Below are 57671 nucleotides of genomic sequence, written 5' to 3'. Positions count from 1 at the left end.
CACCGCCGACACGCCGTCGAGGGCCAGCCGCTTGATGCCGTACACGGTCGACAGCACCGCCGCGAGCGACAGCCCCACGCTGAGCGGGTCCAGCCGCCCGGCCCGTTCGTCGCGGAACTCCGGCAGCAGGACGGGTCCCGCGATGAGGAGTGCCGCCATCGCCGGCACCGCGACCAGGAACACCGACCCCCACCAGAAGTGCTGGAGCAGGACCCCGGCCAGCACCGGCCCGAGCGCGCCGCCGGTGAACTGGCAGGCGGCCCAGACGGCGACGGCCTGCCCGCGCTGCCGCGCGTCGCGGAACATGTTGGTGATCAGCGCCAGCGTGGACGGCGCCAACGTCGCCCCCGCGATCCCCAGCAGCGCCCGCACCACGATCAGCATGAGCGGGTTGACCGCGAACGCCGCCACCACCGACAGCACGGCGAACGCCGCCGCGCCGATCATCAGCAGTCTCCGCCGGCCGATCCGGTCACCGAGCGTCCCCATCGTGATGACCATGCCGGCCACCATGAACCCGTAGCTGTCGCTGATCCACAGCTGCTCGACCCCGTCGGCCCCCAGGTCGGCGCTCAGCTGCGGCAGCGCCAGCAGCAGCGCCGTCATGTCCATCGCGACCAGCAGTGTCGGCAGCATGAGGACGGCCAGCCCCAGCCACGCCCTGTCGAACCGCATCTCCGAGGCTCCTCTCCCGGCATCGCACCGACGCCGCGTCGGTGTTTCGCCCTCTGGTCGGAGCCGCCGCGCGGTTCTTGACATCGCCGCGGCCCGGCGCGGCGAGAAGATCGCGGAGGATATTCCGGCGCAGGATGTCAAGGCGGCGGAGGCGGCTCCGACCACCTGGTGAACGGACCCCGCCGGGGCCCGCGGAGCACGAGGAGCACGCGATGCAGTTCCTGATCAGCCTCAACATCAACCCGGCCGTGCTGGACGCGCTGACCGACGAGGAGAAGGCCGCGATCGGCGAGGGCCACGGCGCGTTCATGCAGGCCCTGAAGGAGTCCGGCGAGCTGATCACCACGCAGGCGCTCGTCGACCCGTCGCAGGCCGTCGTCGTCAAGGTGCGCAACGGCCAGCCGGTCGTCACCGACGGCCCGTTCCTGGAGGCCAAGGAGTTCCTCGGCGGCTTCTACCTCGTCGACTGCGAGGACAAGGCGCGCGCGATCGAGCTGGCGGCGATGATTCCGGACGCCGCGATCGACGGCCTGGGTGTCGAGGTGCGCCAGGTGATGTTCGCCGACGGACAATTGGAGGCGTGACAGCTACGCCTGCCGCCGAGGACCTGCTGCGCGAGCTGGCGCCGCAGGTCCTCGGCACGTTGATGCGACGGTACGGACAGTTCGAGGGGTGCGAGGACGCCGTCCAGGAGGCCGTCCTCGCCGCGACCGTGCAGTGGCCGGACGAAGGCGTGCCCGACAACCCGCGCGGCTGGCTCACCACCGTCGCGTCCCGGCGGCTCATCGACCAGATGCGCAGCGACCACGCCCGCCGCGAACGCGAGACGGCGCTGGCCGCCGAGGTGACGCCCGCCGACGTGCCCGACACCGACGACACGCTGGTCCTGCTGTTCCTGTGCTGCCATCCGACGCTGACCCCGGCGTCGCAGACGGCGCTGACCCTGCGCGCGGTCGGCGGCCTGACCACCGCCGAGATCGCCCACGCGTTCATGGTGCCGGAGGGCACGATGGCGGCCCGCATCAGCCGCGCGAAGCAGCGCATCAAGGCGGCCGGCAGTGCGTTCAGCCTGCCGGAGGGCGCCGAGCGCGAGGAGCGGCTGCGGGTCGTGCTGCACGTGCTCTACCTGATATTCAACGAGGGCTACACCGCGTCGTCGGGCCGCGAGCTGCACCGCGCCGACCTCGCCCGCGAGGCGATCCGGCTGACCCGCATGGTGCACGCCCAACTGCCGGACGACAGCGAGGTCACCGGGCTCCTCGCACTCATGCTGCTGACGCACGCCCGCCGGGACGCGCGGACGACGGCGTCCGGCGACCTGGTACCGCTCGACGAGCAGGACCGCACCACCTGGGACCGCGAACTCCTCGACGAGGGAACCAGGTTGGCCAAGATGTCGTTGTCCGGCACGGAACTGGGCCCCTACCAACTGCAGGCCGCCATCGCCGCGACGCACGCCGACGCGGCCACCGCCGACACCACCAACTGGCCGCAGGTGCACGCCCTTTACCTCATCCTGGAGCGCATCGCGCCGAACCCGATGGTCACACTCAACCGGGCGGTCGCCCTCGCCGAGGCACAAGGGCCGGAGGCCGGGCTGGCGTTGCTCGCCACGCTCGACGCCGACGAACGGATGGCCCGGCACCACCGGCTGCTCTCCGTCCGGGCACACCTGCTGGAGAAGACCGGCGACACGGCCGGAGCGTACGAGCACTACCGGCGCGCGGCGAAGGCCACCGCGAGCATCGCGGAGCGGCGCTACCTGGAGTCGCGGGCAGCACGCGTACGACCGTGAGACCGGCGTCACATTGCGACCTGTCACATCCCGCCGGGCCCCTCCGTCAGTGAGGTGTAACGCCCACACGGCAAGGGAGAAGAGACATGGAAGCCCGGTTCAGCTACTACGCCAACCCGGTCGCGCAGAAGTTCCAGCGGTACATCAACTCGGCGGGCAAGGTCGTCGCCGACTCGGCCCTGCCGGAAGGCGTGGGGTTCCTGGTGATGACCCGCGCCAGCCAGATCAACGGCTGCGCGGTGTGCCTCGACATGCACACCAAGGACGCCGCCCACGCCGGCGAGACCTCGACCCGCCTCAACCTGCTCGCCGCGTGGCGTGAGGCCACGGTCTTCACCGAGGCCGAACGCGCCGCGCTCGAACTGACCGAGCAGGCCACCCGCATCGCCGACAACCCGGCCGGCGTGACCGACGAGGCCTGGGCCGAGGCCGCGAAGCACTACGACGAGGACCAACTCGCGGCGCTGGTCTCACTCATCGCGCTGATCAACGCCTACAACCGCATGAACGTGATCACCCGTCAGCCCGCGGGCGACTACCAGCCGGGCCAGTGGAGTTGACGCCGCAGCGCGGATGACGGGGGTGGCGCGCCGGGGTGGCGTGTGACGCGAGTGTGACGCCGAGACCCCCCGATGAGGGAGTTTCGGTGATTCGCATACGTGACGACACAGTGACCAGGGAGAGGAGCCCGGCGCGCCCCACGCTGGAACGCCACCCCGGCAGCGCAACGAACCCCAGCAACAAAACCTGCCGCACCACACGCAAACCGCAGCCCGGCAGCACAGAGCATAAAAGCGCCTTCACACCCCGCGCCCCTCCCGCTAGGTGCGAGGTAGTCAGCGCGGACGGCCCGCGGGTCAAGGCGCCTCCCGAACCCCGGGACAGGCCAACAGCACGAAGAAGACCCCACCGCGCCTTGACGCGCGGGCCGTCCAAGCGAAAATCAAAAAAGCGGGAGGGGCGTCAGGCCACCACTAAAAGCCAGCCCCGGAACGGTGCAGCCCCCAAAGCAGGCCCCACCCACCCCGGATCCGAAACCCCGCTGGAAACCCGGTCGACCGCGACCCGGTCCGGGCCGGATGATGGAGGCATGCCGACAGATCTCGACATCCGCGGCTCGGTGGTGCCCGCGGCCGAGCTGTCCTGGCGTTTCTCGCGTTCCTCGGGCCCCGGCGGGCAGTCGGTGAACACCACGGACAGCCGTGCCGAGGTGTCCTTCGACCTGGCCGCGACGTCCGCGCTGCCCGAACCGCTCAAGGCACGCGCGCTGCGCAACCTCGCCGACAAGCTGGTCGACGGCGTGCTGACCGTCGCCGCGTCCGAGCAACGCTCCCAGCTGATGAACAGGCAGGCGGCCCGACGCAGGCTCGCCGAGCTGCTCGTCGAAGCGACCGCGCCGCCGCCTCCCCCGCGCCGCCCGACCCGGCCCAGCCGCGGGGTGAAGGAGCGCCGGCTCGCGGACAAGGCCCGCCGCGGCGAGGTCAAGAAACTACGGCGCGCGCCGGACGCGTAGCCGCCCCGCAAGCCCCGTCCGCACCTCGTACCGACCTGCCCCGCAAGCCCCGTCCGCACCTCGTACCGACCCGCCCCGCGGGCACCATCCGCACCGCGCGCCGACCCGCCCCGGGTCCCCACACGCACCTCGAACCGGCCCGCCCAGGCCCCGCCCCGCTCGTCACTATCCGTTGACGCCTGGACACCACGTGGTGCCGAGCAGCAATATGCACATACGGGCAAACCTGACCGGCAAAACATCATGACCGATGTCATTCCGGATCACAGGCGGAAAACCATGGATGCTTCATCACGGGGCGCTCCACACTGGCCATCCAAGCCGTTCCGCACATTTGAGGATCCAGGGATGCGCCATCCCTTAGCGGCCGCGTGCCGCGCCCCGGCTTCGACGCAGCGCCAGGCCGGCATCAGCTCGCACCGCTTCCCCGCCCCGCCCGTACACGCCCCCGTACCCGCCCGCACCCCCCGCACCCCCCGCGCTCCCCGCGCCCCCCGCACCCCCGCACCGGCCGCCGCCGGCATTGCCGACGCGCTGCCGCGAGGCCGCTCATGAACGTGCCAGGCCGCCCGGGTTCGCGCCGGGCCGCGCACCGCGAGAGCGCCGACGCGCGCCTGCGGCGCAGCCAGGAGATCCCCGCGCAGTTGTACTCCGACGGCACCGCCACCCCGCCGGGCCGCGGCACGCACGCCTCCCCCGGCCCCGTGCTGGTGCGCTGGACGCTGCCGCCCGTGGTCGCGGCCGTCCCCGAGGTGCGGCACCGGCTGCGCGACGTCCTGCGCGGCTGGCGGATCGCCGACGAGCTCGAGGACACCCTGCTGCTGGTCGCAACGGAGTTGGTGTCCAACTCCGTTCGGCACGCCGCGCTTCTGACCGAACGTGTCCGGGTGACGCTGGCGTTGGCGCAGGGCCGGGTCCGCCTCGACGTCTCCGACGACCACCCGTTTCGGCCGCGCGCGCTGATGGACACCGACGAGGAGTCCGAGGACGGCCGCGGCCTGCTGATCGTCAAACTGATCGTCGCCGAGGCGCAGGGCGTCATCGACGTGCTGTCGTCGGACAACGGCAAGACGATAAGGGTGCGCGTACCGGCCACCCCGCGCGCCTGAGGGTCAGCCACGCACCACCCGCACCGGCCTGAGGGTCAGCCCCGCACCACCCGCACCGGCGCGCTCTCCAGCGCCCGCGAGACGTGGCCGAGCCGCCGCCGGGGCTCCCCCGCGAGCTCGATCCGCTCCACGTTCCGCACCAACGCCACCAGCAGCGCCCGCGCTTCGAGCCGGGCGAGCGCCTGGCCCGCGCAGCTGTGCGTCCCGGACCCGAAGGCGAGGTGGTCGACCGGGTTGCGGCCGACGTCGAACCGGTCGGGGTCGGCCCATTTGCGGCCGTCCCGGTTCGCCGACCCGAACAGCAGCATCGCGCGCGCCCCGGCCGGCACCTTCACCCCGTCGACGTCGGTGTCCCGCGTCACCGTGCGGAAGAACGCCTGCACCGGCGCGTCGTAGCGGAGCACCTCCTCGAACACCCCGGAAATCAGCGCGGGGTTGGCGCGCAGCGCGGCCCACTGGTCGGGGTGCTCGGCGAGCAGGAGCAGCAGCTGCGCCAGCGCGTCCGACGTCGTGCCCATGCCGGAGACCAGGAACGTCATGATCACCGACATCGCCTCGACGTCGTTGACCTCGCCCCGGTCCGCGGCCTCGAACACCTTGGCGCCCATGCCCTCGGGGTCGAGGTTCTCCCGGGTGATCACCTCGGAGACGTACGTGACGAGTTCCTCGAGCAGCGGCGCGGCGGCCTTCGAACGCGCGTTGTCCGGGCCGAAGTTGTCGAACACCGCGGCCGCCCACCGGGTCAGCGACCCGCGGCCCTGCAGCGGCAGCCCGACCAGGTCGCCGAGGATCTCCACCGGGAACGTCCGGCCCCAGTCCGCGACCGCGTCGAACTCGCCGCGCGCCAGCAGCTCGTCGACGAGGTCCTCGGCGCGCGTCTTCACCATGTCGCCGAGCCGCGGCAGGAACCGCGGCCCCAGCTGCGCGCCCATCAGCCGCCGATAGCGGTCGTGGTCGGGCGGGTCGACGCTGCTCGGCAGGCCGGCCTCGACCGGGTCCTCGACGACCCGCAGCCCGATCCCGCCGTGCGACGAGAACGTTTCAGCGTCCCGCAGCGCGTCGCGGACGTCCGCGTACCGGCCGATCGCCCACACGTCGTGCACCGGCAGGTGCACCGCGGGGCCGGCGTCGCGCACCCGCGCCCACGCCGGATACGGGTCGGCCAGCACGGCGTCGTCGAACGGATCGAACGCCGGATCGAGCAGCGCACCTGCAGCGCTCGCCGGGACGGTCGGCGGATGCGCACTCACGTGAACCTTCTTCCTGGGCCGGGGTGATCTGCCCGAGCTCAACGCAGGGAAGCAAGGTAATGGCATTTGCCGACGGCCAGAAGACCACATCTACGGAAAAACAGTTTGGGCGCGCAGCGTCAACACGCGTGGCGCGCGCCCGCCCCGGCCCCCCGGCTCAGCGGAACGCGTCGAGCCCCGTCAGCGCCTTCCCGATCACCAGCGTGTGCATCTCGGACGTGCCCTCGTACGTCAGCACCGACTCCAGGTTCGCGGCGTGCCGCATGACCGGGTACTCCAGCGAAATGCCGTTCGCGCCCAGGATCGTGCGCGCGGTGCGGCAGATCTCGATCGCCTCGCGCACGTTGTTGAGCTTGCCGAAGCTGACCTGCTCGGGACGCAGCGTCCCGGCGTCCTTGCGCCGCCCCAGGTGCAGCGCGAGCAGCAGGCCCTTGTGCAGTTCGACGGCCATGTCGGCGAACTTCGCCTGGGTGAGCTGGAACCCGGCGATCGGCCTGCCGAACTGCTCGCGCGTCGCGGCGTAGTCGAGCGCGGCCTGCAGGCAGGTGCGGGCCGCACCGAGGGAGCCCCACACGATGCCGTAGCGGGCCTCGTTCAGGCAGGTCAGCGGGCCGCGCATGCCGACGACCTCGGGCAGGACGGCGCTGTCGGGCAGCCGTACGTCGTCCAGGACCAGCTCGCTGGTGACCGACGCGCGCAGCGACATCTTGTGGTGGATGTCGTGCGCCGCGAAGCCCGGCGTGTCCGTCGGCACGACGAAGCCGCGCACGCCCTCGTCCGTGCGCGCCCACACCACGGCGACGGACGCCACCGAGCCGTTGGTGATCCACATCTTGCGGCCGTTGAGGATCCAGTCCGACCCGTCGCGCTTCGCGTGCGTGCGCATCGACGCCGGGTCCGAGCCGACGTCGGGCTCGGTCAGGCCGAAGCAGCCCAGCGCCTCACCGGCTGCCATGCGGGGCAGCCACGCCTGCTTCTGCTCCTCGGAGCCGAACCGGTGGATCGCGTACATCGCCAGCGAACCCTGTACCGACACCAGCGAACGCAGGCCGGAGTCGCACGCCTCCAGCTCCAGGCACGCGAGCCCGTACTGCACGGCGCTCGCGCCCGCGCAGCCGTAGCCCTCCAGGTGCATGCCGAACACACCGATGCGGCCCAGCTCGACGGCCAGCTCGCGCACCGTCGGCAGCTCGCCGCGCTCGAACCAGCCGGCGACATGCGGTGTGACCCGCTCGGCGCAGAAGCGCCGAACGGTGTCGCGCACCGCCAGCTCCTCGGCGTCGAACAGGTCGTCGATGCCCAGCGGGTCCTTCGGGTCGATCGGCGCGAGGGCCATGCCAGTCTGCCTCCCGGTCGGCCGCCGTCGTCCGGCGGAACGGAACGGGCCGCACCAGAACGACCCTGTCGCCCCCTTTGCTACCACTCGGTACAGGCCGCTGTCTGCCCCGGCGCGAACGCACTGGGGCGGACCACACCCGCGACCCGCCCCCGGCCCTACGAGGGCACCGGGTCGTGGCCGCCGGGGTGGTGGCGGTTGCACCGGGACAACCGGCGCGCCGCGAGCCGGCTGCCGCGCAACGCGCCGTGCCGGGTCAGGGCGGTGGCGGCGTACGTCGAACAGGTCGGCGTGTAGCGGCACACCGGCTCCGTGCGGGGGCTGACCGACAGCCGGTACCAGCGCACCGCCCGGAACAACGTGCGGGCTGCCCGGCCTTCGGGCTCCGCCCGGTCGACCGCCGACAGCGTCGCGACGGGCCTACGCCCCGGCCGCCCGACCAGCGCGCGCAGCGCCGACCAGAGAACCACGACCGGCAGGACCAGCACGATGCGGAGCAGACAAACGTCACACCCCCCACAACCGTCGCCGCCTCCACCCCCACCGCCACCACCGCGCCCACACCCGTCGCCCCCACCGCCACCGCCACCGCGGCCACCACCGCCGCCGCCGCCGGGCATACACCCGTCCTTGTCCCCACCACCCCGCCCCGAACCGCCGCCCTTGCCACCGGGCATGCAGCCGCAGCCGTCCTTGTCCCCACCGCCGGACCCACGCCCGGACCCGCCGGAGCCGCCGATCCCGTCCGACCCGGAGTTCCCCCCACCACCGCCAGGCCAGCCATCACCGTCCCGACCGTCACGCCCCCCACGCCCACCGCCGGACCCGCCGCCGGAGCCGCCCCCGAACCCGCCGCCGTCCGACCCGCCACCGCCGTCACCGACGCTGTCCATCACCGCGTCGAGCACACCGTCGTCGTCATCGTCGTCGCGATTGCACGGCCGCTCACAGGGGTTCCGATAAGGCGCCCGACAATCCCGCCTATGCCCAGGCGGCGGCCCCTGATCCCCCTGCCCGCCACCCGCCGCAAACGGATTCCCCTGCGCCATGCTCGCCCCTCCAGTCGCCCTGTCCCCAAGGCACCATCCAACCCGGTACGCACAGAGAGCCCGCGATCGCCCCGCCCGGTTCCCACCCGTGCCGTTGCGGCGTGGAAGTCGCTTGCCATGCACCGTTCCTGACCTGGCTGCCGGCGGTGTCCTGGCGCCCCTCCCGACTTTTGATGGTCCGCGCGGCCGAACGACTGTCAAGCCGCGATGAACCGGTCATCAAAAGGTGGCCTGTCACGTGCTGGTGGGGGCGGCTTGACAGCCGCCCGTCCGCGCAGACAACCCGGCAGCTATCGGGAGGGGCGCGGGGTGTGAAGGCGCGCGTGTCCGGGTTCGCGCTGCCGGGCTGCGGTCCCAGCGTGGTGGGGCGGGCGGTGCCGGTCGGACGCGGGGCCGTGCCGGCGGGTCGGTCGAGGGGCTGCGGCCACCGAGGCTTACTGAAAACCTTTTTCGTGTGACGGATCGGGCAATGTGTTGCCACATCCGCCTCTTGACGGAAAGCCAATAGGGAATCAGCGAAACAATGCCCGCATTTGGTCCGATATGGGCCTGGTGAGGGTGGGTCATGGGTCGTCAAGACCGGTCGCGGGCACCACGCTGGGACCGCAGGGCGGCAACGCAAGGCACCCGATGCGCCTCCACACCGCCTCCCCCTCCCGATAGTTGCCGAGGTTCTTAGCGCGGCCGGGCGGCTGTCAAGGCGCCCCCTCGAACCGGGTCGAGGCCGCATGAACAGGTCTGGCCCCACCGCGCCTTGACAGCCGTTCGGCCGCGCGGACCATCAAGAATCGGGAGGGGGAGATGGCCGCCGCCGGCAGACAGGCCAGGGGACCGTGCATGGCAGGAGGTCTCCACGCCGCAACCGCACTGGCCTGTCAGCGGCTCATCAGCCCTGCGCCCCCGTCGGCTACTTCTTCGGCGACGGGTTACGCCGCATCTCCTTGTGGATCACCTTCCACTGCCGCGACCGTTCGGCGCGCAGCCGGTAGTCCGTCCGGGAGGCGATCCAGTCGGCCTCGCGTCGGAGCTTGCGGTAGCTCTCCAGGCGGCGGTACGGGAGTTCGCCGGTTTCGACCGCGGTCTGGACCGCGCAGCCCGGTTCGGTGTCGTGGCCGCAGTCGGTGAAGCGGCAGTGTTCGGCCAGGGCTTCGACGTCGGCGAAGGCGAGTTCGAGGCCGTCGTTGACGTCGAACAGGCCGATGCCGCGCAGCCCCGGGGTGTCGACGAGGACGCCGCCGCCCGGCAGCGGCAGGAGTTCGCGCCACGTGGTGGTGTGGCGGCCCTTGCCGTCCTGGCGGGTCTCGTTGGTCGCGAGGTCGGCGCCGGTCAGGGCGTTGGCCAGGGTCGACTTGCCGGCGCCCGAGGTGCCGATGAGGGCCAGCGTGCGGCCCCCGCCGGCGATCGCGCTCAGGACGTCGACGCCCTCACCGGTGACCGCGCTGACGACGACCACGTCGGCGCCCGGCGCGGCGGTTTCGACGTCGGCCCGGACCTCGTCGGCGTCGTCGACCGTGTCGGCCTTGGTGAGCACGACGACGGGCTGCGCGCCCGAGTCCCACGCCACGGTGAGCAGTCGTTCGACGCGTCCCAGGTTCGGTTCGACGTCGAGCGGTACGACGATCAGCACGGTGTCGACGTTGGCCGCCAGCACCTGTCCGAGCGACGCGCCGGAGGCGAACGACCGGGTCAAAGCGGTACGCCGGTCGAGCAGCGCGTGGACCGCAACGGGCTCACGCGCGGGGTCGACGACGGCCCAGTCCCCGGTGCACGGCGGTTCGCCGGGCCCGTACGCGGCGCGCAGGACGCCGGCGCCGGTCACGACGTCGCAAGTGGCGCGGTCGACCCGCGACACCCGCCCGACGGTCAGGCCGCGTTCGGCGTACGGCGCGAACTCCGCGTCGCGGTCGGCGTCCCAGCCCAGCGCGGTGAGGCCAGCGAAAACGGTGGAAGCGGTGGAAGCGGTGGAAACGTTGGAAAACGGAAAAGCGGAACCGAAAGTGCTTTCGGTGTTCAAGGTTGGTGGAGACCCTTCGGGTGCGGGTCCCGCGAAAGCCAGGCCTGGATCAGGCGGTCGAAGACGAGCCGATCAGCAGGCGGCCGGGACCCGGAGGAATGCGGACGCGGATGCGGGGCGGCCGACACGGGCGGCTGCCACAGTCCAGGTGACGTTGGCCATCACGGTCTCCACCTCCTCCTCGGGCCCGGCGCACGGCTCGGGCGTTCGTCGCGCTACTTCCCACGGGCGCGCGGTCCACGATCACCACGCGCGTCGTCGCACAGCCTACGGGACCCGCCGCGGCCCGCTCTAGCGGTTTTCGTTCCGTGCGTGCTCGTCGGGCCCGCCCGGTCGTCCGACCGGAGGCCACAGCTGCTCGTCGAGGGAAAGTCCCGGCGGCGTCGTGCCGGTGGGCAGCTGGACCGGCGGCGAGCCCGGGTCGTGCCGGTGGCTGCCGTTGCGCGGCTCGGTGCGCCCGGCACCGCGCTGCGGCGCGTAGTTGGCCCACCGCTCGGGGAACTCGGCCGGCGGCTCGTCGGGGTCGCCGCCGCCGGGGGCGATGAGGTCGACGGTGTCGTCGGTGTGGTCGCCCTCGATCCAGTCGCCGGGCAGGCCGCGGTGCCGTCCGGCGCGCCGGATGGACTCCATCGCGGACGCGATCTCCGCGGCCACCCGCTCCTTCTCGACCTCGGCGCGGGCCTGCGCGGTCTCCTGGCTGGGCCACACCTGGTCGATGGCGGCGTTGATGGCCGCCCCGATGAGGATGGCCATGGCGGCGAAGTACATCCACACCAGGACCGCGACGGGTGCCGCGAGGGAGCCGTAGACGGTGGCGCCGTCGATGGTGGTGGCGAGGTACACGCGCAGCAGGAAGCTGCCGAGGATGCACAGCAGCAGCGCGACGAGCGCGCCCGGGATGTCCTCGCGCCACGGCGTCCGCACGGGCACGGACACGTGGTACAGCGTCGTGAGGAAGCACACCGAGAGGATGACCAGCACCGGCCAGTACAGGATGTGCACGGTCCCGGCGAAGTGCGGGAACGCCTTGACCACGAGTTCGGGGCCGGCCAGCAGCAGCGGGATGAGGAACATGCCGAGCAGCAGGCCGACGACGTACAGCGTGAAGGACAGCATGCGGGTGCGGATGATGCCGCGCTTGCCCGACAGCCCGTACATGATCGTGATCGTGTCGACGTAGACGTTGAGCGCGCGTGACCCGGACCACAGGGCGATCACGAAGCCGACCGAGATGATGTCCGCGCGGCCCGACGCGAAGACGTCGTTGACCAGCGGCACCACGACTTGGTTGACGCTCTTCTGCGACAGGACGCTGCCGCTCGCGTCGATGATGTCCTGCTTGAAGCCGGAGACGGTGTCCTGGCCGAGCGGGCCCGACAGGTATCCGATGGTGCCGGCGAGGCCGAGCAGCAGTGGCGGCAGTGAGAGCAGCATGAAGAAGCCGGCTTCGGCGGCCAGGCCGGTCACCCGGTGGTTGAAGCACGAGATGAACGTCTCGCGGACTATCCGCCAGAGCGCGCTGCGCAACCGGATGCGGCCGGGACCGCGGACCGGCGACCGTTCTTTCTTGTCCGCTGCCACGGTTCTAAAGTATCGGGAATGGGCCGTCCTACCCACGTCGTCCTCAACCAGCCTCCGCCGCTGACCGACTACGACGTCTTCGGTACAGATGTGGCACTTGTCGAAGCCGTCCGCCGGCACGCCCCCGGGGCGGACCTCGAACGGCTGCACGAGCTGGGCGCGCTGGCCGGCTCCGCGACCGCGCAGGAGTGGGCCCGCGAGGCCAACACCCACACGCCGGTCCTGAGAACCCACGACCGCTACGGCAACCGCGCCGACGAGGTCGACTTCCACCCGGCCTGGCACCAGTTGATGCGCACGGCGCTGTCGTACGGACTGGCCGGCACCCCGTGGGCGGCCAAGGAGCCCGGCACGCAGCCGGCCGCGCACGTGCTCCGCGCGGCGGGCTTCCTGACCTGGAGCCAGGCCGAGGGCGGCCACGGCTGCCCGGTCTCCATGACGTACGCCGCCGTCCCGGCGCTGCGCACCGACCCGGCGCTGGCCGCCGAGTGGGAGCCGCGGCTGACCTCGACGGTGTACGGCGACCAGCTCCTGGTCCCGCCGGGCGACAAGCCCGGCTGCCTGGCCGGCATGGGCATGACGGAGAAGCAGGGCGGCACGGACGTGCGCGCCAACACCACCGAGGCGGTGCCGCTGGCCGCCGACGGCGAGTACCTGCTGACCGGGCACAAGTGGTTCTGCTCGGCACCGATGTGCGACGTGTTCCTGGTGCTCGCGCAGGCGCCCGGGGGGCTGACGTGCTTCCTGGTGCCGCGGGTGCTGCCGGACGGCTCGCGGAACGTCTTCCAGCTGCAGCGGCTCAAGGACAAGCTGGGCAACCGCTCGAACGCGTCGTCGGAGGTCGAGTTCGACGGCACGTGGGCGCGGCGGCTCGGCGACGAGGGCCGGGGCGTCCGGACGATCATCGACATGGTCGCGGCCACCCGGCTCGACTGTACGATCGGCTCCGCCGCGCTGATGCGGAAGGCAGTGGCCGAGGCCACCCACCACGCCGCGCACCGGCGGGTCGGCGGGCAGCTCCTGGTCGACCTGCCGCTGATGACGAACGTGCTGGCCGACCTGGCGGTCGAGTCGGAGGCGACGACGCTGCTGGCGCTGCGGCTGGCCGCGGCGTACCGCTCGGAGGACCCGGGCGAGCAGGCGCTGTTCCGCATTGCGGTCGCCGTGTCCAAGTACTGGACGACGAAGCGCGGTATCGCGGTCGCCGCGGAGGCGATGGAGTGCCTCGGCGGTAACGGCTATGTCGAGGACAGCGGCATGCCGCGCATATATAAGGAAGCCCCCGTCAACGCGATCTGGGAGGGCTCGGGCAACGTCCAGGCCCTCGACGTGCTGCGTGCGCTGCGCCGCGAGCCGGCCTGCCTGGACGCGTTCCTGCGCGAGATCGGCGTGGCGCGCGGCGCCGACCACCGGTTCGACGCGGCGGTCAAGGACTTCCTGGTCGAGCTGGCGGACCTGGACGGCGTCGAGGTCAGGGCCCGGCGGCTGACCGAGCGGATGGCGCTGCTGCTGTCCGGCTCGCTGCTGCTGCGCTGGGCGCCGCCCGAGGTCGCGGACGCGTTCTGCGCGTCCCGGCTCGGCGGCGAGGGCGGCCTGATGTTCGGCACGCTCCCCAAGGGCGTTGCCGCGCGCTCCATCGTGGACCGGGCCCGGCCCCGGCTCGCGACGGGATGAGCCGCAGCAGCGCAAGCACCAGAAGCACCAGCAGCACCGGGAGCCGGCGCACGGCTCACCGCGACGGGACGATGACCCCGGTCAGCCGGCTGATCACCCGCGCGGCCGTGCGCAGGTCCTCGGCCGGCAGGTCCTCGACGACCGCCTCCCAGTGCCGCCGGAAGCCGGTGTCCAGCTCGTCGAGCGCGCGCAGTCCGGCCGGGGTGAGCCGGGTCACCGTCGCGCCGCGCCCGCGGCCCGGGCGCACGCCTTCCACGAGGCCCTCGCGCCCCATGACGGTCAGCAGCCCGCTCACCTGGGAGAGCGGCATGCCCACCACGGTGGCCAGGGTCGCGGCGTCCAGGTCGAGCTCGTCGGCGAGCGTCATCAGCACGCGGTGCCGCTGCACCTGTGGCGAGTCGGCGCCCGCCGTGCGCGCGGCCCGGTCGGCGCGGACCGCGGCCAGGAACCCGTTGATGGCATAGCGCAGGGTTTCGACCGACGCCTCGCGCTCGGCGGGGGTCGCCTCGGCGCCAGACACCTCGACGTCAGGCCGGCACGGCGGCCGGTCCAGCAGGTCTCCGGACACGTCCATCAGCTCCTCACCACTCGCAGGCCTTCCGTACGGTAACCAAACGCACCGCATCCGCAACTCCGGGCACCCGTTCATGGGCATCCATCCCACATGGCAAGACTCGCTGCCCACATTCTGAGATCCGCGTTCGTATCGCGGACGAAGATGGACGCTTTGGCGACTCTCCGCCAAACTTTCGGCATGTCTCGCGCCGGAATCGCCCTCGTTGGTCGACTGCATGTCGACCTCGGACGTATGTCCAGCGCCTTCTGTATGCCGGTCTGAGACCCCCGCCCGCACCATTCGCTGCCGGGCGCGCGGTCGTACCGGCAGCCTGCGTCCTTGCGCCCTCATCCGGCGCGGAGCGGGACCGCCACGTGCGGCGCGCGTCCACCTGACACCCCGTCAAAGGACGCCCCATGGCCACCTCCTCCTCGGCCGCCGGACCCCGCAAGACCTCACGCCATCGCGGCGAGGGGCAGTGGGCGCTCGGCCACCGCGAGCCGCTCAACGCCAATGAGCAGTTCAAGAAGGACGACGACGGCCTCAACGTCCGCGCGCGTATCGAGAACATCTACGCGCACCGAGGCTTCGACTCGATCGACGGCAGCGACCTGCGCGGCCGGATGCGCTGGTGGGGTCTGTACACCCAGCGTAAGCCGGGGATCGACGGCGGCAAGACCGGTGTCCTCGAGCCGCACGAGCTCGACGACGAGTACTTCATGCTCCGCGTCCGCGTCGACGGCGGCCGGCTGAACCTCGCGCAGCTGCGCGCGGTCGCCGAGGTCTCCGAGCGGTACGCCCGCGGCACCGCCGACGTCACCGACCGGCAGAACGTCCAGTACCACTGGATCCGCATCGAGGACGTCCCCGCGATCTGGAAGATCCTCGAGGGCGTCGGCCTCTCCACCACCGAGGCGTGCGGCGACACGCCGCGCGTCGTGCTCGGCTCGCCGGTCGCCGGCATCTCCGCCGAGGAGATCATCGACGGCACGTGGGCGGTCGACGAGATCAACCGCCGCTACATCGGCAAGCCCGAGTACTCGAACCTGCCCCGCAAGTTCAAGTCGGCGATCTCCGGCTCGCCGCTGCTCGACGTCGCCCACGAGATCAACGACATCTCGTTCGTCGGCGTCAACCACCCCGAGCACGGTCCCGGCTTCGACGTGTGGGTCGGCGGCGGCCTGTCCACCAACCCGAAGCTCGCGGTCCGGCTCGGCACCTGGGTGCCGCTCGAGGAGGTGCCCGACGTCTGGGAAGGCGTCATCAGCATCTTCCGCGACTACGGCTACCGCCGGCTGCGCAACCGCGCGCGCCTGAAGTTCCTCGTCGCCGACTGGGGCCCCGAGAAGTTCCGCCAGGTCCTCGAGGACGAGTACCTCAAGCGCAAGCTGGTCGACGGCCCCGCGCCCGAGCAGCCCAGCGGCATCTGGCGCGACCACGTCGGCGTCCACCCGCAGAACGACGGCAAGTTCTACGTCGGCTTCGCGCCGCGCGTGGGCCGTGTGGACGGCGCGACGCTCGGCAAGATCGCCGACCTCGCCGAGGCGCACGGCTCGGACCGGGTCCGCACCACCGTCGAGCAGAAGATGCTCATCCTCGACGTGGCCGAGGACCAGGTGCAGTCGCTGACCGAGGGCCTGGAGGCGCTCGGCCTGCGGGTCAACCCGAGTCCGTTCCGGCGCGGCACGATGGCCTGCACCGGCATCGAGTTCTGCAAGCTCGCGATCGTCGAGACCAAGGGCCGCGGCCAGACGCTGATCGAGGAACTGGAGCAGCGCCTCCCGGACTTCGACCAGCCGCTCACCATCAACATCAACGGCTGCCCGAACGCCTGCGCCCGCATCCAGGTCGCCGACATCGGCCTCAAGGGCCAGCTGGTCCTGGACGACGAGGGCAACCAGGTCGAGGGCTACCAGGTCCACCTGGGCGGCAGCCTCGGCTTCGACCCGGGCTTCGGCCGCAAGGTCCGCGGCCTGAAGGTCACCGCCGCCGGACTGCCGGACTACGTCGAGCGCGTCGTCCGCAACTTCGAGGAGCAGCGCACCGACGGCGAGCGTTTCGCGCAGTGGGCGGCGCGTGCCACGGAGGCCGATCTCTCATGAGCAATGTCGGCGAAGGGACGCAGCGGGCGGTGCCGTTCTACTGCCCCTACTGCGGCGACGAAGACCTCAGGCCGCACGAAGACGGGCATGGCACCTGGTTGTGCGGTGCCTGCCGCCGAGTGTTCGGCCTGAGGTTCGTCGGTCTGGTCCTTTCGCCCTCGCAGCCGACCGCGAAGGAGGGGCATTGACCTCCTCGCCGGCACGGAGCCGACGAGCCCGACGGTCGCCCGTCGGCCTTCCTGCTTCGACGCCGACAGCCCCGGTCGAGAGGACCCCTCGCCGCGGTCTTACATCAGCTCCACAGGCCGCCACCGCCAGCCCGGCGGCCACACACGACGCTAGCCCGGTCGAGTCGCCAAGGTGCCAACTCGGCCGCATGTTCACCCGTTCGGACCACGAGAGGAGGACGAGATGACCGCGACCTACACCGCCGAGGCGCTGGAGCAGCTCGCCCTGAACGCCGGACGCGAGCTCGAGGACGCGACCGCGCAGGAGATCCTGCGCTGGGCGTCCGAGCACTTCGGCTCCCGCTGGTGCGTCACCTCGTCGATGGAGGACGCCGTCGTGGCGCACCTCGCCTCGCGCGTCCAGCCGGGCATCGACGTCGTGTTCCTCGACACCGGCTACCACTTCGCCGAGACGATCGGCACCCGCGACGCGGTCGCCGCCGTCTACCCGGTCAACCTGATCACGCTCACCCCGCGCCAGACGGTCGCCGAGCAGGACGCCGAGTACGGCCCCAAGCTCCACGACCGCGACCCCGACCTGTGCTGCGCGCTCCGCAAGGTCGCGCCGCTGGCCACCGCGCTGGACGGCTACGACGCGTGGGCGACCGGCCTGCGCCGCGACGACTCCCCCGAGCGCGCGGACACCCCGGTCGTCGGCTGGGACGCCAAGAAGCGCAAGGTCAAGATCTCCCCGATCGCGCGCTGGGACCAGGACCAGGTCGACGCCTACGTCCTCGAGCACGGCGTGCTGACCAACCCGCTGCTGATGGACGGCTACGGCTCGATCGGCTGCGAGCCGTGCACCCGCCGGGTCGCCCCCGGCGAGGACGCCCGCGCCGGCCGCTGGGCCGGACGCAACAAGACCGAGTGCGGGATCCACTGATGGCACCACGAACCCGCGCGGCACAGACCGGATCGACCCCGACGGCACCCAGGAGGCGGAAGTGACAACCGCGGTAGAGCTTTCCGCGCCCGGCGCGCTCAGCCACCTCGACGCGCTCGAGGCCGAGGCCGTGCACATCTTCCGCGAGGTCGCGGGCGAGTTCGAGCGGCCGGTGATCCTGTTCTCCGGCGGCAAGGACTCGATCGTCATGCTGCACCTGGCGCGCAAGGCGTTCTGGCCGGCGCAGATCCCGTTCGCGCTGCTGCACGTCGACACCGGGCACAACTTCCCCGAGGTCATCGAGTACCGCGACCGCACGGTCGCCGAGCACGGGCTGCGGCTGTTCGTCGGCCACGTGCAGGAGTTCATCGACAACGGCCGCCTGCAGGAGCGCCCCGACGGGACGCGCAACCCGCTGCAGACCGTGCCGCTGCTCGACGCGATCGAGAAGAACCGCTTCGACGCGGTGTTCGGCGGCGGCCGCCGCGACGAGGAGAAGGCCCGCGCCAAGGAGCGCGTCTTCTCGCTCCGCGACGAGTTCGGCCAGTGGGACCCGCGCCGCCAGCGCCCCGAGCTGTGGAACCTGTACAACGGCCGGCACCGGGTCGGCGAGCACGTGCGCGTGTTCCCGCTGTCCAACTGGACCGAGCTGGACGTGTGGCAGTACATCGAGCGCGAGGAGATCCCCCTCCCGGAGATCTACTTCTCGCACGAGCGCGAGGTGTTCCAGCGCAGCGGCATGTGGCTGGCCCCCGGCGACTGGGGCGGCCCGAAGGGCGACGAGAAGCTCGAGCGCCGCGTCGTCCGCTACCGCACCGTCGGCGACATGAGCTGTACGGGGGCGGTGGAGTCCCCGGCCGCCACGGTGGCCGAGGTGATCGCCGAGATCGCGGTGAGCCGACTGACCGAACGGGGTGCCACGCGCGCGGACGACAAGCTGTCCGAGGCCGCGATGGAGGACCGCAAGCGCGAGGGATATTTCTAGAGATGACCAGTCAGATCAACGGGTCCGCCGAGCACGCGGAGGCGGACGCTTCTGTCGGCCTGCTGCGCCTGGCGACCGCGGGCTCGGTCGACGACGGCAAGTCCACGCTGGTCGGCCGCCTGCTCCACGACTCGAAGTCGGTGCTCTCCGACCAGCTCGAGGCCGTCGAGCGGGTCAGCCGCGACCGCGGCATGGAGGAGGCCGACCTCGCGCTGCTGACCGACGGCCTGCGCGCCGAGCGCGAGCAGGGCATCACCATCGACGTGGCGTACCGCTACTTCGCCACCGCCAAGCGCCGGTTCATCCTCGCCGACACCCCCGGGCACGTGCAGTACACCCGGAACATGGTGACCGGCGCGTCGACCGCCGAGCTCGCGGTCGTGCTGGTGGACGCGCGCAACGGCGTCGTCGAGCAGACCCGCCGGCACGCCGCCGTCGCGGCGCTGCTGCGCGTGCCGCACGTCGTGCTCGCGGTCAACAAGATGGACCTGGTCGACTACGACGAGAGCGTGTTCGCCGCGGTCGCCGACGAGTTCACCGCGTTCGCCCGCGAGTTGGGCGTCCCGGACGTCACCACCATCCCGGTCTCCGCACTGCGCGGCGACAACGTGGTGGACCCGTCCGCGCACATGGACTGGTACGGCGGCCCGACGCTCCTGGAGTTCCTGGAGACCGTCGAGACCGGCGGCCAGGACGAGCACGCCGACGGGCGATTCCCGGTGCAGTACGTGCTGCGCCCGCAGAGCGACGACGAGTTCCGCGACTACCGCGGCTACGCGGGCCAGGTCGCGTCGGGCGTGTTCCGCACCGGCGACCCGGTCGTGGTGCTGCCCTCCGGCGCGCACTCGACCATCGAGGGCATCGACCGGCTCGGCACCACCGTGGACCGTGCGCAGGCCGGCGAGTCGGTCACGATCCGGCTGTCGTCGGACGTCGACGTCTCGCGCGGCGACCTGATCGCGCCCGCCGAGGCCGCACCGGTCGCGACGCAGGACATCGAGGCCACCGTGTGCCACGTCGCCGACAAGCCGCTGCGGCCCGGCGACCGGGTGCTGCTCAAGCACACCACCCGCACGGTGAAGGCGATCGTGAAGGAGATCCCCTACCGCGTCGACATCCAGTCGCTGGAGCGGCAGTCCTCGCCGGGCGAGCTGCACCCCAACGACATCGCGCACGTCGTGCTGCGGACCGCGCAGCCGCTGGCGCTCGACCCGTACGCGGCCGGACGCCGCACCGGGTCCTTCCTCCTCATCGACGAGGCCGACGGCTCCACGCTCACCGCGGGCATGGCCGGTCCGGCGTTCGTCGACCAGGGACGGCGAGGCGGTGAGACGGACTCCGCTACGGAGCGATGTCTGTAGCCGAACCCGGCTCCGGCTGCCATCCGTAGCACAGCCCGTCCGCTGTACGCCGAACTCCGTGCCCCTGCACGGCTTCCCAGGGAAGGTCCCTCATGCCCGCTGCCCGTTTTTCGCGCCGCAGATCCGCACAAACCGTCATATCCCTCGCGATCGTTCCGCTGCTCGCGCTCGCCACCGCGTGCGGCTACGGCAGCGACAAGAAGGACGACAAGACGCAGCCCGCCGCCGGTGCCCAGAGCCCCGGCGCGGCCTCGTCCTCGGCCAAGGGCACCTCGGCCTCCGAGCTCCGGCTCGGCTTCTTCGCGAACGTCACGCACGCGACTCCGCTGGTCGGCCTCAAGGAGGGCTTCTACGCCAAGGAGCTCGGCGGCACGAAGATCAGCACGCAGGTCTTCAACGCCGGCCCGGCCGCGATCGAGGCGCTCAAGGGCGGTTCGATCGACGCGACCTACATCGGCCCCAACCCGTCGATCTCCGGCTTCACGTCGACGAACGGCGACCTGCTGCGCATCGTCGCGGGCACGACGTCCGGCGGCGCCTCGCTCGTCGTCAAGCCGGGCATCAACTCGGCGGCCGACCTCAAGGGCAAGAAGATCGCGTCGCCGCAGCTCGGCGGCACGCAGGACGTCGCGGTCCGCGCCTGGCTCAAGGCCCAGGGCCTGAGCACGGACACCAAGGGCGGCGGCGACGTCAGCATCGTCCCGACCGACAACGCGCAGACGCTGGCGCTGTTCAAGACCGGTGAGCTGGACGGCGGCTGGCTGCCCGAGCCGTGGGCGACCCGGCTCGTCCAGGAGGCCGGCGCCAAGGTGCTGGTCGACGAGCGCACGCTGTGGCCCGAGGGCAAGTTCGTCACCACGAACCTGGTCGTCCGCAAGAAGTTCCTCGAGGACCACCCGGACACCGTCGAGGCGCTCGTCAAGGGCCAGCTCGCCACGACGGACTGGATCAACGCCAACCCGGACAAGGCGAAGGCCGACGTCAACGACCAGCTGACGGCCTTCACCCAGAAGGGTCTTCCGCCCGCGGTCATCGACGCCGCGTGGAAGAACATCGAGGTCACCAACGACCCGCTGGCCGCCTCGCTGCTCAAGCTCAAGGACGACGGTGTCAAGGTCGGCGTCACCAAGGACGCGGACATCAAGGGCATCTACGACCTGACGATCCTCAACAAGCTCCTCGCCGCGGGCGGCAAGCCGGCCGTGAACGACGCGGGGCTCGGCAAGAAGTAGACACGGCTCGGGGCGGGGCCCAAAAGGCCCCGCCCCGGCGTCGTCCACACGACGACCAGCGCAGTTCCAGCAAGGACGACCACCGGGAAGGGTGGACGCGATGTCCCAGACAGTGCACGAGCAGCCGGTGACGGCGGCCGCCACGGCGGTCGACGCCGCACGCACCGCGCGCGGGAACGACGACGCCTACGCCGTCCGCCTGTCCAACGTGAGCAAGAGCTTCGGCCGCGGCGGCGCGCCGGTCCTCGACGGCATCGACCTCACCGTGAAGCCGGGCGAGTTCGTCTGCCTGCTCGGCGCGTCCGGGTGCGGCAAGTCCACGCTCCTCAACCTCATCGCGAACCTCGACAAGCCCAGCGCCGGCACCATCGACCTCAAGAGCGGCCGCCCCGCGCTGATGTTCCAGGACCACGCGCTGTTCCCGTGGCTCAAGGCCGGCAAGAACATCGAACTCGCGCTCAAGCTGCGCGGCGTGCCGCGCGACCAGCGCCGCGCCGAGGCGGAGAAGCTGCTCGCGCTGGTGCGCCTGGACACCGCGTACGACAAGCGCGTGCACGAGCTGTCCGGCGGTATGCGGCAGCGCGTCGCGCTCGCCCGCGCGCTCGCGCAGTCGGGCGACGTGCTGCTGATGGACGAGCCGTTCGCCGCGCTCGACGCCATCACCCGCGACGTCCTCCACGACGAACTCACCCGCATCTGGGCCGACACCGGCCGCTCGGTCGTGTTCGTGACGCACAACGTGCGCGAGGCGGTGCGGCTGGCGCAGCGCGTCGTGCTGCTGTCCTCCCGACCGGGCCGTATCGCGCGCGAGTGGACCATCGACATCCCGCAGCCGCGCCGCATCGAATCGCCCGACGTGTCCGCGCTGTCCATCGAGATCACCGACCACCTGCGAGGGGAGATCCGCCGCCATGGCAAGCACTGACCTGACGAAGCCGGCCGAGGCGGAGGACCACGCCCCCGGTGCCCGCGAGGACGTCGCGGGCCTGGAGGCCGGCCTCGACGCGCTGGAGACCTACGAGTCCGAGCGCACGCCTATCTGGCGGACCCTGGTCTCCAAGGTCCTCCCGCCCGCCCTCGCGATCGCGTTCCTGCTGCTCGTATGGCAGATCGCCTACTGGGCCGAGATCAAGCCCGACTACGCGCTGCCGCGTCCGCTGGACGTGTGGGACGCGTTCATGAAGACCTGGCGCGAGGGCGAGACCCTCGACATCCTCTGGGTCAGCCTCGAACGCGCCGCGATCGGCTTCGTCATGGCGATCGCCATCGCCACGCCGCTCGGCCTCGTCGTCGCGCGGGTGAAGTGGATCCGCGCGGCGATCGGCCCGCTGCTGTCCGGGCTGCAGTCGCTTCCGTCCGTCGCCTGGGTGCCGCCGGCCGTCATCTGGTTCGGCCTCAACAACAGCGCCATCTACGCGGTCGTGCTGCTGGGCGCCGTGCCGTCGATCGCGCAGGGCATCATCTCGGGCGTCGACCAGGTCCCGCCGCTGTTCATCCGGGCCGGCCGGGTGCTGGGCGCGACCGGCCTGCTGGGCGTGTGGCACGTGCTGCTGCCCGCGTCGCTGCCGGGCTACCTCGCCGGGCTCAAGCAGGGCTGGGCGTTCACCTGGCGCTCGCTGATGGCCGCCGAGCTGATCGCCGCGTCGCCCGACCTCGGGTACGGTCTCGGCCAGTACCTCAACCAGGGCCGCGACCTCGGCGACATGCCCATGATGCTCAGTGCCGTCTTCATGATCCTGATCGTCGGCATCGGCATCGACCTGCTGCTCTTCTCCCCGCTGGAGAAGCTCGTGCTCCGCCAGCGCGGACTGCTCGTCAACAAGTAGGCACCACCAGGCAAGGAACCGATCGTTGTCCACCGCACCCGCACTGCTCGCCGTCGCGCACGGCAGCAGGGACCCGCGCCACGAGGCGACCGTCGCGTCGCTCGCGGCGCGGGTGCGGCACGCCCGCCCGGGGCTGCGGGTCGAGGTGGCCTACCTGGACCACTGCGGGCCGCGGGTGCCGGACGCGCTCGCCGCGCTGGCCGCCGACGGCGTCCGCGAGGCGGTCGCGGTGCCGCTGCTGCTGTCCGCCGCGTACCACGCCAAACACGACGTCCCGGCGATGCTCGACGCCGGACGCCAACTGCGCCTGACGGTGGGCCAAGCCGCCCCGCTGGGGCCGCACCCGCTGCTGGTCGAGGCCATGGAACGCCGGCTGCGCGCGGCCGGCGTGTGGCCCGGCGACGACGCGTACGGTGTCGTCCTCGCCTCCGCGGGCTCCACCGACCCCGCCGCCAACGCCGCCCTCACGGACGTCGCCCGCGCGTGGCGCCGCACCGGCTGGTCCTCCGTCGTCACGGCCTACGCCTCGGCCCTGACCCCCGCCGTCGGCGACGCCGTCCGGGCGCTCCGCGACACCGGCGCCGAACGCGTCGCCGTGGCCACCTACATGCTCGCCCCGGGCCTCCTCCCCGACCGCATCGCCGCCCAGGCCGCGGCCGCCGGCGCCGACGTCGTCACCGCCCCGCTGGGCGACACCCCGGAACTGGCCGCGCTGGCCCTCCACCGGTTCGACGAGGCCACCCGGCTGCGCCACCCGCTCTCCGCGTGACCGGCACCACCCCGACTGCCGTGCCGCGCCTACCCCTTCAGCCCTTTGACGGATCGCTGACGCCGGACCGCGGCGAGTCGTCGGCCGACCGCCGTTAGGATCCCTGGCGTGATCGATACTGCCGCGGCCGAGCGCGCCATCCTCGCGCGGGCCTGTCTGAGCGCGGGGGTCGACCCCGCGCTGGCGGATGACGCGGAGCTCCTGGCCTACGGCGAGAACGCGGTGTTCGCGTTGCGGCGGGGCGGGCTGGTCGTCCGGATCGCGCGCGGCGCGCACCTGATGGCGCGGGCCGCGCGGGAGGTCGAGGTCGCGCGGTGGCTCACCGGGCTGGGCTTCCCCACCGTGCGTCCGGCCGAGGCGGTCGCGGAGCAGCCGATAGAGGTCGCCGAACGGCCCGTCACGTTCTGGGAGCTGCTGCCGCCGCCCGAGCGGGAGCCCGACGTCAAGGACCTGGCACGGCTGCTCAAGCGGCTGCACGCGCTGCCCGAGCCGCCGTTCGCGCTGCCGCCGCGGGAGCCGCTCGGGCTCGTCGAGACCTGGCTGGACTCGGCGGACGCCGCGGTGCACCTCGACGACCGCCGGTTCCTGCTCGACCGGAAGAAGGCGCTGGAGGCCGCGTTCGCCGCGGTCGTGCCGGTGCTCCCGCCGGGCGTCATCCACGGCGACGCGCTGCTGCGCAACGTCGGCGTGCACGGCGGCCGGGCGTACCTGCTGGACCTGGAGAACGTCTCGTCGGACCTGCGCGAGCTGGACCTGATCCTGACCCCGATGGCGGCGGTCCGCTACGGCCTGCCCGACGGCTCCGTCAAGCGCTTCACCGACAAGTACGGCTTCGACGTGACGGCGTGGGACGGCTACCCGGTGCTCCGCGCCGTGCGCGAACTGGCCGCCACGGCCTGGGTCGCGCAGCACGTGCCGGGCAATCCGGCCGCCGAGGAGGAGTTCGAGCACCGGGTGCGCTGTCTGCGCGAAGGCGACACCGAGGCCCGCTGGCACGCGTTCTGAGCCCGCTGTGAGCACATATCCGGACGCGCAATTGGGTGGACAGCACCGCGGAGGCGGCCGACCATGGGCGCCATGCTGACCACGCTGCTCGCCTTCCTCGGTGCCTGCCTGATCGTCGCGGCCGCTCCCGGCCCGAGCACGATGCTGATCATCAAGCAGTCGCTGCGCAGCAGGCGGGCCGGCTTCCTGACGGTGCTGGGCAACGAGACCGGCGTGTTCGTGTGGGGTGTCTGCGCGGCGTTCGGGCTGACCGCGCTGCTCGCGGCGTCGCAGGTGGCGTACGACGTGATGCGGATCGTCGGCGCGGTCGTGCTGCTGTGGTTCGGCGTCCAGACACTGCGCGCGGCCCGCAAGGGCGAGGCGCACGAGGCCGAGTCGGACGAGGCCGAGGGCAAGACGGGGTGGGCCGCGTACCGCGGCGGGCTGTTGCTGAACCTCGCCAACCCGAAGGCGGCGGTCTTCGCGATGTCGTTCCTGCCGCAGTTCGTGCCGTCCGGCGCGCCGCAACTGCCGACGATGGTGCTACTGGCAGGCGTCTGGGCGGTGTTCGAGATCGGCTACTACGGCATGTACGTGTGGTTCGTGGGCCGGATGCGCGGGATCATCTCGCGCCGAAACGTCCGCAAGCGCCTCGAACAGGTCTCGGGCGGCGTGCTGTTGCTACTGGGCGTGCGTATGGCGGTCGAAAGCTGAGATTTGCCTCCACGATGTGAGACGGCAACGGGCCGGTGGTTCATACCTGCGGGGGTTTCGCGTACGATAACGGTCATGACACGGAGGATGCTGACCCGGCGCCTCGCGGTTGACTACTGCCGCGTGTGCAGCTGCGTGTGTCCGGCTTGCTGACGATTCGTCACCTTCAAGCCGTCTGATTCCTTGGTCTTTTCGACCGTTCTCTTCCACGTTCACTTTCCGCCGCCGGACGCCTGATCGCCGGGCGCGCTTTCGCGCGCCCGCCGCGGATCGGCTCCTGCGGCACGCCCTGAAGGGACCCGCCGCGCCATGGCGTTCGCCACTCTGCACCTGCCCACGCCCACGACCGCGCTGACCGACTTCGACATCGTCCTCGAGGACGACGGTCTGATGCTCGACCTGGCCGGCCGCACCGCGACCGTCGACGGCCGCACGCTGCAGCTCACGTTCCTCGAATTCGGGCTGCTCGCCCACCTGTTGGGCAACCCGCGCCGGGTCTTCACGCGCCGCCAACTGATGGACGCCGTGTGGGGCTACCCGGACTCCGGCGAGGGCCGCACGGTCGACGTGCACGTCGCTCGGCTGCGCCGCAAGGTCGGCACGCGGCACAAGCGCCGACTGTCGACGGTCCACCGGGTCGGCTACAAGTACCTGCCCACCGCCGCCTGATGGTCTGACCGTTGCGCGGAACCGGCGGGCGCACCCGTCACGCGGTGCGCTTGCCGGCCGCCCACAACTGGTCGAACTCCTCCTGGAACAAGGCGAACAGGCCGCGCTGCGGAGCCGCCGGGTCCGCCTCGGCGCGCAGCACGAACGACGGCGACTCGACACCGCGCGAACGCCGCAGGTACGGCTGCACGACCGCGACGTCGCCGTCCACGAGGTAGGCGTTGAACCGCGGCGTCTCCTCGTACACCCGGATCTCGATGCGGTTCGGCTCGGCCAGCTTCGCGCGGATCTTGCGGGCGTGGAGGATGTTGAGTGTGGTCAAGCGCGACAGTATGCCCCGCTTGACGCCCTCCTCCTTCTCGCGCGTGCGCATCGCGTCGCCCGCGGGGTTGAGGAACAGCATGCGCACCCGGCAGCCGGCCGCGGTGAGCCGGTGCAGTTCGCGGCCCGAGTAGTTCTGGCACAGCAGGTTCAGGGACACGCCCATCGCGTCGATGGTGTGCGCCTCGCCGACCAGGTCGGCCACGGGCAGCTTGCGCTGCAGCGCCGAGCGGTCGGGGAAGACCGCGACCAGGTCGGCGTAGCGGCCCGCGAACAGCTCCTCGACGGCGTCCAGCGCGAGCCGCTCGCCGGCGTGCCGGCCGAGCCGCCCGTCGAGCTCGGCGAGCACGCGCGTGCAGGCCCGCTCGACCTGGCGCAGCACGTCCGGCGACAGCACACGGTTGCGCGCCACGATGTGCCGGCCGATCTCGACCTCCTCCAGCGCGCGCTCGAGGGCGCGCCGGTCGGTCAGGTACGGCGCGAAGCACCACCAGTTGCGCACCACCAGCTCGCGCAGCTGGGGCAACGTCAGAAAGGCCACCAGGTCGTCGTCGGCGGGGTCCACGATGTAGCCGCGGCGGCGGCTCATCTCCCGTACCGCCTCGGCGCGTTCGACCCACTCGCTCTGGGTGGGGCCGGCCGCCGCGACGACCCACGCGCCGTCGTCGTGGCCGAGGTGCACGGAGTGCGGGTCGGCGGTGCCGTAGACCGGTTGGAGCACCTGGCGGACCACGGCGCGCAGGCGCTGCTCGACGAGGTTGAGGTAGACGTACGCGCGGCCGGCGCGGCGGGCCCGCAGCAGCGCGTCCTCCCAGTCGTGCTCGGCCCACGACAGGTCGCCGGGCTCCGACGGGTCGGGCATCAGGGGGCCGGGGCCGCCGGGCGGGGGCGGGCCGCCTCCGTCGAGCCGGGGCAGGGTGCCGTCGTCGACGGCGCTGCGCGGGCCGGGCAGCGGCACCCGGGGCGGGTTGCCGTATCCGGCACGGGTGTTGGCCGGGTCCGGGCCGCGGACGGGCTCCTCGGGCGCGGTGGGGTCCGGTACGTCCTCCCCCGGCCCGGTCGCCCCGTCCGGTCCCACACGCGAGGAGTCGGGCAGGTCGTCCGGCTCCGGTGTGGGAGGGATCGGGCCCAGGTCGGTCATCAGCGTCCCCAATCGCATGATCGCATCGTCGATGGTGTCCCGGTCGCCCCGTGGTCGTTCCGTCGGCACCCCGCCCGTCGCGGTTCGGAACCGGTTGAGCGTACTTCAGTCGGATGGCGCGACCCGCCGTATACGCGCGTCAACGGTACGCGCAGTTAAGGAAATCCGACCCGGCACGGGGCTTGGTCCGGTGGGCTTAATCGCCGCGACACGTCGCCTCCAGAGCACTTCATCATGATGTTTCTCGGCCTCTCTGGGCAATCATTGCCAGCAGTCCACGGACCGATGCATGACCGGTGAGGGTGCTCCCTCAAGTCGCGGCCGAAGCCTGCCCGGATGAAACCGCGCGCGACCCCCGCCCGTGTATACGGACAGACAAATCGGTGGCACCAGGAGGTCGCCATGATCGCCACGCCCAGCACCGAGACCACCGCCCGCGCGACGGGCGTCGACGACGAGTTCGACCGCTACCGGCACGTCGTCGCCGAGATCTTCGAACGGCACCACCGCGGCCCCGACGCCGGCGGCCGCGCCGCCTGCGCCTGCGGGGCGGAGTGGCCGTGCCGGCAGGAGCTGCTCGCCGCCGAACTGCTCGACTGGATCTGACCGCGGCCTGCTCGCGTCCTGCTCGCCGTCTGCTCGCGACCTGACCGCGGGCCGACCGCGGCCGGATCCGTCGGATCCCAAGACGCCTCCGCGCGAAACGGGATCCACCCATCCGGGGGAAGGCGGCGCGGAACGCGCGCATACCGCGGGCGTGGTAGGCGAGGATGGCCTGGCCCACGCTCGCGTCCGCGCGTCGACCACGGCGGCGCGGGCCCGACGACCGACACACGACAGGTTCCCCATGCAGGTCTGGCCCGGACGCCCGTACCCCCTGGGCGCCACCTATGACGGCGCCGGCACGAACTTCGCCGTGTTCTCCGAGGCCGCGCAGCGCGTCTGGCTCTGCCTCGTCGACGACGACGGCGGCGAGACCCGGGTGGAGCTGCGCGAGACCGACGCCTTCGTGCGGCACGCGTACCTGCCCGGCATCCAGCCAGGGCAGCGGTACGGCTACCGCGTCCAGGGTCCCTTCGACCCGGCCTCGGGCAACCGCTGCAACCCGCACAAGTTCCTGCTCGACCCGTACGCCAAGGCGATGTCGGGCGAGGTGCGCTGGCACGAGTCCGTGTACGGCTACTCGTTCGACCACCCGGACCTGCCGGGCGAGGGCGACTCGGGCCCGTACATGAGCACCTCGGTCGTGGTGAACCCCTACTTCGACTGGGGCAACGACCGCCCGCCGCGGATCGAGTACCACGACACCGTCATCTACGAGGCGCACGTCAAGGGCCTGACCCAGATGCACCCGGGCCTGCCCGAGGAGATCCGCGGCACCTACGCGGCGCTCGGCCACCCCGTCGTCATCGACCACCTCGTCGACCTGGGCGTCACGGCGATCGAGCTGATGCCGGTGCACCAGTTCGTGCACGACCACCGGCTCACCCGGCTCGGCATGCGCAACTACTGGGGCTACAACACCATCGGGTTCTTCGCGCCGCACAACGCGTACTCCTCGACCGGGGAGCGCGGCCAGCAGGTGCAGGAGTTCCGGTCGATGGTCAAGTCGCTGCACGCGGCCGGCATCGAGGTCATCCTCGACGTCGTCTACAACCACACCGCCGAGGGCAACCACCTCGGGCCCACGCTGTCGTTCCGCGGCCTGGACAACCAGTCGTACTACCGGCTCGCCGACGACAAGCGGTACTACCTCGACACCACCGGCACCGGGAACTCGCTGCTGATGCGCAGCCCGCACGTGCTGCAGCTGATCATGGACTCGCTGCGGTACTGGGTGACCGACATGCACGTCGACGGCTTCCGCTTCGACCTCGCGGCCACCCTGGCACGGCAGTTCCACGAGGTCGACCGGCTGTCCTCGTTCTTCGACGTCGTCCAGCAGGACCCCGTCGTCTCACAGGTCAAGCTCATCGCCGAACCGTGGGACGTCGGCGAGGGCGGCTACCAGGTGGGCAACTTCCCGCCGCTGTGGACCGAGTGGAACGGCAAGTACCGCGACACCGTCCGCGACTTCTGGCGCGGCGAGGAGCGCACGCTGGCCGAGCTCGGCTCCCGGCTGACCGGCTCCTCCGACCTGTACCAGGACGACGGGCGCCGGCCCCTCGCCTCCATCAACTTCGTGACCTGCCACGACGGCTTCACGATGCGCGACCTCGTCTCCTACAACGACAAGCACAACGAGGCCAACGGCGAGGACAACCGGGACGGCGAGAGCTACAACCGGTCCTGGAACTGCGGCACCGAGGGCACCACCGAGGACCCGGCGGTGCTCACCCTGCGCGCCCGGCAGCAGCGCAACATGATGGCCACCCTGCTGCTGTCGCAGGGCGTGCCGATGATCGCGCACGGCGACGAGTTCGGCCGCACCCAGGGCGGCAACAACAACGCGTACTGCCAGGACAGCGAACTGGCCTGGGTGCACTGGCCCGACAAGGACGCCCCGCCCGGCGAGCTGCACGCGTTCACCCGCATGCTCACCCGGCTGCGGCACAAGCACCCGGTCTTCCGGCGCCGCCGGTTCTTCCACGGGCGGCCGGTGCAGGGCACCCACGACGACCTGTCCGACATCGCGTGGTTCACGCCGTCCGGCGACGAGATGACCGACGCCGACTGGCGGGAGGCGACCGCCAAGTCGCTGGCGGTCTTCCTCAACGGCAACGCGATCAGCGAGCCCGACCACCGCGGCCAGCCGATCGCGGACGACTCCTTCCTGCTGCTGTTCAACGCGTCGCACGAGGACCTGGCGTTCCACATCCCCCTCAACCACGGCGCCCAGTGGACCGTCCTGATCGACACCGCCGACGCCGGCTGCGCGACCCGCGACCCGAAGGACCGCCCCGTCGTCCAGGCCGGCGAACCCTGGCACGTCCCGGCCCGCGCGATGGCCCTCCTGCGCCGCCCCCGCGCCTAGGGCGTATCTGGTGGATCTTGGTGCCGCTCACGTTGCGCCAGGCCCGGGACAAGGCCCGGCGTGCGGTGCCAGGCGGCGTGAGTGGTGGCAAGATCCCCCAGACACGCCCTAGCGCCGGGTGCACGTCGCCCGGGCTGGTCCACGTGGGTGATCCGGCGGGCATAGCCATCCGGATGGCCCAATGCGGCGTGTCGGGTGGCCCGGGCGGGCAGTCGTCGGACATGACGCCTCCCGCCGTACCGTCCGGCACGTACCGGCTTCAGCTCCAGCCCGGATTCGGGTTCGCCGAGGCGGCGGACGCCGTGCCGTACCTGGCCTCGCTCGGGGTCAGCCACCTGTACCTGTCGCCCATCCTGCGGGCGGTGCCCGGGTCGACGCACGGGTACGACGTGATCGACCACAGCCTGGTCTCGCCGGAGCTCGGCGGCGAGACCGGGTTCCGGGTGCTCGCGGCGGAGGCCGCGGACGCGGGGCTGGGGATCGTCGTGGACATCGTGCCGAACCACATGGCGCTGCCGACGCCCGCGTCGCTCAACCGGCAGTTCTGGTCGGTGCTGGCGGAGGGGCCCGGGTCGCCGTACGCGCGCTGGTTCGACATCGAGTGGGACGCGTGGGGCGGCCGCGTGCTGCTGCCGGTGCTCGGCGCGCCCGTCGACCAGGTGGGCGACCAGCTGCGGGTCGAGGACGGCATGCTGCGCTACCACGAGCACGTCTTCCCGTTGCGGCACGGCACGGCGGACCTGCCGCTGGACGAGGCGCTGGACGCGCAGCACTACCGGCTGGCGGACTGGCACGAGGGCGACCTGCGCGGCAACTACCGGCGGTTCTTCACCGTCACGTCGCTGATCGGGCTGCGCCAGGAGGACGAGGCGGTGTTCGCCGCCACGCACGCGGTGATCCTGCGGCTGGTGCGGGAGGGCCTGATCCAGGGCCTGCGGGTCGACCACCCGGACGGGCTGGCCGATCCGCGCGGGTACCTGCGCCGGCTGCGCGCGGCGACCTCGCACGACACGTGGATCGTCGTCGAGAAGATCCTGACCGGCGACGAGCGGCTGCCCGCCGACTGGGACTGCGCCGGGACGACGGGCTACGACGCGCTGCGCCGGGTCGACGCGGTGTTCACCGACCCGGCAGGCGCCGACCCGCTACGGGCCCTGCACCGCGAGGTGACCGGTGCCGCCACCGCCGGCTTCGGCCCGGTCGCTCTGGACGGCAAGCGCGAGGTGCTGGCCGCGGGCCTCGGCGCCGAGGTGGCCCGCCTGGAGCGGGTGCTCGACAAGGCGGGCGTCACCGAGGCCGACCGCGGCGACGCGCTGCGCGAGCTGCTGGCCGCGGTGCCGGTGTACCGGCCGTACGTGGTGCCCGGCGAGCCGGCCCCCGCGGACGCCGTCGACCTGATGGCGCAGGCGCTGACCGGCGTGCCGGGCCGGCTGGCGCGCACCGCGCGGCGGATCGCGGACGTCGCGCTCGGCCACGAGGCGGAACCCGCGGGCGGCCAGGCCGACGCGGCGCCGGACGCCCGACCGGACACCCCGTCCGACGGCCATCCCGACGGCCACCCCGGCGCCCGGCCGTGCGCCGAGTTCGCCGTGCGGTTCGCGCAGGTCACCTCCGCGGTCGCCGCCAAGGGCGTCGAGGACCGCGCGTTCTACCGCTGGTACGTCCTGAGTTCGCGCAACGAGGTGGGCGGCGAGCCGGACGATCCCGGCCTGTCGCCCGAGGCCTTCCACCGCTACTGCCGCGCGATGGCCGAGTCCCGGCCCGACGCGATGACCGCGCTGTCCACGCACGACACCAAGCGCAGCGAGGACGTGCGCGCCCGGCTCGCCGTACTCGCCGAGATCCCGGCGGAGTGGGCGGCCGCCGTGCGCGGCTGGGACAAGGCCGCGGCGCGGCACCGCACGGGCCCCGGCCCCGACCGGTACGACGGCTACCTGCTGTGGCAGACCCTGGTGGGCGCGTGGCCGGTCGACGCGGACCGGATGACGGCGTACCTGCGCAAGGCGATGCGCGAGGCGGCGCGCTCGACGTCGTGGACCGCGCCGGACGCGGCGTACGAGCAGGCCACCGAGGACTACCTGCGCGCCGTCCTGAACGACCGCGAACTGCACGCTTCCGTCGACGAGTTCGTGACACGAATCGCGGAACCGGCGCGCGCGGTTGCGCTCGGCGCCAAACTGGTTCAACTGGCCATGCCCGGCGTGCCCGACGTCTACCAGGGGGGTGAGGGGGTGCTGCGCACACTGGTGGACCCCGACAACCGCGCTCCGGTCGACTTCACGGACGCCGCCGCGCGGCTGGCGTACCTGGACGCGGGCGGGGTGTGCCGCGACCTGGACGACGAGAAGGCGCTGGTGACGTCGGCGGTCCTGCGCTGGCGCCGCCGCGACCCGGCGGGGTTCGGGGCGCGCGGCGGGTACGCGCCGGTGCACGCGCGCGGGCCGGCGTCCGCGCATCTGATCGGCGTCCGGCGCGGATTCACGATCGCGCTCGCGACGCGCCTGCCGGTGGGCCTCGCGGCCGGCGGCGGCTGGGGCGGAACCCGCCTCGACCTGCCGGACTTCGGCGCGGCCCGGCCCGGCCGGGCGCGGAACCGGCGGCCCTGGAACGACCTGCTGACCGGCCGGCGCATCGCCGCGGACGCGCCGCTCGTCGAGGTCTTCGCCCGCCTGCCCGTGGCCCTGCTCGAAGACAGCGCGCACTGAACGGAGACCGCCCTGTGACCGTCTTCTCCGTGTGGGCCCCCGACGCCGACACCGTCGAACTGGTCGCGGCGGGCGCCCGCCGCGCCCTGCGCCCCGGCGACGGACCCGGCTGGTGGCGGCTGGACGCCCCGGCCCTGGGGGCCGGCACCGACTACTCCTTCTCGCTGAACGGCGGTCCGCCGCTGGCCGATCCGCGTGCGGTGTGGCAGCCGTACGGGCCAGAGCGGGCCTCGCGGGTGTACGACCACGACGCGTTCGCCTGGACGGACGGCTCCTGGCACGGCCGCGCCCTGCCGGGCGGGGTCGTGTACGAGCTGCACATCGGCACGTTCACCGACGCGGGCACCTTCGACGCCGCGGTCGAACGGCTCGACCACCTGGTCGCGCTCGGCGTCACGCACGTCGAGGTGATGCCGGTCGCGTCGTTCCCCGGCACGCACGGGTGGGGCTACGACGGGGTGTGCCTGTGGGCGGTGCACGAGCCGTACGGCGGCCCCGACGGGCTGAAGCGTTTCGTCGACGCGTGCCACGCGCACGGGCTGGCGGTGGTCCTCGACGTGGTGCACAACCACCTGGGCCCGTCCGGTAACCAACTCCCTCTGTTCGGGCCTTACTTCACCGACCGCTACCACACCCCGTGGGGCAGCGCGGTCAACCTGGACGGCCCCGGCTCGGACGAGGTGCGGGCGTTCCTGACCGGCAGCGCGCTGGCCTGGCTGCGCGACTTCCACCTCGACGGGCTGCGCCTGGACGCCGTGCACGAGCTGGAGGACCGGCGCGCGGTGCACTTCCTGGAGGAACTGTCCGACGCCGTCGACCGGCTGGGGGCGGCGCTGGGCAAACCGCTGTTCCTGGTCGCCGAGTCGGACCTGAACGACCCGCGCACCGTCACCCCGCGCGAGAACGGCGGGCACGGCGTCCACGCGCAGTGGAGCGACGACTTCCACCACGCGCTGCACGCCCTGCTGACCGGCGAACGCCAGGGGTACTACGGCGACTTCGGGTCGATGGCGACGCTCGGCAAGACGCTCACGCAGGTGTGGCTGCACGACGGCGGCTGGTCGGCGTTCCGCGGCCGCGGGCACGGCCGCCCGCTGGACCCGTCGCGGATGCCCGGGCACCGCTTCCTGGCGTACGCGCAGGACCACGACCAGGTCGGCAACCGCGCGGCCGGCGACCGGATCTCCGCGCTGCTGGAGCCGGGGATGCTGGCCGCGACGGCCGCGCTCGTGCTGACCTCCCCGTTCACGCCGATGCTGTTCATGGGCGAGGAATGGGGTGCCTCCACGCCGTGGCAGTACTTCACGGACCACACCGATCCTGCGCTCGCCGAGGCGGTGCGGCGCGGCCGGCGGGCCGAGTTCGCCGAGCACGGCTGGGACGCCGGGCAGGTGCCCGACCCGCAGTCCGTCGACACGGTGCGCGCCTCGCGCCTGGACTGGACCGAGGCCCTGCAGTCGCCGCACCGGGAACTGCTTTCCTGGTACCGGGAGTTGATCCGGCTCCGCAAGGAGCACCCGGAGCTGTCCGATCCGCACCTGCCGTCGGTGGACGTCGGGTACGACGAGGCGGCGGGCTGGCTGATGGTGCACCGGGGCCGCTTCCGTACCGCGGTGAACCTCGCCGACGAGACGGCGACGCTGCCCATGGGCACCGGCGGCGCCGAGGTCGTCGCCGCCTGGGACGGCGCGAAGGTCGAACGCGGGCTGGCCGGCACCACGTTGACCCTCGCGCCGCGCTCCGGGGGGGTGGTCCGCCGGGGGGCGTCCCCCCCCGTGCTGACAACACCCGCCGGCGGACGAGGGGGCCCGTCGTCAGACGAGGAGCCCGTTCAGGAACCCGTTGGAGAACACCTTGTACGGGTCGTACTGGTTGAAGGCGGACACGGCGCTGTCCCAGTTGCTCCCGGCCGGGACGCCCGTGCGGTACATGTTCGGCACGGTGGTGCCGAGGATGGTCGGGTCGGACCACGCCGCGGTGCCGCTGTAGCCCCAGCCCTTCGACCACTCGGGCCGCACCATGGCGTACGTGCCGGAGTAGTTGCCGAGCACGAACTGCTCGGTCTCGCGGTAGAACTGCTCGTTGTAGGGGGTGCCGGGCACGGTGAGGATGTCCAGCCACACCGCGACGTCCCACTCGGGGTGGTCGGACCGGCCGCGGATCGCCGAGAGGGTCGGGGTGACGGCCCCGGCGACCTGCGCGTCCGCCGGGTTGTCGAGCCCGGTCACCCGGATCTCCAGGGGGCCGTTCATCGGGTAACGGCCTTGTGCCGCATAGGTGTCGAGGGCGTTCTTGTAGTAGGTGTAGAACTCGTTGACGACCTTCTGGATGTTGGCGCGCTTGGTGAGGATCGCGTATCCGTTGGCGGTCACCCGGTAGGTGGTCGGCTTGATGTAGAGCATCAGGTTCTTCGACCAGCCCCAGATGTCCCAGGACCCGGTCACGATGAGGCCCGAACCGACCACGCCCATCTGGGTGTTGCAGAACGTCGGGGTCAGCCCGTAGGAGCCCGCGGTGATCTGCCCGAGGATGTCGGCGGCGTCCTGCGACAGGAAGTCGCTGAACGGGTAGTTGTACGGCGCGTTGACCTGCTTGGCGAAGAACGGCTTGCTGGGCGCGACCGACCAGACCTTCAGCCACGGCACGCTCGTGTACGGGAACCAGATCGCCTCGACGCGGCCCGCCTGGTCGACCCAGGACGCGAACGAGTCGCTGCCCGCCGTCGCCGGCGAGGCGAACATCGCGTCGGCGCTGATGTGGATGTAACTCTGGCATCTCAGCCGCTTGTTCGCGCCGACTCTGAGGGTGACCTCGGTGACGAAGGTTCTCCCGAGGCCGACCAGCAGCGGGGCGATCGCCGGGTCGTTGCGCTGGAAGGTGCGCAGCGCGTACTGGCTGCTGCCGCTGTCCCACACGACGGCGGTGAGCGACACCACCAGGTTGCTCAGGCTGCCGAACGTGTGGCCCGCGGTGAGGGTTTCGCCGGTCTTCGGGACGGCGGTGCCGTGGCCGTCGATGGCCAGCGCGCCGCCGAGGGTGATGTCGCCGGGCGCCGGCGTCGCGGTGACGCCGTACCCCGACGCTTCCAGGGTGCCGAGCAGCGACTCCATGGAGACGCCGGTCTGCGCGGTGACGCTGGCCGGCGACCCGGCGTTGACGGTCACCGCGGTCAGGTGCTGCGTGGTGTCGACGAGCAGGATGTTGGTGGGCGTGCCGGGCTGGATCATGAGCGGCGACCAGTTGTGGCTGAAGCCCTTCGCACGCAGCGTCCAGCCTTGGGCCTTGGCCCAGTTGGCGAGCGCGACGACGTCGGCCGGGGTGTTCGGCGCGCACGTCCACACGTCGTCGACGCGGATGCCGCCCGACCAGTTGCGGTAGGCCTGCAGGTAGGCGGTGATGCCGGACGGCAGACTCGGCGGCGCCGGGACGGCGGCGTCCGCCGTACCGACCCTGAAGGCCGGCGTCCACTGCAGGGCGGTGAGCGCCGCGGCGCCCGCCAGACCGCCGAGGACCGCGCGACGACCCGGTGAGAGTCCCTCGCCTTCGGTCTCCGGCGTCCTGGTGTCTTCGGACATGGATGTTCCCCCTCCCCTGTTCTGACCGGGCCGGATCACCGCGTCGCGGGGCGGTCGCCGCCGCCGGGCGATCAAACGGAAGTACAAGATCCAGTTCCGGTTCGTGCCGCTGACGGACCGCTCCACGGACGTGGGAGCGGGCGGTGCAGGAACGGGAGTGCGGCGGTGCGCGGAGCCGCGGGAAGATCTCTTTCGGAACCGCGTGCTCCGGTTCGCCAGGGTGGGACCGGGCCCAGGACAAGTCAACGGGGCGGCACCGGGAAAATCTGGTGACACGTGTCAAGTTTTTCGGCCGAGGCCTGACGCGCCTTATGAACGGCGGGAGTTCAGGTCTCCAGCAGCCGGCGCCGCTCCCCCGCGACGTCGAAGTGCCCTTGCGGGTACTGCGGGTCGAGCTCCTCGAGGTGCTCGAGCAGCAGCCGGCTGATCGCCCAGTTGCGGTACCACTTGCGGTCGGCGGGCACGACGTACCACGGCGCGATGTCGGTCGTGCACTTCTGCAGGACCGCCTCGTAGGCCTCCTCGTACGCCGGCCACACCGCGCGCTCGTCGATGTCGCCCGGGTTGAACTTCCAGTGCTTGTCCGGGTTGTCGAGGCGTTCGAGCAGGCGCTCGCGCTGCTCCTCGTACGAGATGTGGAGGAACACCTTGACGACGGTGACCTCGTCGTCGTGCAGCGCCTCCTCGAACTTGTTGATCGTCGCGTACCGCCGCGACCACACGCCGCGCGAGACGAGCTCGCGCACCCGGACGATCAGGACGTCCTCGTAGTGCGACCGGTCGAAGATGCCGATCATGCCGGGCGCCGGAACCTGCTGCCGGACCCGCCACAGGAACGGGTGCGCCAGCTCCTCACGGGTCGGCGCCTTGAACGCGTGGATCTGGCAGCCGGACGGGTTGAACTGGCCGATGACGTGCTTGACGACGCCGCCCTTGCCCGAGGTGTCCATGCCCTGGAGCACCAACAGCAGCCGCTTGCGCGAACCGCCCGCGACGGCCTGCGCGTACAGCCGCTCCTGCAGCTCGGCCAGCCGCGGCTCCATGGCGGCGATGTCCGCCAGCGCCTCCTGCTTGCCGCCGGGCGCGTGCGGCGTGGCCCGTGCGTCGGCCTTGGCGAGGTCGATCGCGCCGCCGTGCAGGCGCAGCACGTCCCGCACCGAGCCGACGTGCGCGGGAGCCGGCGGGACACTGCCGTGCACCACCCGAAGCAGCGGGGACGCCGGCCGGTGCGCGGCCTTCTCGGACGCCTTGCCGGCCTTCTTGGCACCCGACTTCTTGCCCACGCTTCGGCCCTCCACCGGCAGACGGATCGCGAACGTCCTTGCGATCCTCCCCGATCGGCGCTGCTTCCGCAGGTCGGGCGCGCCGATCGGGGGACGAACGGACGGTCAGCCCGCCGCGGGGACGCGCTCGGCGCCGTCCCGCGCCATCGCCACCAGTCGCGATATGGCGCGCAGGTACTTCTTCTTGTACCCGCCGTGCAGCATCTCCTCGGAGAACAGCGCGTCGAAGGGCACACCCGAGGCGACGATCGGGATCTCGCGGTCGTACATGCGGTCGGCGAGCACGACGAGCCGCAGCGCCGTCGACTGGTCGGTGACCGGGGTGACGCCCCGCCAGAAGACCGCGTGGACGCCCTCGAGGAGCGTGCCGTAGCGGCTCGGGTGGACGCGCGCCAGGTGCCCGAGCAGCGCCGGGAAGTCGTCGAGCGCGGCCCCGCCGATCGCCGAGCCGTGCGCGGCCGCGGTGACGGCGTCGTCGTCGGCGACCGGCGCGGGCGCCTGCGGCAGGCCGCGGTGCCGGTAGTCGTCGCCGTCGATCCGCAGCGACTCGAAGTGCGCCGAGAGGCCCTGGATCTCCCGCATGAAGTCGACCGCCGCGAAGCGGCCCTCGCCGAGCTTGTCCGGCAGCGTGTTCGAGGTCGCGGCCAGCTTCACCCCGGCGTCGACCAGCTTGCCCAGCAGCGTCGACACCAGCACGGTGTCGCCCGGGTCGTCGAGCTCGAACTCGTCGATGCACAGCAGCCGGTGCCCGGACAGCGCCCGCACCGTCTCCTGGAAGCCCAGCGCGCCGACCAGGTTGGTCAGCTCGACGAACGTGCACAGCGACTTGGGCGCCGGCGCGGCGTGCCACAGCGAGGCCAGCAGGTGCGTCTTGCCGACGCCGTAGCCGCCGTCGAGGTACACGCCGCTGTACGCGGGCGCGGCCGGCGTCTGCGGGCCGCGCCGGAACCACCGCTTGCGGGCCGGCTCACCGGAGCCGTTCGCGGCGTTGAGCGCGACGCCGAACGCCTCGAGCCGGGTGACCGCGGCGGCCTGGCTGGGCTGCGTCGGATCGGGTATGTAGGTGCCGAAGCGCACGCCGTCGAAGCGCGGCGGGGGGACCATTTCGGCCACCATCCGCTCGGCGGGCACGACGGGGAGGCGTTCGACGAGGGAGACCGGCTCGCTCACCGCGACGGCGGCCGCGGACGTCGACGGGGAGACCGGACTCGCCGGAGACACGTTGGACACGGTCATCAAGCCTACGGGGCGTGCGAAACTCGACCGCATGCGACGCCTGCTTCCCGTGCCCGAGGGCCCCGCCGACGGCGGCCCGGAGACCGAGTCGGACATCGATCTGGAGGAGGCGTACGCGTACCCGGCGCACATCGTCGCGGCCGGCCGGCCGTGGCTGCGCGCCAACATGGTGACCAGCCTGGACGGCGCCGCGCAGGCCGGCGACGGGCTCTCCGCGGGGCTCTCCTCCCCCGCCGACAAGCGGATCTTCGGCGTGCTGCGGGGGCTCGCCGACGTGGTGATCGTCGGCGCCTCGACGGTGCGCGCCGAGGGGTACCGGCCGCCTCAGCCGAAGCCCGCGTACGCGCCCGCACGCGTCGCCGCAGGGCGCAACCCCGTGCCGGTGATCGCGATCGTCAGCCGCAGCCTGGCGCTGGACCTGACGGCTCCGCTGTTCACCGAGGCCGTGGTGCCGACGGTCGTGCTGACCGGGCCCGACGCGGATCCCGAGCGGCTGGCGGCGGCCCGCAAGGCGGCCGACGTGATCATCGCGGGTGCGCCCGGCACGTCGGGCGTCGACCCCGGCGCCGCGGTGGACGCGCTCGCGGCGCGCGGCTGGACGCGCATGCTGACCGAGGGCGGGCCGCACCTGCTCGGCCAGCTCCTGGAGTCGGGGCGGCTCGACGAGCTGTGCCTGGCACTGAGCCCGCAGCTGGCCGGGGGTACGGCGACCCGCATGACCGTGGCGAGCCCGGCCGTACCGGCCGCGGGCGGCGGTACACCTGCCGGTACGCCCGCGGGTGCGCCCGTCGGCACGCCGACCGTTTCGCCGATCGGTTCCGACGGGAAGCTTCCACAGTCGATGGAACTGCACACACTTCTGGAAGAGGACGGGTTCCTTTTCGCCCGATACGTCCGCAACATCAATAGTTAGCGGCAATCAACACCAACCGCCCTTCCGGCTGGCATCGTGGTGGCGGCGGCACCGGCCCGACCGGCCGAGCCACCGGTGCACGGCCCCGAGCAACCGAGGAGAGTTGGCGTGTACACAGTCGTCCTGCTCATCGAGAAGGTCATGGACGAGGCGGACGTCCGCCTGGTCACCACCCTCCACGAGGACACACCGGTCTCGTTCGTCGTCGTGCTCCCCGGAAAGGCCGACCACCACCGGCTGGTACGCGCCCTCGACGACGTCGCCCTCGTCCGCCTCGACGAGGCCGCCGAGGAGCTGGAGCGCGAGCACGACCCGGCCGACGGCGGCCCCGACGTCCTGCGCCGCACCCTCGACGGCAGCGTCGCCGCGCTGCGCGCCGCCGGCGCCCAGGCGGTCGGCGAGACCGCGCCCGGCGAGGACCCGCTCAAGATCCTCGCGGACGTCGTCGACCGGCACTCCGCCGACGAGGTCATCGTGCTGACCGACCCGCACCTCATCGAGGAGTTCTTCCACCGCGACTGGGCCTCGCGGGCCCGGCACAAGGTCGGCGTCCCGGTCCTCAAGCTGTTCGCGCACAGCACGCCGGAGTAGCCGACTAGGGCAGAATCGTCCCCGAAACCGGCCCGCGTCCGCCCGCGGCGCGCGCCCGGCCCCTGGCGGGCCGTACCACCGCACACCCCGACCGCCGTACCAAGGAGCCCAGATGGCCGCCCCCGACGCCCCCGTGAGCGACCCCGCGATCGACCTGGGCAGCCCGCACTTCATCGGCATCGGCGGCGCCGGCATGTCGGGCCTCGCCAAGATCCTCGCGATCCGCGGCGCCAAGGTGGCCGGCAGCGACGCCAAGGAGTCCACCGCGCTGCTCGCCCTGCGGGCGCTCGGCTGCCAGGTGCACGTCGGGCACGCCGCCGCCAACCTCGGCGACGCCAGCTGCGTCGTGGTCTCCAGCGCCATCCGCGCCGACAACCCCGAGCTGGTCGCGGCGCAGGAGCGCGGCATCCCCGTGGTGCACCGCGCCGACGCGCTCGCCCGCCTGATGGACAACCGGCGCGCGGTCGCGGTGGCCGGAACGCACGGCAAGACCACCACCACGAGCATGCTCGCGGTCAGCCTGACCTCGCTCGGCCTGGACCCGTCGTTCGCGATCGGCGCCGACCTGAACGAGGCGGGCAGCAACGCGCACCACGGCGAGGGCGAGATCTTCGTCGCCGAGGCCGACGAGAGCGACCGCAGCTTCCACAAGTACGCGCCCGAGGTCGCGGTGGTGCTCAACGTCGAGCTCGACCACCACGCCAACTACGCCTCGCTCGACGAGGTGCTCGACTCGTTCGAGACGTTCGCGCACCGCATCGTCCCCGGCGGCACGCTCGTGCTGTCCGCCGACGACTCCGGCGCGCTCGCGCTGCGCGACCGCCTCGCGGTGTCGGCGCCCCAGCTCACCGTGGTCACCGTGGGCGAGCGCGACGAGGCGGACCTCCAGCTGGTCAAGATCGAGCCGCAGGGGCTGGCGAGCAAGGTCACCGTGCGGGTGGGGAAGGCCGGCGGGGAGCACGTCTTCACCGTGTCGGTGCCGGGCAGGGTCAACGCTTCGAACGCCGTGATGGCGCTCGCCGTCGGCCGCGCGCTCGGCCTCGAGACCGACGCCATGGGCACCGCGCTCGGCAACTACCAGGGCGTGCGCCGCCGCTTCCAGCTCAAGGGCGAGGCGGGCGGCGTGCGCGTCGTCGACAGCTACGCGCACCACCCCACCGAGATCGCCGCCGACCTGGAGACCGCGCGCGGCGCGGTCGGCGCGGGCCGCGTCATCGCGGTGTTCCAGCCCCACCTGTTCAGCCGCACGCAGCAGCTCGGCACCGACATGGGCCGCGCGCTCGCCGCCGCCGACATCGCGCTGATCATGGACATCTACGCGGCCCGCGAGGACCCGCAGCCCGGCATCACCAGCCACATCGTCGCGCACAGCGCGCTCGACCACGGCGGCCTGGTGCGCATGGAGCACAGCTGGTCCGAGGTCGCCGACGTCGTGGCCCGGATCGCCCGGCCGATGGACCTCGTGCTCACCATGGGCGCGGGCGACGTCACGCTGCTCGGCCCCGAGATCCTCGAGGCGATCAACCAGCGCTGACCGCGGCCGGCCCGGCCCCTCGCCGGGGCCCGGCGCACGTTCGCACTCCGTAACCACCCAGGGACCCGGCCGCGGGAACGCGGCCGGGTCTCCCGGTGTTGGATGTGGACATGACAACCACACCCGGCACCCCGAAGTACAACGTGGTCAAGAGCGTCGACGAGTGGCTGTCGGTGCTCTCCCCCGAGGAGTACCACGTGCTGCGCGAGGCCGGCACCGAGCGCGCGTTCACCGGCGAGTACACCGACACCAAGACCGTCGGCGTGTACAGCTGTCGCGCGTGCGGCGCCGAGCTCTTCCGCTCGCAGGACAAGTTCGACTCGCACTGCGGCTGGCCGTCCTTCGACTACGCCGACCCGGAGAAGGTCGAGCTGCGCGAGGACCGCGGGTACGGCATGGTCCGCACCGAGGTGCGCTGCGCCAACTGCGGCTCGCACCTGGGCCACGTCTTCGACGGCGAGGGCTACACGCCGCGCAACCAGCGCTACTGCATCAACTCGATCAGCATGCGCCTGGAGCCGGCGGACGACGCCGAGGCCTGACGGTCCGGTAGCTCCCACGGGAGCGGTTCGGCGTCCGATCACGGACGCCTGGACGGGCCCCGCGCGGTTGCGCGCGGGCCCGTTTCGAGGGATACCCATCGAATCCGCCCCCCGAGTGACGGGATCGCCCGTCGGCGCGGTACACAACGAATATGAACCCGAGCATCGCACTTGGCGCGTATGTCGCGTGGATGGTGTTCGTGACGCTGTTCTTCGTCGTCACGGGCGTCCGACGCGCGCGTGGCAGGCGGTCAGGACCCGTACCGAGGGTCGACCGCCTCGACGTCTACGAGGCGGCCTTCCTGTGCGGCGGCCCGCCGCGCGTCGCCGACCTCGCGATCCTCGCGCTGCGCACCAGCGGCGCGATCCACATCGGCCGCGACGGCACGGTCACCGCGACCGGCCGCGGCCCCGCCGACGCCGTCACGCACGGCGTCCTCCTCGCGGTCACCCGCAGCGGCGGCACCGCGCGGCTGTCGACCGTACGCCTGCTGGGCGCCCGCAGCGCGGGCGTCCAGGCGATCGGCGACCGGCTGCTGGCCGCCGGGCTGATCCGCCGCCCCAACGACGGCGGCGCGAAGCGCGTCGCGAAGATCCTGGCGCGCGTCAGCATCCCGATCACGGTGGCCTCGCTGCTCACGCAGATCCTGATGTTCTCGAGCCACGACGACCCGGCCGACGCCCACGTCGGCACGTTCCTCCTCGCGCTGTTCACCCACATCTTCGGGCTGGCCTACAGCATCATCCTCACCGTCGTCACCGCGCTGCGGCCCAACAGCCGCGTCACCGGACAGGGCCTGACCCATGTGCGGCGGCTGCGCACCGACGTGAACCTGCAGACCGGACTCGGCCGCACCGCGGCGGGCGCCACCGGGCTCGGACTGCTCGCGGTCTACGGGCTGTCCCGGCTGACCGACCCCGACCTGCGCGACGTCTTCCGCGAGCAGCGGGTGCGCGCGATCGCCGGGGCGGGCGACGGGGGCGGCGGCGACGGCTGCGGCGGGGGCGACTCCGGTCCGTCGTGCGCGTCGTCCGACAGCGGCTCCGACTCCGGATCGGCGTCGTGGTGCGGGTCGGCGTCGTGCTCGGACGGCTTCAAGGGCGGCGGGTGCGGGGCGTCGAGCTGCTCCTCCTCGTCGTCGTGCGGGTCGTCGTCGAGCTGCTCGTCGTCGTCCTGCTCCTCCTCCTCGTGCTCGTCCTCGTCGTGTTCGTCGTCCTCGTGCGGCTCCTCCTGCGGTTCGTCCTGCGGGTCGTCGTGATGAGTGCGGCGAAGGCGGCCCCGGTGACCGCGGCGGCGTTCGGCGGGGGGACGCCGGCCGCGGTCGGGATCGGCTGGCGCCCCGAGATCGACCTGACCGTCGAACGCCTCGCCGGCGTGGACTTCGTCGAGGTCATCGCCGAGAACGTGTGCGCGGGGCACCTGCCCGAGTCGCTCCGCGCGCTGCGCGAGCGCGGCACCACCGTGGTGCCGCACGGCGTCTCGCTCGGCCTCGGCGGCGCGGACCGCCCCGACCCGGCGCGCCTCGCCCGGCTCGCCGAGGTCGCGGAAGGGCTGGGCGCACCGCTGGTGAGCGAGCACCTGGCGTTCGTCCGCGCGGGCGGCATGGAGGCCGGCCACCTGCTGCCGGTGCCGCGCACCCGCGACGCGCTGCGGGTCGTCGCGGAGAACATCCGCGTCGCGCAGGACCTGCTGCCGGTGCCGCTCGCCCTGGAGAACCCCGCGACGCTGATCACGTGGCCGGACAACGAGCTCACCGAAGGCGAGTTCCTCGCCGAACTCGTCGAACGCACCGGCGTGGCGCTGCTCGTGGACGTGGCGAACCTGCACACCGAGCGGGTCAACCACCGCATCGACCTGGCGGCGACGCTGAACGCGCTGCCGCTGGAGGCCGTGGCGTACGTCCACGTCGCCGGCGGCCTGATGCGGGACGGCGTATGGCACGACACGCACGCGCACCCGGTGACGGCCGAGGTCCTGGACGTGCTGGCGCTGCTGTGCGAGCGCCACGTCCCGCCCGCGATCCTCCTGGAACGCGACGCCAACTACCCGCCGACCGACGAGCTGGAGGCCGAACTGGCCGCCATCCGCGACGTGGTCGACCGGGCGGAGACGCGGACACGGGTGGCGCAGCGGGTGGGGGACTCGGCGGCGAGCCGAGTGGAGAGCGCGGCATGAGCGCGGACGCGGTTCCGGCGCCCCGGGTCGAGGCGGCGGATTCCGCTGTCGACGACCTGCGCGCCGAACTCGCGCGCCGGCAGACCGAACTCCTCACCGCCCTCGTCGCGGGCGGGCCCGTGCCGGACGGCTTCGACGCCGACCGGGTCGGGATCCAGGTCCTCTCGCTGGCCGCCAAACGCCGCGAGTCCGTCGCCCGCTCCTCCCCCGACCTTGTCGCCGAACTCACCGAAGCCGAGCTGTGGCCCAAGGAGTTCACGGTCTGGGCGAGTACCCACCCCAAGCCCGCCGAGGGGGGCAGCCGGGCGGACGCCGCCGCCTTCGCGGAGCACCTGCGCACCGAGGGCCGACTGCCCGAGGCCGCCGCCACGCTCCTCGAGCCGCACACGCACCAGCCCACCGAGCACGCCCACCGCCCGGGCCTGCTCAGGCGGCTGCGCGCCGTCTTGCCCGGCCCCCGCCCGGACCACACCGACAGGCCCCGCTGGACCTGACCCGTCGCCCTGTGGACTTCCGGTGCCTGCACCGTCCCTGGCCTGTCCCGCTGTTGGCGGCCTCCCGCCCCTCCCGCTCTTTGATTTTCGCGCGGCCGTCCCGCGCGTCAAGCCGCGGTGGACCTGCCGCGGTTCAGGTGGCCTGGCGTGAGGTCAAGGGGGCGGCTTGACCCGCGGGCCGTCCGCGCTGAACACCTCGCACCTAGCGGGAGGGGCGGGGAGTGTGGCGCCGCGTCACGTCACTTCGCGCTGCTCGCCTGCGGTCCCAGCGTGGTGCCCGCGCCGATTTTGACGAGTCGCAACCCGGAACAGCCGGGCTTCGCGAGGTGCATATCGGTTCACATTCGGGCATAAGGGCGCCTTAGCCCCTATTGACTTCGCGTCAAAAGAACCAAATGGCCACCAGGTGGCCATTTGGTTCTTTTGAACATTGTTTTCAATATGGGGCCGATGGCCTGGTGGCCTGGTGGCGCGGGGCGGGCCCGGGCACCGGGCAGGCCGCGCACCCCACGCTCCAGGCCCCGCGCCCGCCACCCCACGTGAACCGCAGGCGGGCAGCGCGAAGCGAAATGACGCGGCGCCACACCCCCCGCCCCTCCCGCTAGTTGCCAAGGTCGTTAGCGCGGACGGCCCGCGGGTCAAGCCGCCCCCACAACCCCGTCCCAGGCCACCTGAACCGCGGCAGGTCCACCGCGGCTTGACGCGCGGGACGGCCGCGCGAAAATCCAAAAGCGGGAGGGGCGGGAGGCCGCCAACCGCGGTGCAGGTCAGGGACGGTGCAGACAGGCGCAGTCCCCGCCACGACGGTGCAGGCAGGCGCAGTCCCCGCCACCGCGGCGAAGCGCCAGCGAAATCCCCTCGCCGCAACCGCAACACGCCTGCCATCGTGCCGGTCATGACCGAACAGCGGGCGGTCCGGGCCGATTTCGACAGTGCCTCGATCGTCGTGTACCAGGCCTATTCGGCCTCGATCGCCGAACCGGCGCTCGCCGCACAGCGGTTCGTCGCGCCGTTCTCGTTCGGGCGCATGACGTGGATCAAGCCGTCGTTCCTGTGGCTGATGCACCGCAGCAACTGGGCGCGCAAGCCCGGGCAGGAGCGGATCCTCGCCGTGCGGATCTCACGGCACGCGTGGGACGGCGTGCTCGCGCGCGCCGTGCCGACGACGTCCGACCCGGACCGGCTGGCCGCCGCCGAGGTGCACGTGCAGTGGGACCCGGAGCGGTCGCTGCGCGGCGCCGCGCTGAACCACTACAGCATCCAGATCGGCGTCGGGCGCACGCTGGTGCGGGAGTTCGCCGAGGAGTGGGTGGTCGGCATCACCGACATGACGCCGACCGTACGGCGCGTCGCCGACCTGGTGCGCGGCGGCCGGGCCGCGCAGGCGCGTCCGCTGATGCCGCCGGAACGCGACTACCCGGTGCCGAAGGCGACCGCGCGGCGGCTGGGCATGGACTAGGCCACGCCCGGCCGCCCGCGCGGGAGTTCAGCCGCGCTGCCCGCGCTCCAGGGCCAGCAGCCGCTGCTTCTTGTCGAGGCCGCCCGCGTAGCCGGTGAGCGCGCCGTTGGAGGCGATCACGCGGTGGCACGGCACGATGATCGAGACCGGGTTGCGGCCGTTGGCCGCGCCGACCGCGCGGGACGCGGTGGGCGAGCCCAGCGAGGTGGCGAGCGCGCCGTACGACGTGGTGGCGCCGAACGGAATCGTCGTCAGCTCGCGCCACACCGCCTTTTGAAAACTTGTGCCCCGCGGCGCGAGCTGCAGGTCGAAGACCCGCAGCTCGCCCGCGAAGTACGCCTCCAGCTGCCGCTCCACCTCGGCGAACGGCGCCGCGTCACGCCGCCATTCCGCGCCGACCTCCGGCACGTACTTGGCGTCCGGAAGCATGAACAGCCCGGTGAGCGACGCCCCGTCGCCGACCAACAGCAGCTCGCCGACCGGCGAGCCGACCACCGTGTAGTACGGCGCCACGTCGAGCGGCGCCGCGAACTCGGCCGGCCCGAGCGCCGCCACGGGCGCGGCCGCGACGGCACCCTCGACCGTGAGCGGCAGAACGTCCTGGATGAGGGTGTCCGTGTGCATGGCGTGGTTCCTTCCGGTACCGGCGGTGCCTTCTGAGCTGGTGGGGTCTTCCACACCGACCATGCTGCCGCCCCGCGCGGGCCGGGACCGGCGGTTTTCGGACCTCGCGGTGCGCTACGCCAGACCGGTCAGCAGCTCCAGGACCGCGCGGCGGCGGCCCGTGTAGAACGGGACCTCCTCGCGCACGTGCCGGCGCGTCTCCGAGCCGCGCAGGTGGCGCATCAGGTCGACGATCCGGTACAGCTCGTCGGCCTCGAACGCCAGAATCCACTCGTAGTCGCCCAGCGCGAACGACGGCACCGTGTTGGCGCGCACGTCCGGGTAGCCGCGCGCCATCTGGCCGTGCTCGGCCAGCAGGCGGCGCCGCTCGCCGTCGTCCAGCAGGTACCACTCGTACGAGCGCACGAACGGGTACACCGCGACGTAGTTGCGCGGCGTCTCCTCGGCCAGGAACGCCGGGATGTGGCTCTTGTTGAACTCCGCCGGGCGGTGCAGCGCCATGTTCGACCACACCGGCTCCAGCAGCCGGCCCAGCGCGGTGCGGCGGAAGAGGTTGTACGCCTCCTGGAGCTCGTCCGACGACTCCGCGTGCCACCAGACCATGACGTCCGCGTCCGCGCGCAGGCCCGACACGTCGTACGTGCCGCGGACCACCACGTCCTTGTCGAGCAGCCGCTCGAACAGCGCGTCGACCTCGGTCGCCATCGCGAGCCGGTCGTCGGGGAGGGGGCCGCGCAGCCGGAAGACCGACCACATGGTGTAGCGGATGACCTCGTTGAGGTCGCGTGCCTTGCGGCGCGGCGGAACCCGCTCGGGGGTGGTCTGGGGGATGTCGGGGTCCTGCGTGGTCGCGTCAGTCATGCTCCGATTGTCCCCCTCCGGGTCAGGTCGCCCTTACCAGGGCCCCGCGTGTCCCCCGGCGCGGTCAGACCGGGTCGTCGTAGCCGTCACCCGTACCGGTGTACGGCTGCCCCGCGGCCTGCCCGGCCCGCCGACGCGGCGAGGCCAGCTCCGCGAGCACCGCTGCCGCCGCCCGCTCCCCGCTCGCCACACACGCCGGAATGCCCACACCGTCGTACGCCGCCCCGCACACCTCGAGCCCGGGCAGCCGCTCCACGGCGTCCTCCACGCAGACCACCCGGCCGCGGTGGCCCAGCGCGTACTGCGGCAGACCGCCGCCCCACCGGGTGACGCGCGTGTCGACGGGCAGCGCGGTCAGGCCGACCGCCTCGTGCAGGTCGGCCAACGAGTCCGCCACCAGGTCCGCGTCGTCCTTCTGCAGCGCGGCCGACTCGCCCGCGCGGCCCAAGGACGTGCGCAGCACGAACACGTCCGGGTCGGCGGCGGCGATCCACGACCACTTGTTGCTCGCGAACGTGCTCGCCTTGATCCGGCGCTCGTCCACCGGCGGCACGAGGAAACCGCTGCCGGGCATGTCCTCCGGCAGCTCACTCCGCCGGAACGCCATCGTCACGATCGCCATGCCCGCGTACTCGATCGCCCCGAGCTCCACCGCCGCGACGTGCGAGTGCGGCGCCAACAACCGGGCCGCGGGTGCCGCCGGCACCGCGATGACCACAGCATCGGCGTCGACCGTCTCGGCGGACCTCGTCTCGCCGACGACGAGCTGCCACCCCTCCGGCGTACGCCGGAGCGCACGCACCGTCGCCCCGGTCCGCACCACGCCACCACGCGCCTCGACCGCCGCCGCGACTGCCCCCGGCAGCCGCCCGACACCACCACGGATACCGGCGAACACCGGCCCGGCCGTCTCCGGATCCGGCGCCTTGTCCAGCAACTCCCGCACCCCGGCCAACAACGACCCGCCGCCCCGCGCGATCGGCACCAGCTGCGGCACGGCCGCCTCCAGCGAGATCTTGTACGCGTCCCCCGCGTACACCCCGCCCAGCAGCGGCTCGACGAGCCGGTCCACCACCTCGTGCCCGAGTCTCGACGAGACGAAGTCTCCGACGGTCACGTCGTCTTCGTACGGATGCGGCGGCAACGCGTGGTCCATCGGAATCCGCGCGAGCCCGGCTGCCGACAACACCCCGCTGGCCGCCAACGACGTCAGGTCCCCGGGCACCCCGAGAATGTGCCCGCTGGGCATCGGCCGCAGCGCCCCACGCGTCCAGAACGCGGCCTTCGCCGTCGCGGGCGAGAGCAGATCCCCGCCGAGGCCGACCTCACGCGCCAGCCCAACGGCCTCCGGCCGCCGCGCCAGCATCGACTCGGCCCCCTCGTCGACGGGGACGCCGGCGATTTCGACCGCCGACAGTTTGCCCCCGACCCGACGTGCCCCCTCGAGGACGGTCACACGCACACCGGCCCCACCGTCGCGGCACAACGCATGCGCTGCGGCCAACCCGGCGATCCCGCCCCCGATGACGACAACGTGATGCACCGGTGCAACGGATGCACCGTCAGTGGTACGCATAAGCCCACTGTCTCATGTGGCCGGAACGGGGCTGGTTCTTGGCTGCACCGTTCCTGACCTGGTTTTCGGTGGTGGCCTGACGCCCCTCCCGCTTTTTGATTTTCCGCGCGGACGGCCCGCGCCTCAAGCCGTTCCTGCCAGCGCTTGGTCATGGGGCCTTGTCCTGTTGCGGCTTGACCCGCGGGCCGTCCGCGCTGAACCATCTCGCACCTGGCGGGAGGGGCGCGGGGTGTGGATGCGCTTGTTTCGTTTCCCCGCCGGGCTGCGGTGTTGCTTCGTTTTGCGGTTCTGCTTCACCGCTCCTGGCGCTGCGCTGCCGGGCTGCGGTTTCGCTTGGGGTTCCGGGCGGGTTTTGTTGCTGGGGTTTGTTGCGCTGCCGGGGGTCGTTCCAGCGTGGGGCCGCGCCTGCTGACTCGGGCGGGGGCACGGCCTCGACCCCCCATCACTTTGCCGTCACGTATGCGAATCACCAGAACTCCCTCATTAGGGGGTGTTCGCGTCACACTCGCGTCACCGCCGTTGTCGGTTACGGGGTGGCCACGGGGTGGTTTCCCTGTGAACACGCTGGTCACAGGGGGCATTCGGGCGGGACTCGGTTGTGTTGCTTCGGGGCTTCGGGCGGAACCCGTTGGTGGGGGCGGCCGTCAGACTGCGGACTGGGTGTCGGATTTTCGGGACTTCTTGGGGGGATCATGTCCAGACGCGTGCCGGGGCTCGTTGCGGTTGTCGGGGTCGTGGTGTTGGTGGCCGGGTGTTCCGGCGGGGCCGACGACAAGGCCAGTGACACGTCGGCGGCAAGAGGGCCTGCCGTCGCCGCGCCTTCGGCGGCTCCGCAGCTTGGGGCTCCGGCTACGGGGGCCGGTGGCGGGGCGGCCGTCGGGAACAAGGCCGGGGAGCCGGCTCCCGCGCAGCGGAAGCTCGTGCTGACGGCCGATCTGCGGATCGAGGCGGACAGTCCGGAGCAGGCGGCGGCCAGTGCGCGGTCGCTCGTCGCGGGGGTGAACGGGCTCATCGCGGGCGAGCAGACGACCCGGGTTCCGGTCACGGCCAAGCGCGATGGCAAGTCCGCGACGGCGGAGCCGAGTGGCGGTGCGGGCGATGCGGAGTGGAGCACGTCTACGACGCTCACGCTCAAGGTGCCGCCGGGCCAGTTCGACAAGGTCCTTGACGGACTGAGCGCCCTTGGCACGGTCACCGCCCGGAACCGCGGTGCCACCGACATCACCGACCAGGTCGTGGACGTCGCCAGCCGCGTCGAGACGCAGCGGCGCAGTGTGGAGCGGGTCCGCGACCTGCTCGCGAAGGCGACCAGTCTCGGCGAGATCGTGTCGTTGGAAAGCGAGCTGACGAAGCGCGAGTCCGACCTGGAGGCGCTGCTGAAGCGTCAGGAGTCGCTGAGCGCGCAGTCCGACCTGTCGACGATCACGTTGCGCGTCGACCCGAGGCCCGCCCCGGCCGCGCCCGCGAAGGCGAAGGAGTCCGACGACGACGGCTTCGGCGACAGTGTGCTCGGTGCGTTGAAGGCCGGCTGGCACGGGCTCGTGGTCACCGTCGAGGTGCTGCTCGTCGTGGTGGCGGCCGTACTGCCGTTCGGACTGCTGGCGTTCGCGTTGTGGTTCCTGCACCGGAGGCTCGGCAGGCCGCTGGCGCGGGTGGTCGCGGCGTGGCGCACGACGCGTGCCGCGGCGGCCGCGAAGGTCGAGGCGGATCCGGTCTACCGGTGGGGCCCGGTCCCGGCGGCCCGTCCCGCGGCGCAGCCCGCCGCCGCGCCGTCCGCAGCTCCCGCCGCGTCGGCCGCTCCCGCCCCGCCGTCCGAGCCCCCGTCCGCAAGCAAGTCCCCGGGCGTCGAACCCGAGGACGACTGACCGGACGCGCCGCCGGGCCCGGACGGTCGGCCCGCGGGCCCCGGCGCGGCGGCCCCGCCGGCGGGTGGACCCCCCCCCCGCCCGCCGGGCCCGGACGGTCGGCCCGGGCCCGGCGGCGCGTCCACACGTCGTGAGGGACTACCGCGCGGAAGCCTCGTGCACGTACTCGACCAGCGCGGTCAGCCGCTCCGGGTCGGTGTTCGGCAGGACGCCGTGGCCGAGGTTGAACACGTGTCCCTCCGCCGCGCGCCCCGCGGCCAGCACCTCGTCGGCCTTGGCCCGCATCGCGGCCTCCGGCGTGAACAGCACGGCCGGGTCGAGGTTGCCCTGGACCGCCTTGCCGGGGCCGATGCGGCGCACGGCCTCGTCGAGCGGGATGCGCCAGTCGACGCCGACGACGTCCGCGCCCGCCTCACCCATGAGGCCGAGGAGTTCGCCGGTGCCGACGCCGAAGTGGATGCGCGGCACGCCGTAGCCCTCGACGGCGGACAGCACCTTGGCGCTGGCCGGCATGACCGACGCCCGGTAGTCGGCCGCGGACAGCGCACCGGCCCACGAGTCGAACAACTGCACGGCGGCGACGCCCGCCTCGATCTGCACGGTGAGGAACTGCGAGGTGATCTCGGCCAACCGGTCGAGGAGTTCGGCCCACAGGTCGGGGGCGCCGTACATCATCGCCTTGGTGAACTCGTGGTTCTTCGACGGGCCGCCCTCGACGAGGTAGCTGGCCAGCGTGAACGGCGCGCCCGCGAAGCCGATCAGCGGGGTGCCGCCGAGCTCGCGGGTGAGCTGGCCGACCGCCTCGGTGATGTACGGGACGTCCTCGGGCGTCAGGTCGCGCAGCTGCGCGAGGTCCTCCCGCGACCGGATCGGGTGCGCGACGACCGGCCCGACGCCGGGCTTGATGTCGAGGTCGACGCCGATCGCCTTGAGCGGCACCACGATGTCGCTGAAGAAGATCGCCGCGTCGACGTTGTGCCGTCGCACCGGCTGCAGCGTGATCTCGGTGACGAGGTCCGGCAGCATGCAGGACTCGAGCATCGCGGTGCCCTCGCGGACCTTGCGGTACTCCGGCAGCGAGCGCCCGGCCTGGCGCATGAACCACACCGGCGTGTGCGGCACGGGTTCGCGGCGGCAGGCGCGCAGGAAGGCCGAGTCGCGGACGGCGTCCGGGACGGCGCTGGAGGTGGCCGCCGAGGAGCTGACGGTCGGTGCGGCGGGCGTTGCGTCGGACGGCGTCGGTCCGGAAGTGCGCGGGTCAGTCACATGGCCCATCCTCGCACGGCCCGCGCGCCTCCTCGGCTGGCCACGGCGCCGCACATACGCTGCCGGTCATGGCACCAGCAGTCGGCGAAACCGAGGAGCCCGCGGAGTTCCGCCGCGCGGTGGAGAAGATGCGGGCGGCGGCGCCGCGTCCGGAGGTCGTGCTGGAGGACATGCCGCGTCCGCGGAACCTCGCGCCGTTCTCCGCGGCGTGGTCCGCGGACGTGGTGGTCGACGACGAGGACCTGGGCAGCGGGCGCATCGTGCTGCTGTACGCCCCGGACGGCCACGAGGCGTGGGAGGGCAGGTTCCGCTTCGTCACGCTCGCGCGCGCCGAGCTGGAGCCGGAGATGGCGACCGATCCGCTGCTGCCCGAGGTCGGGTGGACGTGGCTGACGGAGGCGTTGCACACGCACGGCGCGCGGTACGTCGCGCCGAGCGGCACGGTCAGCCGCGCGACCTCGCAGGGCTTCGGCGGTCTGGAAGGCCAGATCGCGCGGACGGAGATCGAGATCCGCGCGTCGTGGACGCCGGTCGGGGACGACCTCGCGGAGCATCTGCGCGCATGGGTCGACCTGCTGTGCACATGCGCGGGGCTGCCGCCGGTGCCGCCCGAGCCGACGCCCGGCGAGGAGGGCGGTGACCGCGTGGTTCCCATGCCGTCGCGGTCCGCGCTGCGCGAGCGCTGAGCGGAGCGTACCGTTCGCCCGGCTTCGTCGGGGTGGCGAAACGCCGTGAACCCCACCGGGTCCCCCGATCCCGGAAAAACCGGCAGCAAGCATCCGATCATTGATTTCGATCTTCTTCTAAAGGCCGAGCGCGGATCTGCCGAAGGACACAGTGACCACCCCGATGGAGCAAGCACCGGCCGCTTCTCGGGAATCGCGATCACTGTGCAGGAGGCCCGGTGTCGGTACTTCTCGATCACCCCGCAAACCTGCTCGCCTACCGTTCGTCCAAGCCCACGGCGATGGTCGTCGTCGCGGACCCCAGGGTCCGTGACGCCGTCATCCGCCACCTGTGGGCCCTCGGAGTGCGCGACGTCGTCGGGACGTCCACCATCGCCGAGGCTCGATCCCGTGCCGGCACGCCGCGCGATCTGTGCATCGCCGACGTGCACCTGCCCGACGGTTCCGGCTTGGCCCTGCTCACTGAGATGCGGGCCTGCGGCTGGCCGAACGGTCTGGCGCTGTCCGCCGCCGACGACATCGGCGCCGTCCGCTCCGCGCTCGCCGCGGGGGTCAGGGGCTACGTCGTCACAGGCGCGCGGGCGGGATTGACACCGGGACACGCACGGCAGGCGGGTATGACGGGCATGGCGGGCATGTCCGCCGCGGGGCGGCTCCGCCCCGACCACAACGGAACGGACCCGACCTCGGGCTGCCGCGAACTCTCCGCACGGGAGATCGAGGTGCTCCGACTGGTCGCCGAGGGCCGTTCCAACAAGGCGATCGGGCAGGCGATGGGCCTGTCCGCGCTGACCGTCAAGAGCCACCTCGCGCGCATCGCGCGCAAGATGGGTACGGGCGACCGGGCGGGCATGGTCGCCCTGGCGCTGCGGGCGGGCATCATCAGCTGACCGTTGGGTTGGGCGGCCGGCCGCAGGGCCGCCCGACCGTCTCCTACCGCGACGCGCCGGAAATCGTCGGCGCGCACGGGCGGCCGTACCGGTGCAAACCGGGCGTACACGCCGGGTCCCCGGCAGGCAGCGTCATCGCCTGCCGGGGTTTCGGCGTATTTTGTAAAGGTGACCGACGCTTTCGAACAAACCGTTTCCGAACAGCCGGCGCCGGTCCCTTTGCTGGCACCCCGCGAGGGCGTCCCGCCGGTTGTGGCGGACCCCGACTCCCTCGCCGGGACGGTTGCGGCCTTCGCCTCGGGCGACGGGCCCGTGGCCGTGGACGCCGAGCGGGCGTCGGGCTACCGGTACGGCCAGCGCGCCTACCTGATCCAGCTGCGCCGCGCGGGAGCGGGCACAGCGCTGATCGACCCGATCGCCTGCCCCGACCTGTCCGAGCTGGGGGCCGCGATCGCCGACGCCGAGTGGGTGCTGCACGCCGCGTCGCAGGACCTGCCGTGCCTCGCCGAGGTCGGCATGACGCCGACCCGCATCTTCGACACCGAGCTGGCCGGTCGGCTCGCCGCGTACCCGCGCGTAGGCCTCGGCGCGATGGTCGAGACGGTGCTCGGGTTCTCGCTGGAGAAGGGCCACTCGGCGGTCGACTGGTCGACCCGTCCGCTGCCCGAGCCGTGGCTGCGCTACGCCGCGCTGGACGTCGAGGTGCTCGTCGAACTGCGCGACCGCCTCGAAGAGGTGCTCGCCGGCCAGGGCAAGCTCGACTGGGCGCTGGAGGAGTTCGCGGCCATCGCCGCGGCCCCGCCGCCCACCCCGCGCGTCGACCCGTGGCGGCGCACCTCGGGCCTGCACCGGGTGCGGCGCCGCCGCCAGCTGGCGATCGTCCGGGCGCTGTGGGAGGCCCGCGACAAGATCGCGCGCGGCAAGGACGTCTCGCCCGGCCGGGTGATCCCGGACTCGGCGATCGTCGAGGCCGCGCTCGCCGGTCCCGCGTCGATGTCGGCGCTGCTCGCGCTGCCGGGCTTCACGGGACGCGAGAGCCGCCGCCAGTCGGCCGCCTGGCTGGCCGCGATCGAGGCGGGCCGCGCGGTGCCGGACGACGCGCTGCCGCCGTCCACGCTGCCGCACGAGGGCCCGCCGCCCGCGCGCGCCTGGGGCGACAAGGACCCGGCCGCGGCGGAGCGGCTCACCGCCGCGAAGACCGCGGTCGCCGCGATCGCCGACGAGCACGGCCTGCCGACCGAGAACCTGCTGGCCCCGGACGCGGTCCGGCGCCTCGCGTGGACCCCGCCGTCCGCCCCCTCGGTCGACGCCGTCGCCACCGCGCTGCGCGCCCAGCACGCCCGCGAGTGGCAGATCCGCTTGACCGCCCCGGCGTTGTCCGGCGCGTTCCTGCGGATCGCGGCCCACGGCCCGACGGCCAACGGCGGCCAGACCGCCTGACACACCGAGCACCGAAGCACCGAAGCACCGACGACGGACGGGTCCCCCGCGACCCGTCCGTCGTCGCGTCCGGTACCGGCTGACGGGTCGCCGTCCCCTCGTGAGGTCCCGCACATTGACGTGGCCTCACGACAGGTGATTTGGTAAGGCTTGCCTAATTCATGCCTAGTGGCTGCCTACTGACTGCCTACTGACCATTTCTCCGTCGCCGTGCACCACGCCGACGCCCCCCGAGGAGAACGCGGTGTTCGCCAACTACCTGATAGGCCTGCGCGAAGGGCTCGAAGCCGCCCTGGTGGTCAGCATCCTCGTCGCCTACCTGGTCAAGACCGGCCGCGGCGAGAAGCTGCCGCCCGTCTGGGTCGGCGTCGGCGCCGCGGTCGCCCTCAGCTTCGGCTTCGGGGCGATGCTCGAGTTCGGGTCGGCGGAGATGACGTTCGAGCAGCAGGAGGCCTTCGGCGGCTCGCTGTCGATCATCGCGGTGGGTCTGGTCACCTGGATGATCTTCTGGATGCGCCGCACCGCGCGGCACCTGAAGACCGACCTGCACGGCAAGCTCGACGCCGCCGTCGCGATGGGCACCGGCGCCGTCGTGCTCACCGCGTTCCTGTCCGTCGGCCGCGAGGGCCTGGAGACCGCGCTGTTCGTGTGGACGACGGTCCGCGCCACGGGCGAGAACACCGACCCGCTCACGGGCGTCGCGCTCGGCCTGGCGACCGCGGTCGTGCTGGCGTACTTCTTCTACAAGGGCGCCGTGAAGATCAACCTGGCGAAGTTCTTCACGTGGACCGGCGGCGCGCTCGTCGTGGTCGCCGCGGGCGTGCTCGCGTACGGCGTGCACGACCTGCAGGAAGCCGACTGGCTGCCCGGCATCCAGAACAAGGCGTTCGACATCTCCGACACCATCGAGCCGACCAGCTGGTACGGCACGCTGCTGAAGGGCATCTTCAACTTCCAGCCCGACCCCACGGTCATGCAGGTCGCCGTCTGGGCGCTCTACCTCGTGCCGGTCATGGCGGTGTTCCTGTTCCACAAGCCGAAGGCGAAGCCCGCCCCGGCCGCCGCGCAGCAGCCGGCCGCCGAGGCCGCGCCGCAGTCCTGAACAACGCGGAAGGGGGGGGGGGCCCCCCCGGGGCCCCCCCCCCCCGGGGGGGCGCCCCCCCCCCCCCCCCCCCCCCCCCCCCCCCCCCCCCCCCGCCCCCCCCCGCAACCCCG

50 protein-coding genes and 1 pseudogene (1 of these 51 running past the window's edge) are annotated in these 57671 nt (G+C 72.4%); 36 read left to right on the top strand and 15 right to left on the bottom strand.

Annotated elements, in window-relative coordinates; translation table 11 throughout:
• On the bottom strand, window positions 1-675 hold the 5' portion of the coding sequence (locus QI554_RS03305) for an MFS transporter (protein ID WP_281465583.1). 828 nt of this gene lie to the left of the window's left edge; only the first 675 of its 1503 coding nucleotides appear in the window; the start codon lies at window positions 673-675; the stop codon falls past the left edge of the window.
• 212 nt (window positions 676-887) lie between these two features.
• On the opposite strand from QI554_RS03305, the gene QI554_RS03300 reads away from it, so the two are divergent.
• The 5 genes from QI554_RS03300 to QI554_RS03280 all read left to right on the top strand — a co-directional run bounded on the left by QI554_RS03300 (window position 888) and on the right by QI554_RS03280 (window position 5092).
• On the top strand, window positions 888-1259 hold the full coding sequence (locus tag QI554_RS03300; protein WP_281465581.1) for a YciI family protein: 372 nt from the start codon (window positions 888-890) through the stop codon (window positions 1257-1259).
• Window positions 1256-2470: an RNA polymerase sigma factor gene (locus tag QI554_RS03295; RefSeq protein ID WP_281465579.1), complete on the top strand. Its 1215-nt coding sequence runs from the start codon at window positions 1256-1258 to the stop codon at window positions 2468-2470. Before QI554_RS03300 ends, QI554_RS03295 begins: the two co-directional genes overlap by 4 nt.
• Window positions 2471-2556: 86 nt before the next feature.
• Window positions 2557-3030 carry a carboxymuconolactone decarboxylase family protein gene (locus QI554_RS03290; protein WP_281465577.1) on the top strand — a complete coding sequence of 158 codons (474 nt, stop codon included), beginning with the start codon at window positions 2557-2559 and terminating at the stop codon, window positions 3028-3030.
• A gap of 530 nt (window positions 3031-3560) precedes the next feature.
• Entirely contained in the window at window positions 3561-3983 is a 423-nt protein-coding gene (gene arfB, locus QI554_RS03285; protein ID WP_281465575.1) for an alternative ribosome rescue aminoacyl-tRNA hydrolase ArfB, read from the top strand.
• Between the two features lie 551 nt (window positions 3984-4534).
• The gene (locus QI554_RS03280; RefSeq protein WP_281465573.1) at window positions 4535-5092 is read left to right on the top strand and encodes an ATP-binding protein; all 558 of its coding nucleotides are present in this window, start codon (window positions 4535-4537) and stop codon (window positions 5090-5092) included.
• A gap of 35 nt (window positions 5093-5127) precedes the next feature.
• Here QI554_RS03280 and QI554_RS03275 read toward each other — a convergent pair whose 3' ends face one another.
• The 5 genes from QI554_RS03275 to QI554_RS03255 all read right to left on the bottom strand — a co-directional run bounded on the left by QI554_RS03275 (window position 5128) and on the right by QI554_RS03255 (window position 12322).
• Window positions 5128-6342 (bottom strand): cytochrome P450, encoded by a 1215-nt coding sequence (locus QI554_RS03275; protein WP_281465571.1) that lies wholly within the window; start codon window positions 6340-6342, stop codon window positions 5128-5130.
• A 157-nt stretch (window positions 6343-6499) separates the two neighbouring features.
• Window positions 6500-7678, bottom strand: a complete 1179-nt coding sequence (locus tag QI554_RS03270) for an acyl-CoA dehydrogenase family protein (RefSeq protein ID WP_281465570.1) — start codon at window positions 7676-7678, stop codon at window positions 6500-6502.
• A 158-nt stretch (window positions 7679-7836) separates the two neighbouring features.
• A complete protein-coding gene (gene yidD, locus QI554_RS03265) occupies window positions 7837-8166 on the bottom strand; it encodes a membrane protein insertion efficiency factor YidD (RefSeq protein WP_281465568.1) in 330 nt (109 codons plus the stop codon).
• 1468 nt (window positions 8167-9634) lie between these two features.
• Entirely contained in the window at window positions 9635-10741 is a 1107-nt protein-coding gene (rsgA, locus tag QI554_RS03260) for a ribosome small subunit-dependent GTPase A (RefSeq protein WP_281465565.1), read from the bottom strand.
• Window positions 10742-11032: 291 nt separating this feature from the next.
• A complete protein-coding gene (locus tag QI554_RS03255) occupies window positions 11033-12322 on the bottom strand; it encodes a YihY/virulence factor BrkB family protein (RefSeq protein ID WP_281465563.1) in 1290 nt (429 codons plus the stop codon).
• An 18-nt stretch (window positions 12323-12340) separates the two neighbouring features.
• On the opposite strand from QI554_RS03255, the gene QI554_RS03250 reads away from it, so the two are divergent.
• Window positions 12341-13996, top strand: a complete 1656-nt coding sequence (locus tag QI554_RS03250; RefSeq protein WP_281465561.1) for an acyl-CoA dehydrogenase family protein — start codon at window positions 12341-12343, stop codon at window positions 13994-13996.
• A gap of 55 nt (window positions 13997-14051) precedes the next feature.
• Here QI554_RS03250 and QI554_RS03245 read toward each other — a convergent pair whose 3' ends face one another.
• Window positions 14052-14570, bottom strand: a complete 519-nt coding sequence (locus tag QI554_RS03245; RefSeq protein ID WP_281465559.1) for a MarR family winged helix-turn-helix transcriptional regulator — start codon at window positions 14568-14570, stop codon at window positions 14052-14054.
• Between the two features lie 90 nt (window positions 14571-14660).
• Here QI554_RS03245 and QI554_RS43515 point away from each other — a divergent pair, with 90 nt between their 5' ends.
• From QI554_RS43515 to QI554_RS03185, 13 genes are all read left to right on the top strand, one after another.
• Window positions 14661-14834: a putative leader peptide gene (locus tag QI554_RS43515; protein ID WP_425527905.1), complete on the top strand. Its 174-nt coding sequence runs from the start codon at window positions 14661-14663 to the stop codon at window positions 14832-14834.
• A 134-nt stretch (window positions 14835-14968) separates the two neighbouring features.
• Complete coding sequence (locus QI554_RS03240; RefSeq protein ID WP_281465557.1) at window positions 14969-16654, top strand: nitrite/sulfite reductase; 1686 nt, start codon at window positions 14969-14971, stop codon at window positions 16652-16654.
• Entirely contained in the window at window positions 16651-16842 is a 192-nt protein-coding gene (locus QI554_RS03235; protein WP_281465555.1) for a hypothetical protein, read from the top strand. Before QI554_RS03240 ends, QI554_RS03235 begins: the two co-directional genes overlap by 4 nt.
• Before the next feature lie 223 nt (window positions 16843-17065).
• Complete coding sequence (locus QI554_RS03230) at window positions 17066-17764, top strand: phosphoadenylyl-sulfate reductase (protein ID WP_281465553.1); 699 nt, start codon at window positions 17066-17068, stop codon at window positions 17762-17764.
• 61 nt (window positions 17765-17825) lie between these two features.
• On the top strand, window positions 17826-18749 hold the full coding sequence (gene cysD, locus QI554_RS03225; protein ID WP_281465551.1) for a sulfate adenylyltransferase subunit CysD: 924 nt from the start codon (window positions 17826-17828) through the stop codon (window positions 18747-18749).
• A gap of 2 nt (window positions 18750-18751) precedes the next feature.
• Window positions 18752-20110 carry a sulfate adenylyltransferase subunit 1 gene (locus QI554_RS03220; protein WP_281465548.1) on the top strand — a complete coding sequence of 453 codons (1359 nt, stop codon included), beginning with the start codon at window positions 18752-18754 and terminating at the stop codon, window positions 20108-20110.
• Window positions 20111-20202: 92 nt separating this feature from the next.
• Window positions 20203-21342: an ABC transporter substrate-binding protein gene (locus QI554_RS03215; protein ID WP_281465546.1), complete on the top strand. Its 1140-nt coding sequence runs from the start codon at window positions 20203-20205 to the stop codon at window positions 21340-21342.
• A gap of 100 nt (window positions 21343-21442) precedes the next feature.
• A complete protein-coding gene (locus tag QI554_RS03210; protein WP_281465544.1) occupies window positions 21443-22267 on the top strand; it encodes an ABC transporter ATP-binding protein in 825 nt (274 codons plus the stop codon).
• Window positions 22254-23168 carry an ABC transporter permease gene (locus tag QI554_RS03205; protein WP_281465542.1) on the top strand — a complete coding sequence of 305 codons (915 nt, stop codon included), beginning with the start codon at window positions 22254-22256 and terminating at the stop codon, window positions 23166-23168. The genes QI554_RS03210 and QI554_RS03205 overlap by 14 nt, the downstream gene beginning before the upstream one ends.
• A gap of 25 nt (window positions 23169-23193) precedes the next feature.
• The gene (locus QI554_RS03200; RefSeq protein WP_281465540.1) at window positions 23194-23937 is read left to right on the top strand and encodes a sirohydrochlorin chelatase; all 744 of its coding nucleotides are present in this window, start codon (window positions 23194-23196) and stop codon (window positions 23935-23937) included.
• Window positions 23938-24045: 108 nt separating this feature from the next.
• Window positions 24046-24942 (top strand): aminoglycoside phosphotransferase family protein, encoded by an 897-nt coding sequence (locus QI554_RS03195; RefSeq protein ID WP_425527904.1) that lies wholly within the window; start codon window positions 24046-24048, stop codon window positions 24940-24942.
• A 72-nt stretch (window positions 24943-25014) separates the two neighbouring features.
• Window positions 25015-25635: a LysE family translocator gene (locus tag QI554_RS03190; protein WP_281465709.1), complete on the top strand. Its 621-nt coding sequence runs from the start codon at window positions 25015-25017 to the stop codon at window positions 25633-25635.
• Window positions 25636-25944: 309 nt separating this feature from the next.
• Window positions 25945-26304 carry a winged helix-turn-helix domain-containing protein gene (locus QI554_RS03185; protein ID WP_425527903.1) on the top strand — a complete coding sequence of 120 codons (360 nt, stop codon included), beginning with the start codon at window positions 25945-25947 and terminating at the stop codon, window positions 26302-26304.
• Window positions 26305-26341: 37 nt separating this feature from the next.
• Here QI554_RS03185 and QI554_RS03180 read toward each other — a convergent pair whose 3' ends face one another.
• Window positions 26342-27784 carry an SAV2148 family HEPN domain-containing protein gene (locus QI554_RS03180; RefSeq protein ID WP_281465538.1) on the bottom strand — a complete coding sequence of 481 codons (1443 nt, stop codon included), beginning with the start codon at window positions 27782-27784 and terminating at the stop codon, window positions 26342-26344.
• A gap of 384 nt (window positions 27785-28168) precedes the next feature.
• On the opposite strand from QI554_RS03180, the gene QI554_RS03175 reads away from it, so the two are divergent.
• The 4 genes and pseudogenes from QI554_RS03175 to treZ form a co-directional block, all read left to right on the top strand.
• On the top strand, window positions 28169-28372 hold the full coding sequence (locus QI554_RS03175) for a hypothetical protein (protein ID WP_281465536.1): 204 nt from the start codon (window positions 28169-28171) through the stop codon (window positions 28370-28372).
• 241 nt (window positions 28373-28613) lie between these two features.
• Entirely contained in the window at window positions 28614-30740 is a 2127-nt protein-coding gene (gene glgX, locus QI554_RS03170) for a glycogen debranching protein GlgX (protein WP_281465533.1), read from the top strand.
• Between the two features lie 221 nt (window positions 30741-30961).
• Window positions 30962-33445: a malto-oligosyltrehalose synthase gene (gene treY / locus QI554_RS03165; protein WP_281465532.1), complete on the top strand. Its 2484-nt coding sequence runs from the start codon at window positions 30962-30964 to the stop codon at window positions 33443-33445.
• A pseudogene (gene treZ, locus QI554_RS03160) lies at window positions 33442-35130 on the top strand (malto-oligosyltrehalose trehalohydrolase); the annotation flags it as partial. The gene treY and the pseudogene treZ, both read left to right, overlap by 4 nt.
• Before the next feature lie 129 nt (window positions 35131-35259).
• Here treZ and QI554_RS03155 read toward each other — a convergent pair.
• The 3 genes from QI554_RS03155 to zapE all read right to left on the bottom strand — a co-directional run bounded on the left by QI554_RS03155 (window position 35260) and on the right by zapE (window position 39539).
• Window positions 35260-37020 carry a cholesterol oxidase substrate-binding domain-containing protein gene (locus QI554_RS03155; protein ID WP_281465529.1) on the bottom strand — a complete coding sequence of 587 codons (1761 nt, stop codon included), beginning with the start codon at window positions 37018-37020 and terminating at the stop codon, window positions 35260-35262.
• Window positions 37021-37346: 326 nt separating this feature from the next.
• Window positions 37347-38231 (bottom strand): PPK2 family polyphosphate kinase, encoded by an 885-nt coding sequence (locus QI554_RS03150; protein WP_281465707.1) that lies wholly within the window; start codon window positions 38229-38231, stop codon window positions 37347-37349.
• A 177-nt stretch (window positions 38232-38408) separates the two neighbouring features.
• Window positions 38409-39539, bottom strand: a complete 1131-nt coding sequence (zapE, locus tag QI554_RS03145) for a cell division protein ZapE (protein ID WP_281465528.1) — start codon at window positions 39537-39539, stop codon at window positions 38409-38411.
• A 31-nt stretch (window positions 39540-39570) separates the two neighbouring features.
• Here zapE and QI554_RS03140 point away from each other — a divergent pair, with 31 nt between their 5' ends.
• The 8 genes from QI554_RS03140 (at window position 39571) to QI554_RS03105 (ending at window position 47248) form a co-directional block, all read left to right on the top strand.
• Window positions 39571-40452 (top strand): pyrimidine reductase family protein, encoded by an 882-nt coding sequence (locus tag QI554_RS03140; RefSeq protein ID WP_281465526.1) that lies wholly within the window; start codon window positions 39571-39573, stop codon window positions 40450-40452.
• A 108-nt stretch (window positions 40453-40560) separates the two neighbouring features.
• Window positions 40561-41043 carry an indole-3-glycerol phosphate synthase gene (locus QI554_RS03135; RefSeq protein WP_281465524.1) on the top strand — a complete coding sequence of 161 codons (483 nt, stop codon included), beginning with the start codon at window positions 40561-40563 and terminating at the stop codon, window positions 41041-41043.
• Window positions 41044-41155: 112 nt separating this feature from the next.
• Complete coding sequence (gene murC, locus QI554_RS03130; RefSeq protein WP_281465522.1) at window positions 41156-42577, top strand: UDP-N-acetylmuramate--L-alanine ligase; 1422 nt, start codon at window positions 41156-41158, stop codon at window positions 42575-42577.
• Window positions 42578-42687: 110 nt separating this feature from the next.
• A complete protein-coding gene (gene msrB, locus QI554_RS03125) occupies window positions 42688-43119 on the top strand; it encodes a peptide-methionine (R)-S-oxide reductase MsrB (RefSeq protein ID WP_281465520.1) in 432 nt (143 codons plus the stop codon).
• A gap of 152 nt (window positions 43120-43271) precedes the next feature.
• Window positions 43272-44378 carry a TIGR04222 domain-containing membrane protein gene (locus tag QI554_RS03120; RefSeq protein WP_281465518.1) on the top strand — a complete coding sequence of 369 codons (1107 nt, stop codon included), beginning with the start codon at window positions 43272-43274 and terminating at the stop codon, window positions 44376-44378.
• Complete coding sequence (locus QI554_RS03115; RefSeq protein WP_281465705.1) at window positions 44378-45295, top strand: MbnB/TglH/ChrH family RiPP precursor modification enzyme; 918 nt, start codon at window positions 44378-44380, stop codon at window positions 45293-45295. The genes QI554_RS03120 and QI554_RS03115 overlap by 1 nt, the downstream gene beginning before the upstream one ends.
• The gene (locus QI554_RS03110; protein WP_281465517.1) at window positions 45292-45789 is read left to right on the top strand and encodes an SCO6045 C-terminal-like domain-containing protein; all 498 of its coding nucleotides are present in this window, start codon (window positions 45292-45294) and stop codon (window positions 45787-45789) included. Before QI554_RS03115 ends, QI554_RS03110 begins: the two co-directional genes overlap by 4 nt.
• Before the next feature lie 895 nt (window positions 45790-46684).
• Window positions 46685-47248 carry a DUF4291 domain-containing protein gene (locus QI554_RS03105; protein WP_281465515.1) on the top strand — a complete coding sequence of 188 codons (564 nt, stop codon included), beginning with the start codon at window positions 46685-46687 and terminating at the stop codon, window positions 47246-47248.
• A gap of 27 nt (window positions 47249-47275) precedes the next feature.
• Here the strand turns inward: QI554_RS03105 and QI554_RS03100 are convergent, their stop codons facing one another.
• The 3 genes from QI554_RS03100 to hemG all read right to left on the bottom strand — a co-directional run bounded on the left by QI554_RS03100 (window position 47276) and on the right by hemG (window position 50309).
• The gene (locus tag QI554_RS03100; RefSeq protein ID WP_281465703.1) at window positions 47276-47761 is read right to left on the bottom strand and encodes a methylated-DNA--[protein]-cysteine S-methyltransferase; all 486 of its coding nucleotides are present in this window, start codon (window positions 47759-47761) and stop codon (window positions 47276-47278) included.
• A gap of 225 nt (window positions 47762-47986) precedes the next feature.
• Window positions 47987-48733: a hydrogen peroxide-dependent heme synthase gene (hemQ, locus tag QI554_RS03095; protein ID WP_281465513.1), complete on the bottom strand. Its 747-nt coding sequence runs from the start codon at window positions 48731-48733 to the stop codon at window positions 47987-47989.
• A 64-nt stretch (window positions 48734-48797) separates the two neighbouring features.
• Complete coding sequence (gene hemG, locus QI554_RS03090; RefSeq protein ID WP_281465511.1) at window positions 48798-50309, bottom strand: protoporphyrinogen oxidase; 1512 nt, start codon at window positions 50307-50309, stop codon at window positions 48798-48800.
• Between the two features lie 920 nt (window positions 50310-51229).
• Between hemG and QI554_RS03085 the strand changes: the two genes are divergently transcribed.
• A complete protein-coding gene (locus tag QI554_RS03085; protein ID WP_281465509.1) occupies window positions 51230-52174 on the top strand; it encodes a DUF4349 domain-containing protein in 945 nt (314 codons plus the stop codon).
• Between the two features lie 138 nt (window positions 52175-52312).
• Here the strand turns inward: QI554_RS03085 and hemE are convergent, their stop codons facing one another.
• Window positions 52313-53320: a uroporphyrinogen decarboxylase gene (gene hemE / locus QI554_RS03080; protein WP_425527907.1), complete on the bottom strand. Its 1008-nt coding sequence runs from the start codon at window positions 53318-53320 to the stop codon at window positions 52313-52315.
• 188 nt (window positions 53321-53508) lie between these two features.
• Here hemE and QI554_RS03075 point away from each other — a divergent pair, with 188 nt between their 5' ends.
• The 4 genes from QI554_RS03075 (at window position 53509) to efeU (ending at window position 57558) form a co-directional block, all read left to right on the top strand.
• Window positions 53509-54126, top strand: a complete 618-nt coding sequence (locus tag QI554_RS03075) for a DUF3000 domain-containing protein (RefSeq protein ID WP_281465505.1) — start codon at window positions 53509-53511, stop codon at window positions 54124-54126.
• A 218-nt stretch (window positions 54127-54344) separates the two neighbouring features.
• Window positions 54345-55016 (top strand): response regulator transcription factor, encoded by a 672-nt coding sequence (locus QI554_RS03070; RefSeq protein ID WP_281465503.1) that lies wholly within the window; start codon window positions 54345-54347, stop codon window positions 55014-55016.
• Between the two features lie 168 nt (window positions 55017-55184).
• Window positions 55185-56456, top strand: coding sequence for a ribonuclease D (locus QI554_RS03065; RefSeq protein WP_281465501.1), 1272 nt, complete (start codon window positions 55185-55187; stop codon window positions 56454-56456).
• Between the two features lie 244 nt (window positions 56457-56700).
• Window positions 56701-57558 (top strand): iron uptake transporter permease EfeU, encoded by an 858-nt coding sequence (gene efeU / locus QI554_RS03060; RefSeq protein WP_281465500.1) that lies wholly within the window; start codon window positions 56701-56703, stop codon window positions 57556-57558.
• Window positions 57559-57671 lie beyond the last annotated feature (113 nt).

Origin of the sequence: Yinghuangia seranimata, assembly GCF_029953285.1 — a bacterium.
Lineage (GTDB): Bacteria > Actinomycetota > Actinomycetes > Streptomycetales > Streptomycetaceae > Yinghuangia > Yinghuangia seranimata.
This window is presented reverse-complemented; position numbering and strand designations above follow the sequence as displayed.

Coding starts and splice junctions, on each gene's coding strand:
- QI554_RS03300 (WP_281465581.1), top strand. CDS start 888: ATGCAGTTCCTGATCAGCCTCAACATCAACCCGGCCGTGCTGGACGCG.
- QI554_RS03290 (WP_281465577.1), top strand. CDS start 2,557: ATGGAAGCCCGGTTCAGCTACTACGCCAACCCGGTCGCGCAGAAGTTC.
- arfB (WP_281465575.1), top strand. CDS start 3,561: ATGCCGACAGATCTCGACATCCGCGGCTCGGTGGTGCCCGCGGCCGAG.
- QI554_RS03280 (WP_281465573.1), top strand. CDS start 4,535: ATGAACGTGCCAGGCCGCCCGGGTTCGCGCCGGGCCGCGCACCGCGAG.
- QI554_RS03270 (WP_281465570.1), bottom strand. CDS start 7,678: ATGGCCCTCGCGCCGATCGACCCGAAGGACCCGCTGGGCATCGACGAC.
- QI554_RS03250 (WP_281465561.1), top strand. CDS start 12,341: ATGGGCCGTCCTACCCACGTCGTCCTCAACCAGCCTCCGCCGCTGACC.
- QI554_RS03245 (WP_281465559.1), bottom strand. CDS start 14,570: ATGGACGTGTCCGGAGACCTGCTGGACCGGCCGCCGTGCCGGCCTGAC.
- QI554_RS43515 (WP_425527905.1), top strand. CDS start 14,661: ATGGCAAGACTCGCTGCCCACATTCTGAGATCCGCGTTCGTATCGCGG.
- QI554_RS03240 (WP_281465557.1), top strand. CDS start 14,969: ATGGCCACCTCCTCCTCGGCCGCCGGACCCCGCAAGACCTCACGCCAT.
- QI554_RS03235 (WP_281465555.1), top strand. CDS start 16,651: ATGAGCAATGTCGGCGAAGGGACGCAGCGGGCGGTGCCGTTCTACTGC.
- QI554_RS03230 (WP_281465553.1), top strand. CDS start 17,066: ATGACCGCGACCTACACCGCCGAGGCGCTGGAGCAGCTCGCCCTGAAC.
- QI554_RS03220 (WP_281465548.1), top strand. CDS start 18,752: ATGACCAGTCAGATCAACGGGTCCGCCGAGCACGCGGAGGCGGACGCT.
- QI554_RS03215 (WP_281465546.1), top strand. CDS start 20,203: ATGCCCGCTGCCCGTTTTTCGCGCCGCAGATCCGCACAAACCGTCATA.
- QI554_RS03210 (WP_281465544.1), top strand. CDS start 21,443: ATGTCCCAGACAGTGCACGAGCAGCCGGTGACGGCGGCCGCCACGGCG.
- QI554_RS03205 (WP_281465542.1), top strand. CDS start 22,254: ATGGCAAGCACTGACCTGACGAAGCCGGCCGAGGCGGAGGACCACGCC.
- QI554_RS03190 (WP_281465709.1), top strand. CDS start 25,015: ATGCTGACCACGCTGCTCGCCTTCCTCGGTGCCTGCCTGATCGTCGCG.
- QI554_RS03185 (WP_425527903.1), top strand. CDS start 25,945: ATGGCGTTCGCCACTCTGCACCTGCCCACGCCCACGACCGCGCTGACC.
- QI554_RS03180 (WP_281465538.1), bottom strand. CDS start 27,784: ATGCGATTGGGGACGCTGATGACCGACCTGGGCCCGATCCCTCCCACA.
- QI554_RS03175 (WP_281465536.1), top strand. CDS start 28,169: ATGATCGCCACGCCCAGCACCGAGACCACCGCCCGCGCGACGGGCGTC.
- glgX (WP_281465533.1), top strand. CDS start 28,614: ATGCAGGTCTGGCCCGGACGCCCGTACCCCCTGGGCGCCACCTATGAC.
- treY (WP_281465532.1), top strand. CDS start 30,962: ATGACGCCTCCCGCCGTACCGTCCGGCACGTACCGGCTTCAGCTCCAG.
- QI554_RS03155 (WP_281465529.1), bottom strand. CDS start 37,020: ATGTCCGAAGACACCAGGACGCCGGAGACCGAAGGCGAGGGACTCTCA.
- zapE (WP_281465528.1), bottom strand. CDS start 39,539: ATGACCGTGTCCAACGTGTCTCCGGCGAGTCCGGTCTCCCCGTCGACG.
- QI554_RS03140 (WP_281465526.1), top strand. CDS start 39,571: ATGCGACGCCTGCTTCCCGTGCCCGAGGGCCCCGCCGACGGCGGCCCG.
- murC (WP_281465522.1), top strand. CDS start 41,156: ATGGCCGCCCCCGACGCCCCCGTGAGCGACCCCGCGATCGACCTGGGC.
- msrB (WP_281465520.1), top strand. CDS start 42,688: ATGACAACCACACCCGGCACCCCGAAGTACAACGTGGTCAAGAGCGTC.
- QI554_RS03120 (WP_281465518.1), top strand. CDS start 43,272: ATGAACCCGAGCATCGCACTTGGCGCGTATGTCGCGTGGATGGTGTTC.
- QI554_RS03115 (WP_281465705.1), top strand. CDS start 44,378: ATGAGTGCGGCGAAGGCGGCCCCGGTGACCGCGGCGGCGTTCGGCGGG.
- QI554_RS03110 (WP_281465517.1), top strand. CDS start 45,292: ATGAGCGCGGACGCGGTTCCGGCGCCCCGGGTCGAGGCGGCGGATTCC.
- QI554_RS03105 (WP_281465515.1), top strand. CDS start 46,685: ATGACCGAACAGCGGGCGGTCCGGGCCGATTTCGACAGTGCCTCGATC.
- hemQ (WP_281465513.1), bottom strand. CDS start 48,733: ATGACTGACGCGACCACGCAGGACCCCGACATCCCCCAGACCACCCCC.
- hemG (WP_281465511.1), bottom strand. CDS start 50,309: ATGCGTACCACTGACGGTGCATCCGTTGCACCGGTGCATCACGTTGTC.
- QI554_RS03075 (WP_281465505.1), top strand. CDS start 53,509: ATGGCACCAGCAGTCGGCGAAACCGAGGAGCCCGCGGAGTTCCGCCGC.